Below are 50,129 nucleotides of genomic sequence, written 5' to 3' on the forward strand. Positions count from 1 at the left end.
TATTTCAGGACTAGACACCCGCAGAAAAGTCAGCGCAGGCGGGTTGGCGACTCTGTCGAAGGCATTGCACAAAAACAAAAAAGGCCCCTAAGGGCCTTTTTTTCGGACGCGGGACAAATCAGCGTTCGAGGTCTTTGATCTTGCCTTTGACGCCATCCCACTCTTCGGCATCTGGCAGCGATTCTTTCTTCTCGGTGATGTTTGGCCAGATTTCAGCCAGATCAACGTTCAACTGAATGAATTCCTGCATCTCTTCCGGAACTTCGTCCTCGGAGAAAATCGCTACGGCCGGGCATTCTGGTTCGCACAGGGCGCAGTCGATGCACTCGTCCGGGTGAATCACCAGGAAGTTCGGGCCTTCGTAAAAGCAGTCCACCGGACAGACTTCTACGCAGTCGGTGTACTTGCACTTGATGCAGTTGTCGGTGACGACGAAGGTCATTTCTAATTTTCTCCTCAGGCGGCGGCAGCGTTGCCCCTTCACGGTTGGGGTCGCCAGGTTCGGGAGCGATACCTGCTGGCCAGGCTATTAGCCAGCAGCATCCCAAACCGCGCGAGATTCTAACAGCTTGAAGCGGTTTGCGTTATATCCGCTTCTTCAGTGCTTATATCCGGTTCTTCAGTGCATAGAGCATTTCGAGCGCACGACGCGGCGTCAGGTCATCCACATCCAGCTTAGCCAGTTCATCCAGCACCGGGTGCGGCAGGCTGGCGAACATGTCGCTTTGCTGCGGCGTCGCCGGTTTGCCCTTGGCAGCGGGTTTCGGCGCCTCGTGCGGCAATGCGGTGTCTTCCAGGCGACTGAGGTGCTCGCGGGCACGCACGATCACTTCGCTTGGCACGCCGGCCAGTTGCGCCACCGCCAGGCCATAGCTCTGGCTGGCAGGGCCGGGCAGCACGTGATGCAGGAATACGATGCGTTCGTTGTGCTCGGTGGCATTGAGGTGCACGTTGGCCACCAATGGCTCGGCTTCCGGCAACACGGTCAGTTCGAAGTAGTGGGTGGCGAACAGCGTATAGGCGCGCAATTGCGCCAGACGCTCGGCCGCCGCCCATGCCAGCGACAGACCGTCGAAGGTGCTGGTGCCACGACCGACTTCGTCCATCAGCACCAGGCTGCGTTCAGTGGCGTTGTGCAGAATATTGGCGGTTTCGCTCATTTCCACCATGAATGTCGAACGGCCACCGGCCAGGTCATCGCTGGAACCGATTCGGGTGAAAATGCGGTCGACCAGCGACAGTTCACAACTGGCGGCCGGCACGAAGCTGCCGATGTGCGCCAGCAGCACGATCAATGCAGTCTGGCGCATGTAGGTGGATTTACCGCCCATGTTCGGGCCGGTGATCACCAGCATGCGCGTGTTGTCATCCAGGCTCAGATCGTTGGCCACGAACGGCGTGGTCAGGACTTGCTCGACCACCGGGTGACGACCCTGGCTGATACGCATGCACGGCTCGCTGACGAAGCGCGGGCAGTTCAGGTCGAGGTTCAGTGCGCGTTCTGCAAGGTTGCTCAGCACATCGAGTTCGGCCAGCGCCGCAGCGGTGTCCTGCAACGGTGGCAACTGGCTGATCAAGTCTTCCAGCAGCGCTTCGTAAAGCATCTTCTCGCGCGCGAGGGCACGGCTCTTGGCCGACAGCGCCTTGTCTTCGAACTCTTTCAACTCGGGCGTGATGAAGCGCTCGGCGCCTTTCAAGGTTTGCCGACGGATGTAATCCGCTGGCGCCGACTCGGCCTGTTTGCTCGGCAACTCGATGAAGTAGCCGTGAATACGGTTGTAGCCGACTTTCAGGTGGCTCAGGCCGGTGCGGGCCTTTTCGCGGGCTTCCAGGTCGATGAGGAACTGGCCGGCGTTTTCGCTCAGCGACTGCAACTCGTCGAGTTCACTGTCGTAACCGGTTTTCAGCACGCCGCCGTCACGGATCACCGCTGGCGGGTTGTCGATGATGGCTTTTTCCAGCAGCGCCGCCAGTTCCGGGTAAGTGCTGGTGGTGGTCGCCAGACCTTGCAGGTGCGGTGCTTCCAGATCGGTCATCGCCACTTGCAGCTCAGGCAGGGCACCGAGGGCGTCACGCAGACGCGCGAGGTCGCGAGGACGGGCATTGCGCAGGCCGATCCGCGCAAGAATCCGCTCGATGTCGCCGATTTCCTTGAGCTGCGGTTGCAGCTTTTCAAAACGGTAGCGATCGAGCAGGCAAGTGATCGAGGTCTGGCGTGCCAGCAACACGGTCAGGTCGCGCAACGGACGGTTCAGCCAGCGGGTCAGCAAACGGCTGCCCATGGCCGTCTGGCAGCGATCGACCACCGATTGCAGGGTGTTGTCGCGACCACCGGCCAGGTTGGTGTCGAGTTCCAGGTTGCGCCGGCTCGCACCGTCGAGCACCACGGTGTCGTCGAGACGTTCGTGGCGCAGGCTGCGCAAGTGCGGCAGGGCAGTGCGCTGGGTCTCCTTGGCGTAAGCCAACAGGCAACCGGCGGCGCCGATGGCCAGGGTCAGGTTCTCGCAGCCGAAACCTTTCAGATCCTGGGTGGAAAATTGTTGGCAGAGACTTTTCAGCGCCGAGTCGCGCTCGAAATCCCACGGCGCACGACGACTGACGCCACGGCGTTTTTCCGCTGGCAGGTCTCTTGGCCAGTCATCCGGGATCAGCAACTCAACCGGGTTGATCCGCTCCAGTTCCGCCAGCAGGTTCTCCCAGCCTTTGATTTCCGACACGCTGAAACTGCCGCTGGTGATGTCCAGCACAGCCAGGCCGAACAGACGCTCGTCACCCAGCAGGGCTGCAATCAGGTTGTCGCGGCGCTCATCGAGCAGCGCCTCGTCACTCACCGTCCCCGGCGTGAGAATGCGCACCACCTGACGTTCGACCGGGCCTTTGCTGGTCGCCGGGTCGCCGACCTGCTCGCAAATCACCACCGATTCGCCGAGCTTGACCAGTTTCGCCAGATAGCCTTCCGCCGCGTGGTAAGGAATCCCACACATCGGAATCGCCTGCCCCGCCGACTGCCCGCGCGCGGTCAGGGTGATGTCGAGCAACTTGGCAGCCTTCTTCGCGTCTTCGTAGAAGATCTCGTAGAAGTCGCCCATGCGGTAGAACATCAGCTGATCCGGGTGCTGGTTCTTCAGGCGCCAGTACTGCTGCATCATCGGGGTGTGGGAGGACAGGTCTGAAATAGCTTTATTCATCAGGGGTTTAGCTTTACCGGTAAAAGTGACGAGGCAAAAACGGGTTGGTTCGCATCTTCAAAATGGCGAGTGTTTGCCAGCGATGCGGCCCGTGGGTCGATTCAGTGGGGCTGAGTATGAAGTTTTTTTGAGGTGGATGCAGCAACGCGCCGCCGCTTGGCCCGGCATTGTGTCCTATAGTGCCGAAAAGCTATCGAATCATCAGAATGCGTGGGTTGTAGGTCAGTCGAGGAAGTCGCTTGGAACAGTCAGAAGGCATCGATTCAGGATCGTCAGGGGACGATTGCTACTACGATGCGCAAACAATGACCCTCAGCCGGTCGGGGCGATCGGTCTGCCTGGGCAGCAATGAGAGCGACCTGCTGCTGGCCTTGATCGACGGTATTACCGATAAAGAGTTGCTCATTTCGCGGGTCTGGGGTGATCGTGGGCTGGTCATTTCCGACAGCAGTTACTACAAAACCCTGCACCTGCTCCGCGCGCATTTCGCTGACGTTGGTTTGCCGCGGGACAGTCTCAAGACCTTGCCCCGCCGTGGCGTCGTGCTGTTGTGTGAGATCAGGCGAACCAGCGGCGATTTACCCGATATTGAATCCGTGCCACGCGATGAGCAAACGATCATCGTCGAACCTGCTGAAAGGGAGCGGTCTTCGGCGCGCCTTCTATTACCGGTGCTGGTTGTTTCGACGATTGCACTTGCGTTGTTTTACGCCTACTTGATGTTTAAAAAGCCGGCGGACCTGGAAGAGTGGAAACTTATCTGGGAAGACGGTGAGGCGAAGTTGTACGTGGAAGAAAGTGAAAAGATGTCCAAGGACGAAATTGTTAAAGCCTTGAGCGAGTTTGAGCCTGCAATAGCCTTGTCCGATATTAATTACTATGTGCGCAAGCCGCTGTCCCAATTACTGATCAAATGCATCAAGCCTGAAAGTAAAGGGGAGGCCATATGCGTGAATTATCAGCTCGTCGGGAAAAAATAACCACGTTGTTGGCGCTGCTGTCTTTATTAGTAGTGGCTGCGCTGGTGCTCAGGTATTTTTATCTGATTCATCGTGATGTTCCACGCGCACCGTGTTTTGCGTCGATCGACTTTGTACATACTCCCGACCATAAAACTAGATGGCATGGAGTAGGTGATATGACGATTGATCCAAAGGAAGGTGCACTTTTTGTGTATTACGTCGTCAGAACACCGCAGGGCAAAGTCTATACGTATGATCGAAAGTTTAATATTAACCTTACTCATCTGGACAGTTCGCGCTTCCTGTTCAAGACGCGCTCAGTTGAAACGTTTGATGCCGACACGGCCGGTGATGAACTTCCATTTATGGAAAGAGGGTTTCAGGGCGGCATGATCACCTTCAACTATTTCTCCGATGCCGAGTATTACTACAATATCAATAATCTGATCAATGGCGTGTGCCATGTCCCACGCTAGCCTGAAACCGGGGGGCAAGGCCCCTCAGGCGACCAGGTAAGACTAAGTAAGACCCCCAGTAAGGCCATGATGGCCCCGCGTTGTTAATGTGATTCGAGTCAAGCCAAGAGCCCCTGTGACTGCCTGAATGTCAGCGCGGCGCGGCTGTTGTAGTTGCCTTGAATAATATGACGATGTTTAGGCAGTTGAGGGAACTTATCAATGCTTTGGTTTTGCGTGCATGGTCCTTCTGGAACTAAGGCTCCGGCCTGGAAGCGATCAATTGCAATTAACAGTCAGGGAACTGTGTTTGTCGCCGCGGCAGTCGGTGGCAAAGAGAAAGATGTCAGCGTGTCGACGTTGAATGAGCGCACACCGGTGCTGGTTTGTTTTGATCATGTTTATGTTCCGGTGGTGTGGTTGGCTGAACATTTCCCTATATCGAAAGGGCAATGCCATTACATGATGGCTGCTGCACTTAGAGGCATCAGAAAGACATTGGCTTGCCGTGAGGAATGGGCACGGGTTAGTTACTTTTCCGGCCAGAACGGGAAAACAAGCTACTTGGGGTTTGTTTCATGAAGTTAAATGTTGTGTGCAGTATCGCGTTGTTGGCGGGTTGCGTTTTAATCATGGAAAGTTCGTTTGCTGATTCTCGAGAAAATTGTTCGCAACGACGCGTCGGGATCAGTCGACAACTTGAGCAGGCCGAGGCGGCCGACAACGTTTATCGCGTCGCTGGACTGCAGCAAGCGCTGGCCAATGTAGAGCGCTACTGTCGAGAGCCCTCCGCCGATGATGATCGGTCCAGAAGCATTCAAAAAGCCGAGGCCGAAGTGCGACGCAGGCAAAACCATTTGAAGGCGGCGCGTCAGTATGGCGATGTAAAAGTCATCAAGAAACATGAAGCCAGGTTGGCTCGTGCCGGGGCTAAGTTACGCAGCGTGCTGAATGAATAAGGGGAACTCAAATATGAAAAGCATACTTGTCTTTACGTCAGTCTTCACTGCGGCCGTGCTGATGTCTGGCTGTACGGCAACTGATTGGGTGCACGCCGCTGGCGGAATCATGGGCGCCAAAGATGACTACGACAGGAAGGCCAGAAGTGATCGGCTCAAGCGAGCCAATGCTGCGGCACGTCGAGTCAAAGGCTGAATTGCGCCCATTTGCCGAGCCTCATTCCAACCCGTAGATGGTGGCTCGGTGATATTATTTTCAACTAAATGCTGATTTATGCATTATTAATGCAAATCAGCATTTGTCTTCACGAAAAACTTCAAGCACTATGCGCGTTATGCAAAAACGCAACGTATCCTCCGTCTTAAGAGCACTGCTCGACCAGCACGGGATCTCCCCTACGGAGCTCCACCGTCGCACCGGCGTGCCTCAATCCACTCTCTCGCGGATTCTCAGCGGGAAGATCGTCGATCCTTCGGATAAACACATTTCGAAGATCGCCGAGTACTTCGCCGTGAGCACCGATCAATTGCGCGGGCGCGCGGATGTCGCGCCGTCGGCCGGTGCCGTACGTGATGACGTACACGCGGAACTCAAGGACATAATGCTGTGGGACGACGACACCCCTGTCGATGACGACGAGGTGTCGGTGCCGTTTCTTCGCGAGGTTGAATTGGCTGCTGGATCAGGAAGATTCGTCATTGAAGAGAGCGAGCGCTCCAGCCTGCGCTTTGGCAAGCGCAGCCTGCGCCATAACGGTGTGCAGTTCGACCAGGCCAAATGCGTGACGGTGCGCGGCAACAGTATGTTGCCGGTGTTGCGTGATGGCGCCACTGTCGGTGTGAATGCGGGCAAGTGCGGCATCGGCGACATCATCGATGGCGACCTGTATGCGATCAATCACAATGGCCAGCTGCGCGTTAAGCAGCTTTATCGCCTGCCTACCGGCATCCGCCTGCGCAGCTTCAATCGCGATGAGCACCCGGATGAGGACTACAGCTTCCAGGAAATACAGGAAGAACAGATCGTCATCCTCGGTCACGTCTTCTGGTGGGGCATGTACGCCCGTTAACCCAACCGTTTTCAGATAAGCCCGCCCCTCGGCGGGTTTTTTTTCGCCTGGACGAAACCGGCAAACCCTTCAGTGGCGGGGCTTTCATGCATTCGCGCATTTCTCGTGCATAAATAAATGCATTTACGCATTGACTGTATATGCATCCGTGCATATCCTTGTCACCAAGCCGCTCGACAAAGCGGCTGGCAAGACAAGCTCTTTAGTTCCACAAGAACAGGCAGCGATGAACCGGCCTCAACGGTTCAGAGGGTTGGCAACTGACCCGGGTGTGCAGCGTAAAGCACCAGAAGCAGTTATCCGGCGGGCAGGGACCGCGGTCGGAAAAACAATTTGAATGGACTCGTACCGCGCCAGTAGCGCCGAAAAGTCAGCTTCCTTCTTGAGCACAGGATTTGAAGGAGGGCGAAGGAGCGCATTACTGAAAAGCCCGGTGCCTCACCGGGCTTTTTGGAATGCCTGCCTGCGGTAAACGCCGCGTATTTATTGATACAGCGCAGTGAAAGGCAGATCAGGTTGAAACACCCCAATCGCTGTCCATCTCAAAAGGTAAATTTATGAATCGATACGTTCTGATCAATTACGGCACCAGTTCTCCATTTCCCCGGGTCGTTGATATCCAGGATGCGGAAGAACAACCTATGGTTATCCCGCCAGGGATACAGGCCAACTGGAATCAGGTCGCCATTGACACCGTTGTTCAAGTGGGCTGGAAAGCGGAATACACAGAAAGCGGCTGGGTTTTCTCTGAGCCAACTTATCAAGACTATGTGGATCTGGTAGCCGTGCAAGTACGTACCAAGTTGGGACTCGCGTCGGGTTGGCTGACCATCAATCCGGTGAATTTCAAAGTGAACCTGGGCGTCGCCACGCCTGCAGATCAAGCCGCATGGCTTGCCTACCAGCAGTACCACATCGCTGTCAGTGATGTGAAAACCCAGGCTGATTACCCCTACACGATCAACTGGCCGGTCGCGCCTTTCTAAACCAGCCATCACCGTTCGCGCCAAGTTTGGCGTTTCTGTCCGAGAAGCCCGGCGCCAGTGCCGGGCTTTTTTTAATATCTGCCTCTCATCACGTCTTCGCAAACAACACATTCAGGAGTCAGAAAATGAATCTCTATGCATTGGTTGAATACAACAGAGTCGTCCAATTGAAGGACGGGGATGTCAGCCCAGACGCGCCTGCTTCGCCGTCTTCTACTTGGGTGGATGTCACCGGCAATAGCGAAATTCGTGTGGGCTGGAAGGCGACCTTCAATGTTGTCTGGACGTTTACACCGCCCTCCGACGAGGACTTGCGCAACGAAGCCGAGCAACAGAAATGGCAACTGCTGAATACCGCTGCCAACTGGCTGCTGATGAACTCGCTGCCGTTTAAAGTTGATGTCGGTATTGCCACTCCAGAGGAGCAGGCCCTGCTGCTGGCCTTCAAGCATTACTCGATTGCATTGAGCGACATCGATAAGCAATCGGGGTACCCGATCAACATTGTCTGGCCGGTAGCGCCTTATTGACAGGTGTTGATGCGCCACTGAATGCGCCGCGCATTTCACGGCATCCGATCAGTCGCCCGTGTTTGATATGCCTTCCCGCTACGGATTTACCTGGTTATCAAAACAGGCAAGGTCGCTCCACGTGAGCCTTTGGTTACTGCTGATCAGACAGTCTGTTAGTCCCACCGACATGGAATCTGCGGCGGCAAACTCTCCGGTCGCTCCTTCAATAACGAAAAGCAGGCTGGAAACCAAAAGGACTTGCCGATGCTGAAAGACTACAGATGTGGTAATTGCAAACGACTGCTCGCCCGCGTGGGCGAGTTGACAGAGCTCCAGATCAAGTGCTCTCGATGCGGAACATTGAATCATGTGAGGGCTGCGAGCCTCGAGCAATCGCCTATGAGCGACATGAAGGCGGAACCCTCCGCACCTTATCATTCGACGTCATAGGTGAATTATGCCCTCTTTTTCCGTTGCTCCATTTGCAGCTAATGGAACGCCAGTCTTGCCTCCTCGCCATTTCATGGTGCCGGGTCAGTATCTTGAGTCGCCGAGCAAACGTTTTAAGTTGCTTTTGCAGCCAGATATCAACCTGGCGCTCTACGATAACGGGGCGTTGGCCTGGGTGGCTGATAACAACCCTTACACCACCGTCAGTACCAACCCGAACAACGACTTGGTGAACTGTTTCTATGTCCATACCCAAGGCATTCTCGTAGACCATTTGCGCGGGCGGGCGTGGATGACCATTAACGGCGTACCGATTGCCGGAGACAAAGGTTCGGCAGAGCGCACATTCGTACAGGTTCAGGACGATGGCAACCTAGTCATCGTGGAGTCGGTTCCATATTGGGCGAGTAATGCGGCGCTGTTTCCTGATTTTACTCAGCCATCACTGGCCATTCCGGGCGGTACCACGCTGGAAGTCGAGAAGCGATATGTCGTAGGCGGTACCACCATGGTGTTCCAGTCGGACGGGAATTTTGTCGTTTCGAACGGGCCTTTGGGGGTGCTATGGGCCAGTTGGACCCAGAATAAAGGTGCAACACGTGCCGTTATGCAGCCTGACGGCAACTTCGTTATTTATGGCGCAAACAACACTCCACTTTGGTTCACCGGTACAGCGGGCCAAGCGGGTGCAGAGTTGAAGCTGCAAGCCAATGGGCGTTTGTCCGTGGTGAAAGAACTCCCGGTGTGGGCACGTTTTGGCTATACACCGACGCTGCGCCCTCATCGCCGTGTCATTTACCCAGGCAGCACTATCGAAAACTGGAAGGTAAAGGACTTCGTTTTCGATAACGTCTGGGGCTGATCGCTGGGCGGGGGCAGTTTTTTCTGTCCGCGCATCCGACGCAAGGCAGACCACTTTGGAGTGGTCTGCCCGATTCCTGGCTCAGCGACTTTTGAATATCTCTATAGGAGCTGTAGTTGACCCCCAACACTCATCAATCACTCTCGGGAGGCGTGACATGACAAACGAGCAACAAGCATTGGCGGACATGCCAATCTGGCTGGTCATCCTCCTTGCTGTCGTGGGAGGGGTGTCCGGTGAAATGTGGCGCGCCGACAAGGAGGGCGCCCGCGGCTGGCCACTGTTACGCCGTCTGGCATTGCGCTCCGGCGCCTGCATGATCTGCGGCGTATCGGCAATCATGCTGTTGTACGCTGCCGGCATGTCGATCTGGGCTGCTGGCGCTTTCGGCTGCCTAACCGCCATGGCCGGGGCCGACGTGGCTATCGGTCTTTACGAACGCTGGGCTGCCAAGCGCATCGGCGTTGGCGAAGTGCCTCCGCGCGATCCCCAGTAATTTCCTTCATTTCTTGCCTCGCTGCATAAGTTGCGGCGGGGTTTTGCGTGGACACTAGAAAAGGAGGTCATGCATGCCCGCAATGATCCAGCAGCCCTCGCAGTTGTTCAGCGCGATGGCGACAACCTTGCGCAACACCGCTGGCCTCAACGTGCAGGTCGGCAATCCTCAGGACTTCACGGCCCCGGGCGATCAGGCCTGGGTGTTGATCGACATCGAACGCGACGCGCCGGGAGTCCGCGCAGCGGATGGGCGAATTGCTCACGTGCTGACGCTCTCCTTGCAAGTCATTCCTGCCGGGTCCGCCACGGCGTTCGCCGCGTGCGATCTGATCGCCACACTGAAAAACCTGATCACGGATAACCGTTGGGGCTTGCCGGCAGCGCAATGCGATCTGCCGATGAATATTGATGGTTCACCGTCACTGCTGGTTCAGGCCGATCTGCAAAGCAAGGCCTGGACGTTGACCTTCAACCAGACCCTCTACCTCGGCCCGACCTTACTTGACGACCCGCTCGGCACAGCGAAATTTGCCCGCACCTGGGAAGTCAGCAACATCGACGATCCAGACCAATACACCGCGCTGGAGGCCTGACCGATGTTCGACGCATTACTGCGCATGCAACTGGGCCCGATCATCGAACGCCTGGCCGAAATGGAAGCGGAAATCGACGACCTGCACCGCCGCGCCGAAAGCTTCTGTCGCATTGGCATTTGCCAGTCGGTCGATGCCGCGAGCAACACCTGCCAGGTCAGTCACGGTGGCTTGCTGACGCCGGCCATCAAATTCTTCAACCCGAGTGCCGGCGCGCAGAGCGAGTCGCGGATTCCGACAGTGGGCGAGCAGTGTCTGCTGTTCAACTACGGCAGCGGCGAAAGCGGCGCGCAGAGCGTGGCGTTGTTCGGCTTGAACAGTGAGCGCTTTCCGCCAGCGTCAACAGTGCCGACGCTGACCCGTCGGGTGCATGTCGACGGCAGCGAAAGCGGCTACGACGACGCCACCCACACTCTGCACTGGCAAAACGGCCCGGCGGCCTTCAGCGGTTCTCGCCAGTCGCTGGAACTGAGCATCGGCCCGGCGAGACTGGCGCTGATGCCGCAACTTATCACCCTGCAAATGGGTGCCGTCGGCCTGACCATCGACCCTTCGGGCGTGCACTTCAGCGGTCCATTGGTCGATCACCAGGGCCGTGTCATCAGCCCCTGATTCAAGAGCCTCCCATGATCGGAATCGATAGAGACAGCGGGGCCACGGTCGACGACTGGCTGCAGTTTGTGCAGCGCGCGACCCGGGCCCTGACCACGCCGCTGGGCACCCGGCAAAAACGGCCGCTTTATGGCTCGCTGATCCCCACGCTGCTGGGGCACAACCTCGGCGACGACGTTCTGCTTCTGGCCCAGAGCCACGCGGCGCAAGCGTTCTACAACAAGCAAAACGGCATCGATGATTTTCAGCCGCAAGTGATCGTCGCCAGCCGTCAGGGTGCCGGCCTGTTATTGCGGTTCGCCGGCACCTGGAAAAACCGTCAACAAACCTTCGAGGTCGTGACATGAGCATGTTGATCCCCGGTCAGAACCAATTGGCCGAACCCGCGCTGATCACCGTCGAAGCGTTCGAAGACTTGCTCGCCGAGTTCAAGACGTTCGTCATTGAATACGTCGGTGCGCGATCTCCGGACAGTGCGGCGAAACTCAAGACCAGCCTGGACAACGAAAGCGAATTGCTGACCCTGGCGCTGGAGGCGTTTTGCGTGCGCCTGCAAACCCATGAACGCAAATACAACGCACGCATCAAGCAGATGCTGGCGTGGTGGGCGACCGGCAGCAACCTCGATGCACGACTGGCGGACATGGGCCTTGAGCGGCAACTGCTCGATCCTGGCGACCCGGCGGCATTCCCGCCAGTGCCGGCGATTTATGAAAGTGATGACGACGCTCGGCTGCGTTATTACCTGGCGCCGCACGCTCCAGCGGCGGGTTCGCGGATGCAGTATCGCCGTGAGGTCTTTACGCTCGGCGAACGGCCGACGGTGCAAGTCGAGTCCACCGATGCCGGCGTGGTCAACGTCACCTACACCTTCAACCCGGACGGCCTCGCCGCACAGGTCAAGGATGGCAATGGTCGGCGCACGGCCCCCGGCGAAGTGCAGGTCACTGTGCTTTCGCGTGAAGGTGACGGCACGCCGTCCGAAGTGTTGCTTGACGGCGTTCGCCAGCACTTCGCCCGACCTGACGTGCGACCTGAAACCGACCTCGTGACCGTGCAAGGCGCCGACATCCAGCGCTACAAGATCCGCGTCGTCGCCAAGATCAATTCCGGCCCCGATTCGGGCCTGACCAAAGTTGCTGCGCAAGCGCAGTTGCAGGCTTACGCCGACAGCTGTCATCGCCTCGAAGGCCGGGTTGATCCGAGCTGGATCGACTACACGCTGCACAGCGCCGGCGCCGTGCAATTGCAGATTCTTGAACCGCTGGTGCCGATTGTGACGACAGCGTTTCAAGCGCCGTATTGCACGGCAGTTGAAGTCGAGGTGCTGACGCTATGAGTGACAAAACTCAGCGTGCAACGCTGCTGCCAGCCAACAGTTCGACCCTCGAACGAGGCCTGGATCTGGGCTTTGGCGCCTTGCTTGATCGCATTGCTCCGCCGTTTCCCGAGCTGATGAATCCTGCAGAAACACCCGCCGATTTTCTGCCGTATCTGGCAGCGGATCGTGGTGTTGCTGAATGGAGCACCGACGCGCCGCAAGCCGAAAAACGCCTGACCGTCGAACTCGCCTGGCCCACCGCGCGTCAGGCCGGCACTCGCAAGGCGCTGGAAAACGCCGCCAAGGGTTTGCAGTTAAGACCCGAGATCCGCGCCTGGTACGAACAGACGCCGCCCGGTGCGCCTTACAGTTTTTCCGTACGAGCCTTCAGCGAGCAACCCTACAGCGAAGCAATCGACGCCCGTCTCGATCGACGTCTGGCTGATGCCAAGAGCGAACGCGATGTGCTGACGGTCTCCGTTGGCCTCAGCGCTTTCGGCAATCACGTCATCGGCGCCGCGACCTTCTGCGGCGAACTGACCACGATTTATCCGGTGTTCATCGAAGGGCTGGAAACCTCGGGAGAGGCGTTCATGGGCGCCGGTATGTACACCGTCGAAACATCCACAATTTATCCTCAGGGGGCCTGAATGGCTGACTATTACACCCTGCTCACCAACGCAGGGATTGCCTACGAAACGGCTTGTAAAGCTGCGGGCGTGCCGATCAAGTTGACGCAGATTTCCGTCGGCGACGGCGGCGGCTCGGTCTACAACCCGGCCGCGACCGCCACTGCGCTGAAGCGCGAAGTCTGGCGCGGGCCGCTCAATGCGCTGTTCCAGGACGAGAAAAATCCGAGCTGGCTGCTCGCCGAAGTGACCATTCCGCCGGATGTTGGCGGTTGGTATGTGCGGGAAGCAGGGCTGTGGACTGACACTGGGATTCTCTACGCTATCGTCAAATATCCGGAGTCGTTCAAACCGGTTCTGGCCACCTCGGGTTCGGGTAAAGAGTTCTACATTCGCTCGATTTTCGAGACCAGTAACGCCTCCCTGGTAACGTTGCTGATCGACGACACCGTCGTCAAAGCCACGCGTGCCTGGGTCATGAGTTACCTCGCCGAAGAACTCGGCAAACTTGATGGCAAACAATCGGTGCGTGTCGCTGCAACGGGCAATGTCGTGTTGAACGGCGCGCAGCAGATCGACGGTGTCGCGGTGATTGCCGGTGACCGTGTGCTGCTGCCGAGCCAGACGCTGGCCAAGGACAACGGCCTGTGGATTGTCGCCAATGGCGACTGGGTACGGGCGAGCGATGCCAACAGTAACGCCAAGGTTACGCCGGGCCTGACGGTCATGGTCGAGGAGGGCACAGCAAATGGAGATTCGTTGTGGCACCTGACCACCAACGCGCCGATCACCCTTGGTACTACCGCGCTGACGTTCAAGATGCTGGCCGGGCGTACCGGGATTGCGGCTGGGACTTACAAGAGCCTGACCGTTGATGAATATGGTCGGGCCACGGCGGGTGCGAATCCCGAGACGCTGGCTGGATTTGGTATCAAGGATTCATACACCAAGGCTGAAGTTGAAGCGCTGATTGCCAAGGCATCGGCGTTGCCGGTGGGGTCGATTGTCGCGTTCCCGGTTGATGCACCGCCGCCGGGTTTTCTGGAGCTGGATAACAGCGTCAAGAGCAGTGCGACTTACCCGGACTTGAGTGCATATCTGGGCGGCAAGTTTGATAAGGGTGATGAGGGTATTGGTAATTTCCGCTTGCCTGAAGCGCGTGGGGAATTCTTGCGTGGTTGGGATCATGGGCGTGGGGTTGATACAGGGCGGGCGGCGGGTAGCGCGCAGGCGGATTCGCTAAAAAACCACTATCACTATCTTCCAACAGAAAGTGGTGGTGGTCAGGTATTCGATCCGGCTGGCCAAACGCCTACTGTCGTGCTTAAAGACAATCCCGTTGATTGGTTAGCTCGTACGGTGGGCGATAATCATGGCTTCAATACGCCGTTCGGAACCCCTAGAACGTACAGCCAAAGTGCAGAGCCTGAAACCCGCCCTCGCAACATCGCCGTCATGTGGTGCATCAAGGCCTGGAACGCCCCGGTCAATCAGGGAACCATCGATGTCGCCGCGCTGGCCAAGGAAGTTGAGCGGCTTAAATCCGCTGTTCCAGTTGGCGCTGTTCTGGCATTTCCGACCGGCATCGTCGCTCCCGGTTATCTAGAGTTGGACGGCAGTGTGCAGAGCATTGCGACTTATCCGGATCTGGCAGCCTATCTCGGCACTGTCTATAACAAAGGCAATGAAGGCGCGGGTAACTTCCGATTGCCGGAGTCTCGTGGCGAGTTTCTTCGTGGCTGGGATCATGGGCGAGGTGTTGATGGCGGACGCCCGATTGGTAGTTGGCAGAAGGGTAGCCTCCAGTCTTTCGACCCCTCCAATGTCTCTCCGGCTGTTTCGGGCCTCTGGCATAACACGGCATCAGATGCCGGACTTCAGGACGCACATGGGCTTGATCCTCATAACACGACAGATTACGGCGTTTCCAATGCGGTATTCACCGCTGGCAACACTCCGGTTAGTGCTGGGGCATTGGGAGTCATGCGCCCACGCAACCTCGCCGTCATGTGGTGCATCAAAGCCTGGAACGCGCCGATCAATCAGGGAAACATTGACATCAGTGCGCTGACCGCTCTCGCGCAACAAGCGACTGAACCCAATCAAGGCACGGCAAAACTGGCCTCTCAGGCACAGACCGATGCTGGCGTGGATGACAAAACCATTGTCACGCCGAAGAAGTTGCGCTGGGGCTTTTCTATGTCCAAGGAGCGAGTTGGTTACCTCATGCTGCCGAGCTGGCTGGGTGGAGTGATCATCCAGTGGGGGACGATCAATGCGATTGCGGCAGGAGCCCAAGTGAGCGTTACGTACCCGATAGCCTATCCGACTGCCGAAATCATGACGCTGGTCGGCAACAGTTCTTCGGCGGGCTCTACCTCGATCACTTCCACCCTATGTGTCATGTACGGCGGTCTTACGAAGTTCACTGTTTCTGCCATCGGTAGCAGTGGTCAACCGAATGGGCCGTGGATTTCGATCGGCTGGTAACAGGGAGAATTATTCATGTCACTTTTTTATGCCGCCTCGACTGGTGGCTTTTACGACGATGCCGTTCACGTTGCAATGCCTGACGATGCAGTGGAAATCACCACACAGCTGCGCTCTGAGCTTTTAGCGGGAGAAGCGCAATCGCTGGTGATCGGTGCAGATGAGCATGGAAGGCCTGTCCTGAGGACGCCTGAACTGGACCGTGAATCCGAGGCTGATCGGGAGCGCATTTGGCGTGACGGCAAGATTGAAAACATGAAGTGGTTGCGTGAACGTCATCGCGATGAACTCGAAATGTCCAGCGATACAACACTGACCGTCGATCAATATCAGGCGTTGCTGGCTTATTTGAAGGACTTGCGCGATTGGCCACAGTCAGAGCAATTTCCGAAGGAGCAGGCTCGGCCTGAACAACCTGATTGGATCGCTCTGCAAGTACGTTGAACGCCCCGAACCCCGGGGCGTTTTCTTATCCGCTCAAAAAACTCAACACCCGCCAAGCCCCTCCCCACGAGGGGCTTTCCCGTTTATGGAGAAACGAAAAATGGCAACCCGCCAAACCTACACCGTGCTCGTCCCATTCCCCACCGGCGGTGGGCACTGGTCGAGCATCGGCCAGGAACTCGATCTGCTCGACGTCGAGGCCAGTGCCTTGCACTTCGCCGGTCGACTGGAACTGAAAACCCAATCCACCCAGGCCAAAAAGGCCGCTGCCAAGAAGGCTGACTGAACATGGCTGAGGTTTTGAACTTCGAGCACAACGGCATTACCGTCAATGCCACTGAATCCCCCGAGGCCATGGGTGGCCTGGGTGACAACGTCATCGGTCTGGTCGGCACCGCGCCGAACGCCGATCCGCTGATTCCGCGTAACGCACCGTTCCGCATCAACAGCTTCACTACCCACGCGCTGCTCGATCCGACCGGTGCGGAAGAAGGCACGCTGTACCACGCGGTTTACCAGATCCTCAAAGTGGTCAAGGTGCCGGTCTACGTGGTGATCGTCGAGGCAGGCGCAACCCCGGCCGACACCGTCAACGCAGTGATCGGCGGCGTCGAGCCGCTGACTGGCCGCAAGCTCGGTCTGGCCGCGCTGGGCAGTGTCCCGGAAGACCTGACCATCATCGGTGCACCGGGCTTCACCGGCACCAAAGCGGTGGCCAGCGAGTTCGCCTCGTTCGGCAAGCGCATCAAAGCCCGTGTGGTGCTGGACGGCAAGGACGCCTCGGTCGCCGATCAAGTGCTGTACAGCCAGGAATTGGGCGGCGCCGATCTCGGTTTCGACCGTTGCCTGGTGGTGCACAACATGCCGGCCGTGTACTCGAAGGTGGCGAAGAAAAACGTCTTCCTGTCGCCGTCGAGTCTGGCGATTGCCGCACTGGCCAAGGTCAAGCAGTGGGAGAGCCCGGGCAACCAGGTGACCTACGCCGAGGACGTTTCGCGGGTCGTTGAATACAACATTCTCGACACCTCCACCGAAGGCGATCTGCTCAACCGCTACGGCGTCAGCTACTACGCTCGCACCGTGCTCGGCGGCTTCTCGTTGCTGGGTAACCGCTCGATCACCGGCAAGTTCATCAGCTACGTCGGTCTGGAAGATGCGATCAGCCGCAAGCTGGTCAAGGCCGGCCAGAAAGCCATGGCCAAGAACCTCACCAAATCCTTCATGGATCAAGAGGTCAAGCGCATCAACGACTGGCTGCAAACCCTGGTCGCCGACGAAACCATTCCTGGCGGCAGCGTGTATCTGCACCCGGAACTCAACAGCGTCGAGAAGTACAAGAACGGCACCTGGTACGTGGTCATCGACTACGGCCGCTACGCGCCGAACGAACACATGGTTTATCAACTCAACGCCCGCGATGAAATCATCGAGCAGTTCCTGGAGGACGTTCTCTAATGTTTACCAACCGCGTAAGACAGGCCATCGCGGCCACCCTGCAAGGCCTGCCGCTGTCGGCGACAGTAGAAGAATTTACTCCGCCGAAGATTGATTTCGAGATGGAAAACATGACCGGTGGCCGTTTCATCATTGAAGAAATGGCCAAGAGTGCCAAGGCGCTCAATGCTCAGATCAAGCTGCAAGGTACGGGCGCAGAAGTGTTGCTCGCCATGGGCGTGAAGCTGGGCGACGACATCCTGCTGAACGTACGTGAAGCCGGTCAGGATCAGGACGGCAACACCTGGTTCACCTACCACACCATCGGCGGCAAGCTCAAAACCATGGGTGAAGACGCAATCAAAATGGGTGGCAAAGCCCTGACGACCCTGGATTTCTCCTGCCGCACCTACAACCGTCTGGAAAACGGTATTCCAGTGATCGACATCGACGTGCGCACGCAGAAGTTCGTGCTCAACGGCGTCGACATCCTCGGCGATGCCCGCCGCGCCGTGCTGATGCCGTAACCCGGCGCACCGCAAAAAACCTGTAGGAGTGAGCCTTGTGGTGAGGGGATTTATCCCCGATGGGCTGCGCAGCGGCCCCGATTCCAAGCTCATGTTGTAGCTGAAAAATCGAGCGTTCAGTGTGGGGCTGCGACGCAGCCCATCGGGGATAAATCCCCTCGCCACAAAAGCCGTTCCTGCAAGGGCTTTGCTACACCCCCTCAAGAATCACCAAGGAATTCATACATGTCGTGGATGCCACCCCAGCATGATCTGCTGTCGCCAATCACCGGTGACGACGGTTCGCAGATCGATCAGATCCAGCTCAAGCCACTGTTCTACGCCGCACAGAAAGAAGCGCTGGAGCGTGTCGGCGATGACGAAGACGATCAGTTCTTCGAACTGGCGCTGCTCGCCACCGGCCTGTCGGTCAAGGAACTCGACCAGCTCAAACGCCCGGACTACGTGAGCATCGCGCAGTACGTACACGAGATGTCGACCCGTCCGACAGCGTACTTTCTCGACCAGGTCGAAGACGCGGAAAAATCCGCCGATCCCGATCAGATCCAGCTGTTGCAACCGCTCGCCGTCACCGGCCGTACCGTGACCTCGCTGAGCCTGGAAATGCCGGTGCTGCGCGCCACCAAAGTGATGAAGAAACTGAAAACGGCCAAGGAACGCGCCGAGTTCATCACCGCCCATTGCACCGGCCTGATGATCCCCGATCTGGCCCTGATGACCGTCCCGGACTGGACGCAATTGCAGGTGCGCATCGACGATTTTTTAAACCAGCCGGCGGCCTACTTTCGGAACGCGACATCGAAGTAATCCTCGATATCGTCCCGCTCATTTACCCGGTAAGTGAGGCGGAGATTCTGGAATGGGACGCCGAAAAGGCGTTGCGCCGCTACGACATAGCGATCACTCGCCTTGGCGTGAAACAGGAGTAGAGCGGCATGGCAGACGATAACTATGGGTTGACGTTCGCGACGGTCAATCAAGAGGTGCAAGTACCCGGCACCACGGCCACCATGAGGTCTCCAGCGCTGTCTGCGCGAGGCGCCGATTTGGCAGGTTCAGAGCCGACGTCGAAACCGGATGATGTATTTGCCGGGCTTGGTCTGGCGCTGGCAGATGCCACCGCCGAACTACGTCAGTTGACGGCCGAACAGGCTCAGCTCAGGGATGTGCTGGGGTCGATACACACGGTGCTGATGTCACAGCAATCGTTGCAACAGGCACTGAACGACCGACAAGCACAAATGGGCGGTACGGTCCTTGGCGCCGAGCAAAAAACTCCAAGTGCCAGGACCGCCACGCCTCCTTATGAACCTTTGCAACCGGCCATCAATCTCGACGCCGCGATGGCGAGGCTGGATCTGGTCGTCGGCCTTGAAGGCAACCAACGCAAAACGTTGCAGGTCGCGCTGGAGAAGATGGCCACCGAGGCGAAGGTGGCTGCCGGCGGTACAACCGCGGTTGAGCTGGCAAGCATCGGCTACGCTGGCGCCAAGGGCGGGGTCGGCAATGATCGGTTGGATGCCGAAGGCAATATCGATCAAGCCGCCAGGCAAAACGACCTGATGGATTTCACCAGAGACACGGCGGTCACGGCGACTGCGTTCGAGATGAAACCACAGGATGCCGCGGATCTGTTGATCGGCTGGCGTACCTCGATGAGTCTCGATCGCGCGCAAACCCTGGATCTCGCCGACGCGACCAGTTTGCTCGACAGTCGATTGGCCGCTTCCGCCGCTGATATCGGTTCGATTCTGGGCTCTTACGGCACCTCGGCAAAAGGCGCCGGAATGGCGCCCGAACAAGCCGCGGCGTTTTCTGCGGCGTTGCTTAACGCCGGGGTAAACAAGGCCGATGCGGGTGTAGCGTTCGAGAAAATCACGACGACACTGGCACTTGGCGATAAAGCTTCTGCAAGCCAGAAAGAGGCGTTCGCTCAGTTGCAGCTCGACCCCAAAGCCATGGCCGAGAAAATGCAGGGCGATGCTCCGGGCGCGATAATGGAGTTGCTCGAGGCCCTGAAGAAGCGCTCCCCCGATGAACAATCCGCGTTGTCGACAACGTTGTTTACGGTCAACCAACCGCTTCGGCAAATGCTCGAGAATACCGCTGAGGTGCAACGCGCCTTTGCACTCGTGGCGGATAAGAAACAGTACTCAGGGGCAGTTGATCAGAGCGCCCTGACACTCGCGGATACTTCCCAGACACGCTGGAATATCTTCAGTGCGCAGAAGGATCGACTCTATTCATCCGCCGGCGATACCGTGCTGCCAGTCTTTGACGTCCTTACGGCCACAGTCGGAGGGGCGGCCGATGGCTTGAGCGAGGTGGCGGAAAAGGCCCCGGCACTTGTTGGCGCGTTGATCCTGATGGTTGCCGGATTGAAGGGCAGCAACCCATTAGGCACATTGGCTTCCCAGGCCGCCACGTGGACAGGCCCGGTAATGGCCAGCATCAGATCCGGGCTGGGCAGTCTCTCGGCCACTGCCGGATCCCTCGGTACGGCCGCCGTGAATCGTGCCAAATATCTGACCTCCGCGCCAGGCCGCAGCCTGATCAGTCAAGGTGCCCGGCTCGGCAGGGTGGCAGGGCCATTGAGCATGCCGTTGACGATGGTCGAAGCCGGTATGAAAGTCGTTGACGGCGTGGCTGAAGGTGATTCCAAAAAAGTCGCCGGCGGTGTGGGCATGGCAGCAGGTGGCTTGGCCGGTGGATATGCTGGCGCGAGCATTGGCGCCACGATCGGTACATTCATCCTGCCCGGCATCGGTACGTTGATCGGTGGTGCATTGGGCGGCGCCATCGGAAGTTTTTACGGCAGTCAGGAAGGGGGCGCTCTGGGTGAAAAGCTTGCAACACCAGCGCCCGATCAGCTTGCTCCACCGTCAGAAGTCAGCGCAGGCCTGAGCAGTGTGCAAGCGCAAAATCAGCAGAATCAGAATGTCACCTACGCGCCCGCCTTTCACTTCAGTGGCGGAGACCTGGTGAGCGCTGAAAAAGTGACCGCCATGGTCGCGCAAGTCATGCAGTCACATTTCACGTCTGACTTTACGCCTTTGATGAGCACCAACCCCCTCGCCACCCGCCGTGACGCAGCCCTGACCGATGGAGTCGCCTGATGAAACAACAAATGGCATTGGGCAGTTTCATCTTCGGCCTGTCCCGCAACTTCGCCTACAGCACGCTGGCGAGGAAGTCGGACGGTGGCTGGACGCAGTTGCCCATTCTCACCAGTAAACCCAAGTCCAGTCAGATTGGACAAAGTCCGGAAACCCTGACCATCAGCGGCACCGCGATGTACGCCGTGGCCATGGAACGGCTCGATGAATTGCGCGCTCTTCAGGCACTGCGTGTGCCATTGCCGTTGATTGACGGTATCGGTCGCAACTGGGGGTTGTGGCGGATCAACAGCGTTCAGGAAAACCAGAGCGAGGTCATCGATGACGGCACTGCGATGGTAATCAAGTGGGTACTCGAATTGGCGGAGTTCAACAATGCGTAAGGTACGAAGCGTGGCCGGTGATTCGGTGAATCTGCTGCTCTACCGCGAAACCGGGCGCTCAGACGATCAGGCCGAAGCAGCGTTGTGGAAGCTCAATTCGACCCTGGCCGAATACGGCCCGGTTTTGCCGGCGGGCGTATGGGTAACGCTGCCGGAACTCGACAGCAGACCCGCCGCGATCAAACCGGTTTTGGCCTGGGACTAAGGAGGTTGCATGGCACAGGGATTTACACCGGCGATCGAAATCTACGGGGCCAACCATGCGCTGCTGAACCAGCGCCTGATCAGTTGGGAACACATTGATGCTGCCGGGATGGAGTCCGATCAGCTGACACTGGTGATCGACCTGGAAGGCCTCGAAGGCTTGCCGACCCTGGGTGGAACAATCGGCCTGCGGGTTGGCTATCTGGAGTCCGGGCTGGTCGAAAAGGGCCAGTTCAAAGTGACTCGATTGACCCCGACGCTGTTCCCGTTACGCCTGACACTGGTGGCTACCGCAGCGCCTTTCAGCGGCAAGGATGAGACCGGATTCAAGGAGCGGCGCACGGCAAGTCATGGCCCGACAACCCTTGGCGGACTGTTTCGCGAGCTGGTCTTGCGGCACGGATTTTCGCCTCGCGTCGATCCCGAGCTGGCGCTGATCAGGATTGCCCATGTCGACCAGTCGAACGAAACCGACATGGGCTTCATCACACGCCTGGCGAGCAAGTACGACGCGGTGGCCAAACCCTGCAACGACCTCTACGTACTGGCGAAACCGGCGCAGCTCAAATCACTGTCGGGTCAGGTGATACCGGACGTCAGGTTGTCGGTGACCAGCAACAATCGACCGGGTGACCACGCCTTCATAAGTGCCATATTGGAAGAGACCGCGCGCACGCAGAACCAGGGTTGCAAGACCTGCTTCTGGGACGGTGCTGTTGGCAAGCTGCAGGAAGTGATCACCGGTTCCGCACCCTACAAGGTCATTCGCCAGAAACAGGCGAGTGAAGAAGAAGCCAAAGCCATCGGCGAAGCCGAAGTGCGCAAGATGCTGCGCGAGAAATACACGTTGAAGGTCACCTGCCCAGGCGATCCGCTGCTGGCCGCCGAAGGCCTTTTGGTACTCGATGACACCTGGCCGGACTTCACGCGCGGTCGCTGGTCGATCAAAAAGGTCACCGCCAGTGGCAAGCGCGAGGAAAGCTATCGCTGTCTGATCGAAGCAACCGGCCTCGACCCCAAGGCTGACGCCAAAGCCTGATTCCCCGCTTTCTCACTGCGCTGAAGATCCCTGTGGGAGCGGGCTTGCCCGCGAAGAGGCCAGCCCATTCAAAAGAGATGCCGGTTGATCCACCGCCATCGCTGGCGAGCCAGCTCCCACAGGTTTTGCAGTGTTCTGCAGACCGCTTTTCATTCAACTCTGGAACATCCCCATGAAGATCACCCCGATCCTCACGCAACTGCGTGGGCAGTGCCCTGGGCTTGCCAATCACATTTCGGTGGGCGTCGATCTGGCGTTGCTGCAAGGCAATCCCGATCTGCCAATGCCTTCGGCGCATATTCTGCCGCTGGCGGACCTGGCCAGCACCAGCACTGCACAAAATCTCACCGCGCAACCGATTCGCGAGCGCTTCGAAATCGTCCTCGTGCTTGACGCCAGCGACGCTACAAAAGCGCTGGATCTGTTGCACGACCTGCGCGCTGAACTGTGGCGCGCGTTGGTGGGGTTCAAGCCGGACAAAGACTACAGCGCCATCGCCTATGACGGCGGTGAACTGGGCTCGATCAACAGCAGCCGCGTGTTCTATCGGCTGCGCTTTTTTGCCGAGTTCCAGCTCGGCCGCAATCTGCCGAGTCAGCCTGCGGAGAGTTGGCACGAACGCGAACTGGACGGTTTGTCGTCCTTTACCGGGGCCACCGTGCGGGTCGATGCGATCGACCCCGCCGACCCCAACCTGCAACGCCCGGGCCCCGATGGGCGCGTGGAACTGACTTTCTCTGGAGACGTAACCCCATGAGCAATCGCATCACCGTACTGCCGGCCGCCGGCCGTGTCGTACCTGACCCGGAGGCCGGCGATCTGCTGCCGCTCGAAGGCCGTGAAGTGCTGGACAGCGCCTGGTGGCGCCGGCGTCTGGCCGACGGCGATATCACAATCAAAACCGCAAAAGCGGCTAAACCACAGGGAGCCAAATAATGGCGATCGGATTCAGCAACATCCCCGCGGACATTCGTGTACCGCTGTTCTATGCCGAAATGGACAATTCGGCCGCCAATAGCGCGAGCTCGACCCTGCGTCGCTTGATCGTCGCTCAGGTCAACGACAACATTGCGCCGACCGAGGTCGGCAAACTGGTGTTGGTCTCCAGCGTTGCGCTGGCCAAAAGCATCGGCGGTCAGGGCTCGATGCTCGCCGCGATGTACGAGACCTTCCGCAAGGCTGACCCGATCGGCGAGATCTGGTGCCTGCCGCTGCACAACACCGAAGGCGCCATCGCCAAAGGCGTGTTGACCCTCACCGGCACCGCGACCCAGGCCGGTCTGCTCAATCTCTACGTCGGCGGCGTGCGGGTGCAGGCTACCGTGGTCAACGGCGCAACCGCTGCTCAGGCAGCCACGGCGCTGGCGCAGAAAATCAACGCCACGGCCGACCTGCCGGTGAGCGCTGCCGTTGCCGAAGGTGTAGTCACCCTGAACGCCAAATGGACTGGCGACAGCGGCAACGACATCAGCCTGCAATTCAATCGCCTGGGCAAGAGCAACGGCGAAGAAACCCCGGCCGGCCTGACCAGCGCCATCACCGCCATGACCGGCGGCGCCGGTGTGCCGGATCAGGTTGAAGCGATCGCCGCACTGGGTGATGAGCCATTCGAATTCATCGCGTTGCCATGGTCCGATCTGTCGACGCTCAATACCTGGCAAGCCGTCATGGATGACAGCACCGGTCGCTGGTCGTGGGCCAAGCAATTGTTCGGTCACGTCTACAGCGCCAAGCGCGGCACCGTCGGCACTCTGGTTGCTGCCGGCCAGACACGCAACGACCAGCACATGACCATTCAGGCGCTGGAGCCGGGCGTACCGCAACCGTACTGGGTACAAGCTGCCGCACTGGCCGCACGCACCGCGGTGTTCATCTCTGCCGACGCCAGCCGTCCGACGCAAAGCGGCAGCCTGCCGGGTGTTGATCCGGCACCGGCGAGCGAGCGCTTCACCCTGACCGAGCGTCAGTCGCTGCTCAACTACGGCATCGCCACCGCGTACTACGAAGGCGGCTACGTGCGCATCCAGCGCTCGATCACCACCTACCAGAAAAACGCTTACGGCCAGGCCGACAACTCCTATCTGGACAGCGAAACCATGCACCAGTCGGCGTTCATCGTCCGTCGTCTGCAAAGTGTGATCACCAGCAAATACGGCCGGCACAAACTGGCCTCCGACGGCACCCGTTTCGGCGCAGGCCAGCCAATCGTCACGCCGAGCACCATTCGGGGCGAGCTGATTGCGCAGTACGCCAAGCTCGAACTGGAAGGCCACGTCGAGAACGCCGAGCTGTTCGCCGAGCACCTGATCGTCGAGCGCGACGTGCAGGACCCGAGCCGCGTGAACGTACTGTTCCCGCCGGATTACATCAACGGTCTGCGCGTGTTCGCACTGCTCAACCAATTCCGTCTGCAGTACGACGACGCGGCTTGATCAGCGCGTTTGACGACAAGCATTCAGCCCACCTCGCGTGGGCTTTTTTATTCAAGGGAGTAACACCATGGGTCAACTGATTGCAGGCACCTGCTACGTCAAGGTCGACGGCGCACAACTGACTATCAATGGCGGCTGCGAAGCCCCGCTGATGGCCGTTAAACGCGAAACCGTCGTCCCCGGCTTCTACAAGGAAACCGACATCGCGCCGTCGTTCAAAGTGACCGCGCTGCACACCGCCGACTTCCCGCTGAAGAAGCTGATCGAAGGCACCGACATTACCGTCACCTGCGAATTCAGCAACGGCAAAGTCTACGTGCTGGCCGGTGCGTATCTGGTCGAAGAGCCAGTCTCCAAAGGCGATGACGCCACCATCGAACTGAAATTCGAAGGCATCAAGGGGACCTGGCAATGAGCGGCGCCGTGAAGCTTCAGGTTGCGATCGAAGCTCACGGCGAGCCCCTGACCGAACTCGTCCTGCGCCGTCCGACGGTGCAGGAAGTGCGAGCGATCAAGGCGCTGCCGTACAAGATCGACAAGAGCGAAGAAGTCAGCCTCGACATGGACGTGGCGGCCAAGTACATCGCCGTGTGCGCCGGCATTCCGCCGTCGTCGGTCAACCAGTTGGATCTGGCTGACCTCAATGCGCTGAGCTGGGCCGTTGCGAGTTTTTTCATGAGTGCGGCGTCGGCGCCATCACCGACCTGATCGCCGTCGCCTATGACCTGGCCTGGTTCTGGAAGGTTGACCCCGAACAGATGATGGCCAGGCCACTGGATGTGCTCCGCGAATCGCTGGAGCACGCGCAACGGATCAACGCGATGCAGCAGGTGCAGTGATGGCAGACGAAGAAACCAAAGTGAAAACGCCGGTGCTGATCACCGGCATCGACGAACTGTCGCCCAAGCTCGGCGCCCTTCAGGCCAAGGTCGAGAGTTTCAAGAAAAATCTCGAACAGGCCGGCCTCGGCAAACTGGACATCAGCGGTCTGTTCAAGGGCGGCAGCGTGATCACGCCGTTCGTGGACGGGATCAAATCGGCGGCGGCGTTTCAGGGCAAATTGACCGAAGTCAGCGACACGGCAAAAACCGTCGACCTGCCCGCCACGCCGAAAGTCGCTGCACAGAACATGAACGTGTTCAGTGCCTCGATGGATAAGGTTTCGGCGGCCGTCGACGCCGCGCTGGTGCCGGCGGTAGGGGCGTTGGTGGTCGGGCTGGAACCGATGCTGACGCAGGTCGGCAGCCTGCTCGCCGACAACCCGAAACTGGTCGAAGGTCTGGCGGCGGGGGCGATTGCCTTCTCCGCCATGCAAACCGCCGTCACCGGTATGACCCAGGTGATGGACGTCATGAGCATGGTGCTCAAGACCAATCCGATCATGCTGATCGCCATGGGCATCGCGGTAGCGGCCGGTTTGATTTATGCCAACTGGACGCCGATCAGCGCGTTCTTCAAGGGCCTGTGGGAGGGCGTGAAAAACCTCGGTGCGAGTGCGATGGCAACGTTGCGCTCGATCCTCGATTGGCGACCGCTGGATGCACTGGCGGCATTGTGGTCACCGATCGCGGGATTCTTCTCCGGGATCTGGGACAAGGTCAAAGCCGTCACTGCGCCGGTGATCGACTTCTTCAAGTCGGTGTTCTCCTGGACACCCGCCGGCATGATCATGGACAACTGGGCGCCGCTGACCGGGCTGTTTTCGGCGATCTGGGAATTGCTCAAGGCCTTGAGTGTGCCGGTGATGGCGTTCCTCAAAGGCCTGTTCGACTGGACGCCGTTGGGCATGATCATCAACAACTGGGGGGCGATCACCGGGTTCTTCGGCTCGATCTGGACGGCGCTGCAACCGGCGGCACAAGCGATCAAGGATTTCTTCGGCACGTTGTTCGACTTCTCCCCGCTGGGGATGATCGTCAATAACTGGGGCAGCATCGTCACGTTCTTCGAACCGATCTGGACCGCGTTGCAAACGTCGGCGCAGCAGATCAAAAGCTTCTTCCAGAGCTTGTTCGAATGGTCGCCGCTGGAACAGATCGCCATGTACTGGCAACCGATCAGCGAAGTGTTTTCGGCGCTGTGGGGCGTGGTGCAAGCGCTGGCTGCGCCGGTGTTGGAGTTTCTGCACAACATGTTCGAATGGACACCGTTGGGGCAGATCATCAAGAACTGGGGGCCGATCACCGAATGGTTCGGCGAGTTGTGGCAAAAGCTGCAAACCGTCATCGCGCCGATCAAAGAGCTGTTCGACGGTGGTTTTGCCGGACTGATCGCCAAGGTCACCGGCAAGGTGGAAACCTTCACCGAGGCACAACGCCAGACCAATGCCGAAGGCAAAGGCGAACTGGCCCCAGCGTTCTTCGGCGCGAACCCTCAGGCATCGAGCAACGGCACGCTACAGGGTGGATCGTTGCCACAGAGTTCCGGTGCCCTGATCCAGCAAAGCGCCGCCAACAACCGTACGCAACTCGAGGGCGGCCTGACCGTACGCTTCGAAAATGCTCCGGCGGGGCTGCGCACTGATCAACCGCAAACCAATCAACCGGGCCTGGCGCTGTCGTCGCGCATCGGCTATCGCTCGCTGTCGGCAGGAGGTTCCAATGAACTGGCGTGACCGTTTGTTGCCGGCATCCTTTCGCGGTGTCGGTTTCTGGATCGATCAGGCGAAAACCCCGGTCGGTCGCAAAGGTCAGCTGCACGAATATCCGCAGCGTGACCTGCCGTATTTCGAGGACCTCGGCCAGCAGGCCAAGACCCACGACATCACCGCATTCATCATCGGCGCTGATTGCCTGGAGCAGCGCGACAAGCTGCTCAAGGCGTTGGAAGCGGGCAGCGGTGAGCTGGTGCATCCGTGGCTGGGACGGCTGCAAGTCAAGGTCGGCGAGTGCGACATGACCCACACCCGCCAGGACGGCGGGCTGGTGACTTTTGCGCTGAAGTTCTATCCCGACCAACCATTGCCGTTCCCGACCGCTACCGTCAGCACGCAGAAAGTCTTGTTGGTCAAGGCCGACTCCTTGCTGGGTTCGGCGGTGGCGCGCTTCGAACAGGCGATGACACTGATCAAGGCTGCGCGGATCGGCATCGCCAATCTGCGCAACAGCCTGACCGGGGTTTATGAGGTGATCAAAGAGCAGCTCAAACCGCTGATCGAGCAGTACAGGCAGATCACTGAACTGGTCAAGGCCGTCAAGGAATTGCCCAAGGAAGTGGCTGCGGAGTTCAAAGGTTTGCTCGGTGATATCAAGGAACTCAAGGCGTTCGCGAAGGAGGGCTACCGTGGCGTGATTGCCGACGTGTCGCAACAACTCGAAGCGATCCGCAAGGCCGATGCGCCGAAGATCACCACCGGCAAGGACACCAACGCAGCGGCGCAGGCCATGGCCGATCTGGTGCAAGACACGATGCTGGTCAAGGTCGCGCAATGGGTGGCGTCGATGCCAGTGGCGACAACCCCGGTGAAGCTGCAATCGACACCCTCGGTGGGGCAACAGGCGACAACGCCGGTGAGCCGCCAGGAAGTGCCGGTCAGTGACGATATGAAAGCGCTGCGCGCGGCGGTGTCGGCGGCCATCGATCCGATGTTGGCGAAGGCCGGTCCGGCGCACTTTCAGGCGATCAACGATGTGAAAGAGGCTCTGGTGGCTCACCTCAAAGCGGTGGCTTCGTCCGGTGTGCGCCAGGTCAGCAAGGCGTTTCAGGAAAGCTTTCCGGCACTGGTCGTTGCCTACAAGCAATTTGGCGATGCCACGCGGGTCGATGAAATCACTCAGCGCAACGGGATTACCCATCCGGGATTCTCGCCCAACGAAGTCAAAGTGTCCGGGGAGTGAACCATGAGCGAGATGGATAACCGCGTCACGCTGACGGTCAACAACATGGAATACGGCGGCTGGAAAAGCGTGGAAATCACCGCTGACCTGGAGCGCCAGTTTCGCACCTTCAAACTCGACATCACTTGGCAATGGCCGGGGCAGGCCGTCGATCAGCGGATCAGCCCCGGCGATCCCTGTGAGGTGAGGATCGGCAAGGATCTGCTGCTCACCGGTTACGTGTTCAAGGCGCCGATCCGCTATGACGGCCGGCAGATCAGCCTGACCCTGGAGGGCAGCTCCAAGACTCAGGATCTGGTCGATTGCGCCGCCAGAAACCAGCCGAATCAATGGCAGGAGCAACCGCTGCTGAGCATCGTTCAGGCGCTGGCGATGGAGTACGGTCTGATGGTGGTCAATGAGATTCCCGAGACTGCACGGCTGACCAAACACACGATCGTGCCGGGTGAAACCGTGTTTCAGTCGATCGACCGTTTGCTCTCGCTGCTACGGGTGTTTTCTACCGATGACGAGCAGGGCCGACTGGTGCTGGCCAAGCCTGGCAGCGGCGGGCGCGCGAGCGATGCGCTGGAGCTGGGCAAGAATATTCTGTCGGCCAATGCGCCGATGGATCAGAGCCAGGTGTTTTCCGAGTACCGGGTGATCGGCCAGCAAAAGGGTTCGGACAAGAAGAGCGGGGCGGCGGTCAGCGAAGTTGAATCGACGGCCGCCGACCTGACCTTCAAACGTCGGCGCACCACGGTGATCAACGAAGGCACGCAACTGACCTTTGAGTTGGCGCAGCAGCGTGCCCAATGGGAAAGCGCCACCCGCATGGGCCGGGCTCAGACCACTACGTATCAAGTGCAGGGCTGGCGCCAGGCCAACGGCGATCTGTGGCGCCACAACACGCTGGTGCGGGTGAAAGATCCGGTGCTGGGGTTTGACGGCGACATGCTGATTTCCAAAGTCACCTATTCGTTGTCGGCCCAGGGTTCGGTGACCACGCTGCAAGTAGCGCCACCGCATACCTTCGATGCCAATCCCAGCCCTCCGAAAAAAACCTCATAGGCCCTGAAAAGATCGCAGCCTTCGGCAGCTCCTACCGGTGTACGCCGATCCTATGTAGGAGCTGCCGAAGGCTGCGATCTTTTGACGTCGGCCCGTTTCATACAGGAACCAAGCATGAGCCTACTGACACGCCTGCTGGCGCGCGGCACTGTCGTGCTCGCCAATTCGGCATCCAAGCTGCAATCGCTGCAAATGCGCCTCACCGCCGGCGAGGTCAATGACGACCTCGAACACTTCGAACCCTACGGTTTCACCAGCCATCCGCTGGCCGGTGCCGAAGGCGTCGTCACGTTCATCGGCGGCGACCGTTCCCACGCCATCGCCCTGGTCATCGCCGATCGCCGCTATCGCCTGCAATCGCTGGCCGCCGGTGAAGTGGCGATCTACACCGACGAGGGCGACAAAATTCACTTCAAGCGCGGACGGATCATCGACATCGACACCGCCACGCTGAACATCCGCGCCAGCAGCGCGGTGAACTTCGACACGCCGGTGATCAATCAGACCGGAAAAATCGTCTCCACCGGCGACCAGTTGGCCGCTGGCATCAGCCAGATCAAACATGTGCACGTCGGCGTCCAGGCCGGCAGCGGCCAGACCGGCGCGCCGGCAGGAGGCAAGTAATGTTGATCAGCCCGAACCTCCACGCCGCGCTGACCCGCGCCGTGCTCATCAGCCTGTTCACCTGGCGCCGTGCCGCCGATGACGACGCCCTCGACGACGAAGAGCGCTTCGGCTGGTGGGGCGACACGTTTCCCACCGTCGCCGACGATCGCATCGGCTCGCGGCTGTGGCTGCTGCGCCGGGTCAAGTTGACCCGACAGACCCAGATGGACGCCGAGTTCTATGCCCGCGAAGCCTTGCAATGGCTGATCGACGACGGTCATTGCAGCGCCATCGACATTCTCAGCGAACGCCTCGACGCCCAGCGCCTGAACCTGCGCACGGTCCTGACCCTGGCCGATGGCGAACGTCTGGACATCAACCCCGATAACAGTTGGCAGGTGATCTATGCCGTTTGAAACCCCTTCGCTGCCGGTGCTGATCAAGCGCACCCAAAGCGACCTGGCCGGCGATTCGCTGCGCCAGTCCGATGCGCAAGTGCTGGCCCGAACCCTCGGTGGCGCCGCTTATGGTCTGTACGGTTATCTCGACTGGATTGCCGAGCAGATCCTTCCCGACAAAGCCGATGAATCGACTCTGGAGCGCATCGCTGCGCTGCGCCTGAACCAGCCGCGCAAAGCCGCGCAGGTGGCCACTGGCAGTGTCAGCTTTACCGCCACTGCCGGTGCGGTGCTCGACGTCGATACGTTGCTGCAAACCAATGACGGGCGTACCTACAAAGTCACGGCGGCGCGCACCACGATCAACGGCAGCAACAGCACCACCATCGCCGCGCTTGACGCCGGCAGCCTGGGCAATGCCGACGCCGGTCTGGTGCTGACCCCGGTGCAGCCGATCACCGGCATCGTCAGCAGCAGTTTTGTCCTGCTGGCGCCGGGGCTCAACGGGGGTGTGGCGCGCGAAAGCCTGGAGTCGTTGCGCTCGCGAGTGATCCGTTCGTATCGGGTCATTCCTCACGGTGGCTCGGCCAGCGACTACGAAACCTGGGCACTGGAAGTGCCGGGCGTGACGCGGGCCTGGTGCCGTGGCGGCTTTCTCGGGCCGGGCACTGTCGGCGTGTACATCATGCGTGACGATGACCCGCAACCAGTGCCGAACGACGAGCAACTGGCCGAGGTACAGGCCTACATCGAGCCGTTGCGCCCGGTCACGGCAGAAGTACACGTGCGTCCGCCGATTCAGGTGCCGGTGGTCTATCGCCTGAAGTTGACCCCCGACACCAGCGCCGTGCGCGCGGCCGTCGAAACCCAATTGCGCGACTTGCACAACCGCGAGGCTGACCTCGGCGAGGATCTGTTGATCAGCCACATCCGCGAAGCCATCAGCAGCGCGGCGGGTGAAACCGACCATGTGCTGAGCGCCCCCGTCGCCAACGTTTCGGCCAATGACAGCGAACTGCTCACCTTCGGAGGTTGCGTATGGGGGGCATAAGAACTGCCGCGCAATATCAGGCGCAACTGCGCGCCTTGCTGCCGAGCGGCCCGGCCTGGGACCCGGAGCGTGTGCCGGAACTGGAAGAAGTGCTGCAAGGCGTCGCCGTCGAACTGGCGCGCCTTGACGCCCGCGCCGTCGACCTGCTCAACGAGATGGACCCGGCCGGCGTCAGTGAACTGGTGCCCGACTGGGAACGGGTGATGAACCTGCCCGACCCGTGCCTGGGCGCCACCCCGCTGTACGACGATCGTCGCCTGGCCGTACGCCGGCGCTTGCTCGCGGTCGGCAGCCAGGCCGTCGGCTATTACCTTGAAATCGCCAAAAGCCAGGGCTACCCCAACGCCACGATTACCGAACTTGAAGCACCGCGCATGGGCCGTTCGCGTTTCGGCTCGGCACATTGGGGCACGTGGGAAGCGCAGTTCATGTGGACGCTCAACACCGGCGGGCGCCTGCTGCTCGGCCGGCGTTTCGGTGCGAGTTATTGGGGCGAGCGTTTCGGCGTCAACCCGGGCTCGGCGCTGGAGTGTTTGATCCACCGCAGTGCTCCGGCGCATACCAAGGTGCACATCAATTATGACTAGGGAGGGATGACGGGATGGATTATCCGAACAGTGTGCCCAGCGCCGGTTTGGTGAATGGGAAATTTGTTGATGAAAACCCGATGACCGGAACCCCGGGATCGCTGATTCCGGCGGAGTGGGGCAACGGGGTGACGTTGGAGATTCTCAACGTGATCAATGCGGCTGGGTTGACCCCGGACGAGAAGAAGTACGATCAGCTGTTGCAGGCGATTCAGAGCGTTTCGGCCAAGGGCTGGAATCTGGATTCGGCGTTGCCGATCGGCTCGTTGCCAACCGCTACCGTGGCTACGGCAGACGGGCGATTGCCGATCACGCCGACGGCGTTTGCCACCAGTGGCGGGCGCTTAGCAATTCTGCCGGGTGTGCTGGTCAGCCTCGGCCAGGAGGTGTTGGCCGGTCAGTTGGGACGGCCGCGCACTTTTACCACGCAAGCCTGGAGCAGCGGCGATCTGTTGCCCAACTCCGGTTACTTTCTGCGAGCGCAAGTGGTCGCCGGTGTGCTGACCTTCTACACGCAGCGCGGCATCATCTATGACGCCACGCCCGAGGGATTGAAGGGCACGATCAATGGTGCGGCGGGCGGTGGTTTTCAGTCGACGCCTTTGGATCTCTGTCTGGCGTGGGTGGTGACAGCCGGCCCCGGCTCAGTACCGATTGTCCGGCCGATGTATAACCGTAGCCGCTTGTCGTGGACGCAAACAATCAGCGGCAATGGCGTGGTGTACCTGCCACTGGACCCGCATGCCCGTGCCGCGCGTCTGGTTGTGGGCAATGCGACGCCGCATCCGACGCAAGTCACCGCTATGAATTTTGCTACACCCGGTTGGCTGGGCGCCAACTACTGTTTTCTCAACCCGAAGGCTGCCGCGTCGAGCAACTGGGATGGCTGGGCCATTGCGGGTGAGACGGTGCGGATTATCACCAACAACGAGGTGAATGACACAACCGTTTCGACATTGACCGCAAGCTTCGACCACAGCATGTTGCGTTCCCTGTGGCAGACCTATCAAGCCGAACACGCCTTGGGTGCCGATAACGGCACAAGTGACGAATTGCTGTTCAGCATGGGCATCAAAAACATTCTCCCGAGCGACTACGCCAACGGTATTGCGATCAACTTTGCAGCGGCGGTGAATATCAATCTTTCCTGGGAGTTGATCCGATGATCATCATTCAAGAACTGCATCAGTTCGAGGACGGCTTGCGCGCTGCACAACCTTCCCCGGCCCATGACTGGGATGGTGAAGCCTGGCACCTCAATGTTGGCAGAGTGGCCGAACTGGAGCTGCAAGACGCCGAACGCCTCTGCGACAAAATCGACGGCGTCGCGGACAGCGTCCGCACGGTGCTGGCGGGCGATCCGCTCAAAGCCATGGAATACGCCCAGGCAGCCGCTGACGCGCAGGCTTATCAAGACGCCGGTTACCCGAAAAAGGAAGTGCCGTTGTCGGTCGCTGCCTGGGTGGTCAAAGGTCGTACGGCCAAACAGGCTGCCGAGCAGATTCTGAGTAAGGCCGATCAATTGACCGACCATTTGCTGACGCTGCGTACATTGCGCCTGAAGGCCAAGGCGCAGATTCGCGCGCAGGCGGCCAAGGGCAAGATGGCGCTGGCACGCAGTACCAGCGACGAAGCACTGGTGGCGATTCGCGAGCTGCTCGGCAATCAACTCAGCTAGTCGCAACGCTGCGAACCTGTTCCCCCAAGCCCACTTCACCGTGGGCTTTTTATTTTCAGAAAAAACATCGTAGCCGGCGCTCGGCAGCGACCGCTGCGTCATGGCTCATTTGTCATTTCAGAGGAACGAACACTCTATGGATTATCCAAAAAGCGTCCCCAGCGTCGGCCTGGTCGATGGCCGTTTCGTTGATGAAAACCCTGTGGCGGGTACGCCCGGCTCATTGATTCCGGCGGTCTGGGGCAATGCCGTCACAGAGGAAATACTCAGTGTGGTTTCCAGCGCCGGACTGGTGCCCACCGAAGGCGACAATCGCCAACTGCTCAAGGCCTTGCAGGCGCTGTTGGCTCTGGCCAGTCCGATGGGCTCCTCAGTGATCAATGTATCGACCTCCAAGGGGCTGACGGCCAATGAACTCGGCCTTGTGTTGGTCAATGCCAGCAGTGGCGTGACGACCATCAGTCTGCCGGCCGCCGACGCTGCACTGGGTACTCGCGACGTCATCGTGCGCCGGGTCGACAACGCGTCTACCCGGTTGGTGGTCCGCGCCTCCGGCACCGACAAAATCAGATTCCACACGCACTTGGCCGCTGCCGGCTACCCGTTTTTCGTGCTGATGGGCTCGGGGGACTGGTGGCATCTGCGCAGCGATGGCGCAGGCAATTGGTGGCCGCTTGGACGGTTCGACAGCACGCCATTGGGCCGGACTGTGTTCGAGACCACGACGCAGCTCAACCCCGGCGGATATGGGCCGCTTAACGGGGCGGTATTCAGTCGCAGCGACTGGCCGTGGTTGTGGGATCACGCGCAGCAGTCCGGCGGACTGACCACCGAGGCCGCAAGGGGCGGGGCCGAAGGCGGCTGGACGAGCGGAGACGGCACCTTGACCTTTCGCGGGCCGGAAAGCCGGGGTGAGTTCATCCGGTTGAGCGACGAGGGCCGAGGAATCGACGTAGGGCGCTCGGTCGGCAGTTGGCAGGTCGACATGTTCCGCTCCCATCGCCATGAACTTAAAAGCGACATGCTGGGCGTGCCTTTGGTGGCGGCCCAGAACGCAGCACCGGATGCATTATTCAACCAAGCCAATATCAGTCTCGGATTTACCGAAAGCACCGGCGGTGTTGAAACGCGTCCGCGCAACATGGCCTATCCAGGCCGGATAAAACTTATCTGAGGCCCACTTCGGGCTTCTTTCATCAGCAAAAGGAAGTGAACAATGGATTACTACTACGTCGTAGACGAAACCAATCAGATCATCACCGGCCCGATCGACTTGCCAGTGACGCCGGGCCTCGGTATTCAAATACCCGGTAATGTGATTGTACTGACGGAGCTGCTGCCGGATCCCGAGGCGGGTTATGTCTGGGTTTGGCGCAATGCACAGGCCTCGCAGTTGATCGATCTGCGCAACCGCTTCTTCTATCGCAAGGACAACGGCAGCTATGTCTACTGGACCGAACTGGGTCCTGTGCCTGATTACCTGACGGCCAAGGTACGGCCAAACAGCTATTACTTCTGGAAGGATGATGACTGGGTACTGGACGTCGAAGCCGAACGTGCAGGCTTGGCCGCGCAGGCCGATGTCGAACGCGATAACCGCCTGCGTGAGGTGATCATTCGCGTCGCGCCGCTGCAATACGCTTATGACGTGGGCGAGGCCACCAGCGAGCAGTTGGCCTCGCTGCAAGCCTGGAAACGCCATGCCCTGAACCTGGCGCGTATCGAGCTGCAAGCGGGTTATCCGTCGGTCATCGAGTGGCCCACCGCACCGGCCAAATTCGTGATTTCACCCACCGTTTAACCTTCGATTCACTTACTGAAAAACTACAGGCGGCCCTGTGCTGCCGGCATTCGGCTGCCTGTAACACTGAAAAGGTTCTGACGTGGACTATCCAAAAACCATCCCCGGCGTTGGCCTGGTCAACGGCGGATTTATCGATGAAAACCCTGTGGCCGGAACGCCGGGGTCGTTGATTCCTGCTGCCTGGGGCAACAGCGTCACGCAAGAAATTCTCAACGCGATCAAGGCCGCGGGATTGACCCCTGATGAAGCCAGAACCGATCAGTTGGCCACGGCCATTGGCGCATTGGTCGACTTCACCAAGCTGAAAAATACCCCGACCACGCTCAGTGGTTATGGCATCACCGATGCAGTGGGGCGGCTGCTGGCTGTCAGGCAGATTGAAACAGTCGGGATCACCGTTTACATGCCCAACCCGAAAACCAAACGCATTCGTGTGCGCCTGGTTGGCGCGGGTGGTTCCGGTGGTGGGTGCGCACCGGTGCCGGCCAATAATCAAATCCTTGGCGGTGGAGGTGGCTCGGGCGCCTACGCCGAAAGCCTGTATGAGGTGACGCCACAAATGTTCGCCGGCGTACCGGTTTCCCTGGGCGCAGGTGGCGCAGTGAGTAACACCACAGGTCTGTCGGGTGGCGGCGCATCCTTCGGTTCTTACATGAGTGTTTCGGGAGGCGGTGGCGGTCAGAAACTGGCGATCGTCGTCACGGGCACCTCATCCGGATTCATTCAGGGCGGCGTGGGTGGTGCGGTGACTGGCGGCAATCTCTGCAGTGCCCGGGGCATCACCGGCGGATTTGGCATGAGTAATGCCAATTGGGGCCTGCTCTCCGGTTGCGGTGCGGCGAGTGCGTTCGATGGCGGCGGCCCGTTCACTGGATCAAACACGGTGGGCAATGCCGGCGTGCGGGGTTCGGGTGGCAGTGGCGCGTGCTCGGTCAACCCTTCTGCTTCAGTCGTCAGCGGCGCTGGCGGCAACGCCTTTTGCGAAATCTGGGAGTACGAGTAATGGCCGTTTATGCACGGATCGAAAATGGCGTGATCGTCGAACGGATCGACACCGGTGATTACGCAATCAGCGAGCTGTTTGCACCGTCGTTTGTCGAGTCGATGGTCCGCGTGCCAGACGACATGGCGGTCGACATCGGCGCACCGATGAGCGCGCTCACGCCAGCCATCGAGCCGCAGCCTGTCTTGCCGCTTGCCACTGTCGCGCCGGCGGCTGTTGTCTTGGAACAAGCGCCTGTGGCGCCAGAGCGTACTTGGCGCGAAGCGTCTCTTTCAGCGACCGAATGGTGTGTGACGCGTCATCGCGATGAGCAGGCATTGGGGCGTGGAACGACGCTCAAGGCCGCGCAGTATCTGGAGTTGCTGGAATACCGCCAGGCGCTGCGTGACTGGCCTGAGGCCAGCGGTTTCCCTGCAGTGGTTTCTCGGCCGACAGCACCGCAATGGTGGGTCGCCAATGCGGGTTGACGTCCGCGGTTTCAGGCATTTTCAGACAAGGAGTTGAATCATGGATTATCCAAAGAGTGTTCCTAGCGCCGGATTGGTAGATGGCAAGTTTGTCGATGAAGATTTACTGACGGGCAAGCCGGGCTCGTTGATTCCGGCCAGTTGGGGTAATGGTGTTACGCAGGAGTTGTTGACGGTCATCCAGAGCGCGGGGCTGACACCGTCGGAGGCCGCCAATAATCAACTGCTCAGTGCGCTGCGCAGCAACAATCTGTTCGTCACGGCACCGCAGTTCAATCAAGGCAAAGCGGTCGCCACCACCGAGTTCGTCGCCCGCGCGGGTCTGCAGTTTTCCGGGTTCGTGTCCTACCCTGCGAGCACTGTCCTGACCGTGGCCAACGTGGGCGGGGTGGCGAGTTTCGCCAGCGCAACGCCGATCACCGCAACGTTGCCTTCCATCAATGGCATTGCCCATGCCAGCACGCTACACGTGATCAATGCGGGCAACGGTGTTCTGACCATCAACCCTGCCGCTAACGAACAAATTGAAACCTGCAACGGTACGTTCGGGGCACTGAAGCTCGGGCTCGGCGACTCCGCATGCCTGATCAAACTGGCGAGCCAATGGCGGCTATACGCAGGGTCGATCAGCGATCGTTATGCAACGGCGCATTCGGGTGTCTATGGCAACGTCGGCTATCAACGGTTTGCCAGCGGCAACATTGAGCAATGGGGCGTGGGCACAACGGATGCGAAGGGCGAAGTCGACGTGATTTTTCCAATCTCCTTTCCGACAGCCTTTTCTTCGCTGGTGGCTACTCATGCTGGCGGTGACGGCGCAATGGTCATCCTGATTGCGGGTTCTGGAAAGCAACAAGGCTGCAAGCTCAAGGTTCGTGATTTCGGCGGCAGCATTGCTGCGGGTTGGGGCATCAATTATTTCGCAAAGGGCTATTGAATGAATCCGTTCAACGTTTTGTTCAGCGCCAGCACCCGGGGCGTTTATGTAGCGGGTATCAACTCCACTGACATTCCCGATGACGTCATCGAGATTCCTCAGACTTACTGGATCTCGCTGCTGCAGCAATTGGCCGTTACGGCAAAGGTGATCGGCGTGCGTGCGGATAACGGCTATCCGATTCTGGTCGATCCTGCGCCTCCTTCGGCCGATGAAGCAGCCGACGCCGAGCGCCGTTGGCGCACCGCGCAACTGGCCGCCACCGACGGATTGGTCGCGCGCGATCGCGATGAACTGGAAGACGGCGGCGGCACGACGCTGACCACCGAGCAATATGCCCAATTGCAGACGTATCGCCGCCAATTGCGCGACTGGCCGCAGGGTTCTTTTTTCCCGTTCAGCGAGCATCGGCCACTGGCGCCGAACTGGTTGGCGGCTGCGCTGTGAATCTTTTGAGAGATTGAAATGGATTATCCAAAAAGCGTTCCCGGCATAGGGCTGGTGAATGGAAAGTTCGTCAATGAAGACGTCATTGCGGGATTGCCCGGGTCGTTGATCCCGGCGACCTGGGGCAATAGCGTTACCGATGAGTTGTTGAATGTCGTCAAGTCGGCCGGCCTTGAACCGAACGAAGCCGACGCGAACCAGTTGTTGCAAGCGCTGAAAAAACTCAGCCAGGCCGGTGAAGACAAACATGCCGCCGACATCGGCGCGGCCAATCTCTACATGGCCAATTATGTGCCTGCCGTCACCGCATTGAAGGACGGCTTGGCGCTACGTTTTACCGCCGGCAATGCCAATACCGGGACGAGTACGTTTGCACCGAACGGGTTGATGCCCAAGCCGCTCGTCAGTCTTGCAGCAAGTACATTGCGCCCTGCCGAGATTGTCGGCGGTAGCGTGTGTTCGGTGGTGTACAGCGCGGCTCTGGACAGTTGGGTGTTGGTGTATGCGAGTGGTGGCAATGCTGCCAGTGGTCGACTATTGGGTGTCAGGACGTTTACCGCGTCCGGCAACTATGTACCGGCAGTGGGAATGAAGAACGTATTGGTCACCGTCGTCGGCGGAGGTGGTGGCAGCTCGGGAATCGGTGCGACGAATTCTTCTCAGGTTTCCCTCGCAGGAGGTGGTGCCTCCGGTAGCTACGCACAAGCCTGGTTATCATCTGGCGCGATCGGGCTGAGCCAAATCGTCACAGTTGGGGCGGGGGGCGCTGCGGGCGTTGTCGGCACTGGCGGCGGAAGTGGCGGAACAAGTTCGCTGGGTTCATTGGTTTCGGCCACTGGCGGTGGCGGTTCTCCCTGGAGTACTCCACTCACGCTTCCTGGGTTCGGCTTGTATGTGGGTGGATTTCCCAGCCAAATCTCAATGGGCGGCAATATTGTCAATTCGGCAGGAGCAGCCGGCAGCCCAGGGATGTGCCTGACCGGATCAACCCTTGCCGGGCACGGCGCAAACTCACCTCTTGGCAGTGGTGGGTATGCGAGCAGCGTCGCATTGAGTGTGGCCGCCCCTGGTTCCGGTTATGGCTCAGGCGCGGGCGGGATTGCTAACGCAACCAATCAGCCAGGCAGGCCCGGCGCTTCAGGAGCGCCGGGCGCTGTAATCATCTACGAGTACGCCTGATGAAAACCTACGCACGCATCGCCAACAACACCGTGGTCGAGCTGCTCTCCACCGACGGCAACATGGCCAAGATGTTTCACCCGGATCTGCTGTGGGTCGATATCACTGAAGTCACCCCGGCACCGCAAATCGACTGGAACGCCAACTTCGGCAACCTCGGTTGGGTGTTCGCAGCACCCGAAGAACCCGCGCCGGACAGCCCCCTGAAAACTCTGGCAAAAAAGTGGCTGACAGGCATTGGCCGTCAATCGTGATTCAATCGAGGGACTATCCAGGGAGGATCAAGCATTATGCAAATAACTGAAAACAACCTTATCGACATCATGCCCAACGCCCGCTCCCAAGCGGGCGTTTTTGTTTCTGCGCTCAACGCAGCCATGACTCGCCGTCGTATCGACACGCCCAAACGCATGGCTGCGTTTCTGGCGCAGGTCGGCCACGAGTCCGGGCAATTGCGCTATGTGCGGGAGTTGGGCAACAACCAATACCTGAGCAAGTACGACACCGGCACCTTGGCCTTGCGATTGGGCAATACGCCCGAGGCTGACGGCGACGGGCAAAAATACCGTGGGCGTGGGCTGATTCAGATCACCGGCCGCAGCAACTATCGCCAATGCAGCCTTGGGCTGTTCGGCGATGAGCGTCTGCTGTCGTTGCCTGAACTGCTCGAGCAACCACAATGGGCAGCCGAATCGGCAGCATGGTTCTGGGAACAGAACGGCCTCAACGAGCTGGCCGACCGCGATCAGTTCAACACCATCACGCGGCGTATAAACGGCGGGTTGAACGGCTTGCAGGATCGTCTGGAGATCTGGGCGCGGGCGAGGGCGGTGTTATGCCTTTCTCCTGGCGCGTGATCGGCCTTCTTTTGCTGGCCGCGGGCGCTTTTGCGGCGGCCTGGCAGTTGCAGGACTGGCGCTACGGCCGGCAACTGGCCGAGCAGGCCCGGTTAAACGCTGAGGTGCTGAACCAACAGAATCTGGCCGCCGCCTCGGCCCAACAGGTCGAGCAGGATAAACGTCTGGCGCTGGAGCAACGGCTCTCGGCCAGTGAACAAAGCCACTACCGAGCGCTGAGCGATGCCCAACGTGATCAGGATCGCTTGCGCGATCGTCTTGCTACTGCTGATGTGCGCCTGTCGGTCCTTCTCGACGCCGGCGACGTTGCCCAACGCTGCAACGTGCCCGCCACCGCCGGCCCCGGCGGCGTGGATCATGCAACCGTACGCGCCCGACTTGACCCGGCGCATGCTCAACGAATTATCGCCATCACCGACAGCGGCGACCGCGGACTGATTGCCTTGCAGGCGTGTCAGGCTTATGTCAGAGCGTTGGCGCCCGAACATTTTGAATGACTCTGTGTATTGAAAGCGCAACCGGCTCGTGTACGGTGGAGGCATTCCACACGATCCGGAGAGCGCCGTGAAAGAGATCACCCAACTGGCCGCCGAGCTTGGCCGACGTCTGCAAGTGCTCAATGCCCACGTGACCACCGCCGAGTCTTGTACCGGTGGTGGCATCGCAGAAGCGATCACGCGGATCCCCGGCAGTTCGGCGTGGTTCGAGGCCGGTTATGTGACGTACTCCAACCGGCAGAAAACCCTGCAACTGAATGTGCCGGCCGAGTTGTTCGAGACGGTGGGCGCGGTCAGTGCCGAGGTGGTCGAGGCCATGGTGCGTGGCGCTCAAGACAAAAGCCTGGCGCGATTTGCCGTGGCGGTCAGCGGCGTGGCCGGACCGGACGGTGGTTCACCGAGCAAACCGGTGGGCACGGTGTGGCTGGCCTGGGGCGTTGGCGAGGCGGTTGCCACTGAGGTTCAGCACTTCCCGGGTAACCGCGATGAAGTCCGCCGACAAACGGTGAAGGCCGCGCTAGAGGGGCTCCTGCGACTAGCGGCACGAGAAATCGAAAATCAGGGGTAGGCGATCCGCGAACGCTGTGGAATAATACTGGCTACTTATACAGGTGTTGGCCGTCAGGCCTTATTGATTACGTGAGGACTTTAATGGACGACAACAAGAAGAAAGCCTTGGCTGCGGCCCTGGGTCAGATCGAACGTCAATTCGGCAAGGGTGCCGTGATGCGTATGGGCGATCAGGACCGTCAGGCGATCCCGGCTATCTCCACTGGCTCTCTGGGTCTGGACATCGCACTCGGCATTGGCGGCCTGCCAAAAGGCCGTATCGTTGAAATCTACGGTCCGGAATCTTCCGGTAAAACCACACTGACCTTGTCCGTGATCGCCCAGGCTCAGAAAGCCGGCGCGACCTGCGCATTCGTCGACGCCGAACACGCCCTCGACCCTGAGTACGCCGGCAAGCTGGGCGTCAACGTCGACGACCTGCTGGTGTCCCAGCCGGACACCGGTGAGCAAGCGCTGGAAATCACCGACATGCTGGTGCGCTCCAACGCCGTTGACGTGATCATCGTCGACTCCGTGGCTGCACTGGTACCGAAGGCTGAAATCGAAGGCGAAATGGGTGACATGCACGTGGGCCTGCAAGCCCGTCTGATGTCCCAGGCGCTGCGTAAAATCACCGGTAACATCAAGAACGCCAACTGCCTGGTGATCTTCATCAACCAGATCCGCATGAAGATCGGCGTGATGTTCGGCAGCCCGGAAACCACCACCGGTGGTAACGCGCTGAAGTTCTACGCTTCGGTCCGTCTCGACATCCGCCGTACCGGCGCGGTGAAGGAAGGCGACGAAGTGGTCGGCAGCGAAACCCGCGTCAAGGTAGTGAAGAACAAGGTCGCTTCGCCATTCCGTCAGGCCGAGTTCCAGATTCTTTACGGCAAAGGCATCTACCTCAACGGCGAGATGATCGACCTGGGCGTGCTGCACGGTTTCGTTGAAAAATCCGGCGCTTGGTATGCCTACGAAGGCACCAAGATCGGTCAGGGCAAGGCCAACTCGGCCAAGTTCCTGGCGGACAACCCGGAAATCGCCGCGAAGCTCGAGAAACAACTGCGTGACAAACTGCTGACGCCGACAGTGATCGACTCCAAGGCTTCTGCAGTCAAAGAGACTGAAGACGACCTGGCCGACGCTGACATCTGATTGCAGCGATGACGACCGCCGTACTCGATACCCTCGTCGCGGTGCGACGAACCGCCATGGACCTGCTCGCACGCCGCGAGCACGGTCGAGTCGAGCTGACACGCAAACTGCGTCAGCGCGGCGCCGAGGCGGAGATGATCGAAACAGCCCTCGACCGTTTGACGGAAGAGGGCCTGCTTTCCGAAGCCCGTTACCTTGAAAGCTTTGTTTCCTACCGTGCCCGTTCCGGCTATGGCCCTTTGCGGATTCGCGAGGAACTGAGCCAGCGCGGCTTGCAACGTGCCGATATCGAACTCGCCCTGCGCGAAAGCGGTATCAGTTGGCAGGAGCAACTTCAGGACACATGGCGTCGCAAGTTCTCCGGGCATTTACCGATTGATGCCAAAGAGCGGGCCAAGCAAGGCCGGTTTCTGGCGTATCGAGGGTTCTCGATGGAGATGATCAATCGCTTGTTCAGCGGTCGAGGCATGGACGATTAAAACCGATTCAATAAAAACGGCCCGCTATGAAAATAGCGGGCCGTTTTTTTTTGCCTTCAAATTGCCTTTGACGGTTCGCGCGAGCGCTCAACTGTTTGCGGTCTTGAATCGGCCCAGTTTTCCGGGAGGTTGATGTAATCGATCAACTCCCTCAGGCGCCCATGAGTGCGTGCATTGAAAGCGAAGGCCAGTCGCGCCAGATGACTGAACTGCGCTTCATCGTGTTCCTCGCCGGCGTAGGCGTGTTGATGAAACTGGTCACTCAGGCACAGATCGGCGAATGCTTCCTGCATGTGCGCCAACGCCTGATCGCTGAGGGTGTGATGCATGCGAATCACGAACTGCCGCTTGAGCCAGCGGCTGGAGTGGAAGTTGCTGTAGAACTGGTTGATCTGTTCCACTGCCTCTTCAACGCTGTAGACCAGACGCATCAGCTTCATGTCGGTCGGCAAGATGTAGCGGTTTTCCTCCAGTTGCTGACGAATGAAATCCATCGCGCCTTGCCAGAAGGTGCCGCCCGGTGCATCCAGCAGTACCACCGGCACCAGCGGGCTTTTGCCGGTCTGAATCAGCGTGAGTACTTCCAGCGCCTCATCCAGCGTGCCGAAACCGCCCGGGCACAGCACCAGCGCGTCAGCTTCCTTGACGAAGAACAGCTTGCGGGTGAAGAAAAAGTGGAACGGCAGCAGATTGCCAGTGCCGTCGACGGTCGGGTTGGCATGTTGTTCGAAGGGCAGGGTGATGTTGAAGCCGAGGCTGTGATCACGGCCGGCCCCTTCATGGGCGGCGGCCATGATGCCGCCCCCGGCGCCAGTGATGACCATCATGTCCGAACGCGTCAGGGCGGCGCCGAGTTCACGGGCCATGGCATACAGAGGATGTTCGACTGGTGTGCGCGCCGAGCCGAATACGGTGACTTTGCGTCGGCCCTTGAATTGTTCCAGTACCCGAAATGCTTGCTCCAGTTCGCGCAGGGCCTGCAGGGTGATCTTGGCGTTCCAGCGGTTATGGTCTTCCTGAGCCATGCGCAGCACGGTCAGGATCATGTCGCGGTAAATGGGAATGTTCGGGCTGTTGGAGGAAACACGGCTGAGTTGTGCTTCGACCTGGCTAATGAGGTCGGGGCCGCTTTCCTGAAAATGACGGCTCAAGAGGTCATTCGGTTGGTAAGGCATTCAACGTCTCCTTCTGCACAGAGCGGATGGCCCTGACGAGCGGCGTCAGTGCCGCGCTGCAAAAAACACACGATCGGCAGTTCCTTGCCTGCCGTTGAAAAATGATCGGAATACTCTGAATCTAGACCTTGGCGCGCATTTGCGCTGACTTGATCATTGCGCCGTAAAGTTTTGGCTGGCAACCGTTTATTGATTTTCAGCCAGTGTCATCACCGCTCGTCCGAAGGTGCGCCGGGCGGCAATCGCTCTGATTAACTAACTGACAGGCGCCGTACGACAGCTTTGCGTCATCGACCGTACGCAAGGTGCACGCGATTCAAGGATTTGTGGGTGGCAAGGAGGCGGGACACATGGCCAGAGTGATTCTGGAGATCGATACGCAGCTGTATCGGATGTTGAAGGCATCAGCCGAGACCAATCATGTCAGTCTCGAAGAGGAGTGCTGCCGGCGGTTGGCGGGCGGCGAGCGCCGTTCGCACTATTTACAGGCCTTGCTGGCCGAACTGCGCGCCGAGGATGAACAGCGGCGCGCCAATTCGCGATGATTACTTCTTCTTCGCCGGGCCGGCTTTCGGGCAATCCGATTCCTGGTAGCTGGCGGAGCCGATCGCCTTGTTGGTTTTCACTTCGGTGAAGTCGTAACGCATGATCGCGCCCTTGGCCATCAGCTTGCGAAACGACGGGTTGTTGCACACCGAGGCGCCCAACTGGAAATACACGGCTTTGGGGTCAGCGCGCATTTTGTCGGCGTGGCTCTTTTGCACGCTCAGGTGGTTGATCAACTGCGTGCCTTCAACGGTGAAGCCCTGATCAAGAATGTCTTCGCTGATGGCGCGTGGCGTGCCGACGCTGCTCTGGGCGGCGACGTTGCGCAGCTCGCGGTTCAGATTCTGCTCACTCAGGGAGGCAGCCTGAGCGGTGAAGGACGACGCCAGCAGAATGGCAGCGGTGGGAACGATAAGGCGCAGCATGAAACTCTCCTGATTCGGTGACTGGTGGTTCGACCAGCCCCGGGGCTGTGCGTTCAGTGGCGGCGAATTATAGGGGAGCCGGTCGGGAGGGTACAGGCTTGTGCCCGTCGCTCTGGTAAACTGCCGGCTTTTATTGCCCTGCCGAGTGCTGTGCGTGTCGAGTTTTCCTGCCGTAAGGCGTTGCCCGTGACCCATCATGCCCCCAACGCCGTCGCCCGTTTGCGTGATCAACGCGAAGATGAAGGCATCAAGCCGATCCAGGCCCGTGGCTTTCGCTCCGAACGCTGCCGAGACTGCCGGGTCATCATCAGTCATTGCCTGTGTGCCTGGCGGCCCAGTGTCGAAACGCGGTCGGCCGTGTGCCTGATCATGACCGGCAAGGAAGTGTTCAAGCCGAGCAATACCGGTTGGCTGATTGCCGACGTGGTGCGTGATAACCATGCATTCATCTGGTCGCGCACCGAGCCCGATCCGCAGATGCTGGCGCTGCTCAACGACCCGCAATGGCAGCCGTATCTGGTGTTCCCCGGTGAGTACGTCGAGCCGTCGCGTGTGACCAACACCGTCGCTGTCGATAGCAACAAGCGCCCGCTGTTCATTCTGCTGGATGCAACCTGGACCGAAGCGCGGAAGATTTTTCGCAAGAGTCCGTATTTCGATCGCTTGCCGATCTTGAGCCTGTTGCCCGACAAACTCTCGCGCTATCGCTTGCGCCGCTCGACCCGCAGCGAGCATCTGTGCACCGCCGAAGTCGCGGCGCTGTGCCTGGAGTTGGCCGGTGACTCGGACGCCGCTTCTGCGCTGGACGCCTATTTCGACGTGTTCAGCCAGCATTACCTCGGCGCCAAGCAGCAATTGGACATGAATGAGTCCACCCCCGCCCATGCCGAGTTGCAGCCCTATATACGAAAGCCGCAGCCAGAGTTGGCGCCATAGTGGCCCATACTGTACGCAGCGGCGGCCGTGCTGCTTGACCACCCCGTCTTCGCTGGGCATGCTTGGCGCCGATTAGGGTGCGGCCAAGGTTTGAAACGCCGTGTTTGCTGTTGATTGGCGTTGAACGTGCCCCTGTGGATATCGCTTGAAAGCGGCATCTTGAGTTGCTTTGGCCAGACCGGAATGCACCGCGTCTGCCATCAAAAACAGGATCATTTGAAAAATGGCCACATACGACATCCTGATTGCCGATGATCACCCTCTGTTTCGTAGCGCCCTGCATCAAGCGGTGACGCTGGGCCTCGGCCCGGATGTACGCTTGGTCGAAGTCGCAAGCATCGCCGAACTGGAAACCCGCCTGACCGAAAAAGCCGACTGGGATCTGGTCCTGCTGGACCTGAACATGCCCGGCGCTTTCGGGTTTTCCGGGTTGGTCATGCTGCGCGGGCAATACCCGCAGATTCCGGTGGTGATGGTTTCGGCGCAGGAAGAAGCGTCGGTAATGGTCAAGTCCCGTGAGTTTGGCGCTAGTGGGTTTATCCCCAAGTCCAGCGACCTCAGCGTGATTCAGGAAGCGGTGCGCAAAGTACTCGATGGCGATGTGTTCTGGCCGCCGCAGGCGTTCGAAGCGGTTGCCGTTTCCGACGAAGCCAAAGCCGCCAGCGACGGGCTCGCCAGCCTGACCCCGCAGCAGTTCCGCGTGCTGACCATGGTCTGCGAAGGCCTGCTCAACAAGCAGATTGCCTATGAACTGAGTGTGTCGGAAGCGACTATCAAGGCCCACGTTACGGCGATCTTTCGCAAGTTGAATGTGCGCACTCGCACGCAAGCGGCTCTACTGCTGCAACAACTTGAGTCAATTCCGAGCCAATAAAGGCTGGCGTCTTCACGCTTTTTTGACTTTTGTTGAACTAGCTTTCCCACTCCTTTTTGGTTGGTTTCTACTTTATGTCACCTTTCAAGGGCCAGACCGGCCTGAAACGCATCCTCAACGCCTCCGGTTACTCGCTGGACGGTCTGCGCGCGGCCTTCACCGGTGAAGCAGCGTTCCGCCAACTGGTGCTGCTCAATGTGATCCTGATTCCGCTGACGTTCTTTCTGAATGTCAGCCGTGTTGAGCAGGCGCTGTTGATTGCTGTGTGTTTGCTGGCGCTGATCGTCGAGCTGCTGAATTCGGCGGTAGAAGCGGCCATCGACCGCATCTCGCTTGAACTGCACCCACTGTCGAAGAACGCCAAGGACATGGGCAGCGCCGCGCAATTCGTCGCGCTGAGCATGATCGGTCTGGTGTGGGCGGTGATTCTGCTTTAAGCGATTGTCGGCAAAACGATCTCGTCGCTGCGCTGAACCCCGGCGGTGAAAGCGCGGCACAGTTCGAGAAACTCGCGCATCGCCGAGGTCTGGTATTTCTGTTTGTGCCAGATGAAGTAGAACTGCCGCGCCAGATCCAGATCCGGCGTCTCCACCGGCACCAGACTGCCGCGCCGGAACGCATCGCGCAGTGCCAGTCGCGAGATGCAACCAATCCCCAGCCCCGATTCCACCGCGCGTTTGATCGCTTCGGTGTGTTCCAGCTCCAGACGGATATTCAGCGAGCTGCGATGGTGACGCATGGCCTGATCGAAGGTCAGCCGCGTGCCGGAACCTTGTTCGCGCAAAATCCACGCCTCGTGCGTCAGCTCTTCCATGGTTGCGCTGCCGCGTTGGGCCAGCGGATGTTGCGGCGCACAGAACACCACCAGCTCATCCTCAACCCAGCTCTGCACTTCGATGTCCGGGTGGCTGCAATCGCCTTCAATTAGACCCAGATCAATTTCGTAGTGGGCAACTTGTTGCACGATATTGGCAGTGTTCTGCACGTGTAGCTTCACCTGGCTTTCCGGGTGGCGCTGCATGAAGCTGCCGATCAGCAGGGTCGCCAGGTAATTGCCGATGGTCAGCGTCGCGCCGACCGACAGTGAGCCGAAACCGGATTTGCCGTTGAGCAGGTCTTCGATTTCCTTGGCCTGATCGAGCAGGGCCACCGCTTGTGGCAGCAGCTGTTTGCCGAGGGCGTTGAGGCTCAGCCGTTTGCCGGCACGATCGAACAGCTGGCAGCTGGACTGGCGCTCCAGCTCGGTGATCGAGGTGCTGGCGGCCGACTGCGAGAGGTTGAGCAGACCCGCAGCACGGGATACGCTTTCCTGCTGGGCGACGGCGACGAAGACTTGCAGTTGACGGAGAGTAAATCGCATATCGATATAACCGATAACCCTTATCTTAATAATCCAGTTAACAGATATTGTCGTCGCTATTAGAATGCGATGCAATTGCGCACCGTCGCCTTCAAAAGCCAGCGCAGACCCAATCTCCAGGAGTCAAACGTACATGAGCAACATGAACCACGAGCGTGTCCTCAGTGTTCATCACTGGAACGACACTCTGTTCAGCTTCAAGTGCACCCGCGATCCGGGCCTGCGCTTCGAGAACGGTCAGTTCGTGATGATCGGCCTGCAACAGCCTAACGGCCGCCCGCTTATGCGCGCTTACTCGATCGCCAGCCCGAACTGGGAAGAGCATCTGGAGTTCTTCAGCATCAAGGTGCAGGACGGCCCGCTGACCTCGCAGCTGCAGCATTTGAAGGAAGGCGACGAGATCATCATCTCGAAAAAGCCTACCGGCACGCTGGTTCTCGATGACCTGAACCCGGGCAAGCACTTGTACCTGCTGAGCACCGGCACTGGCCTGGCGCCGTTCATGAGCGTGATTCAGGACCCGGAAACCTACGAGCGCTTTGAAAAAGTGATCCTGGTTCACGGTGTGCGTTACGTCAACGAGGTCGCCTACCGCGAATTCATCACCGAGCACCTGCCGCAGAACGAGTTCTTCGGCGAAGCGCTGCGTGACAAGCTGATCTACTACCCGACCGTGACCCGCGAGCCTTTCGAGAATCAGGGCCGTCTGACCGATCTGATGCGCAGCGGCAAGCTGTTCAGCGACATCGGCCTGCCACCGATCAACCCACAGGACGACCGCGCGATGATCTGCGGCAGCCCGAGCATGCTCGACGAGACCAGCGAAGTGCTCGACAGCTTCGGCCTGAAAATCTCGGCGCGGATGCGCGAGCCGGGTGACTACCTGATCGAGCGTGCGTTCGTCGAGAAGTAAGCTGTTCAGGTGACGCAGAGCGTCTACGGATGCATTCCCACGCAGAGCGTGGGAACGATCAGCCCCCATTGCCTTTGCAGGCAATGGGGGCTTTTTTATGCCCGAAACATTTCCTTCATGCCTGCCACAATCCATGTAGGAGCTGCCGAAG

General features: G+C 59.3%; 63 protein-coding genes. 57 read left to right on the top strand and 6 right to left on the bottom strand.

The genetic code is table 11. The features are described 5' to 3' along the window. Positions 1-118: 118 nt before the first annotated feature. Positions 119-442 (bottom strand): ferredoxin FdxA, encoded by a 324-nt coding sequence (gene fdxA / locus PMI37_RS00860; protein ID WP_008077096.1) that lies wholly within the window; start codon positions 440-442, stop codon positions 119-121. 163 nt (positions 443-605) lie between these two features. Further along, a complete protein-coding gene (gene mutS / locus PMI37_RS00865) occupies positions 606-3,176 on the bottom strand; it encodes a DNA mismatch repair protein MutS (protein ID WP_177323291.1) in 2,571 nt (856 codons plus the stop codon). 251 nt (positions 3,177-3,427) lie between these two features. On the opposite strand from mutS, the gene PMI37_RS00870 reads away from it, so the two are divergent. The 52 genes from PMI37_RS00870 (at position 3,428) to recX (ending at position 43,749) form a co-directional block, all read left to right on the top strand. After that, positions 3,428-4,168, top strand: coding sequence for a winged helix-turn-helix domain-containing protein (locus tag PMI37_RS00870; protein ID WP_008077098.1), 741 nt, complete (start codon positions 3,428-3,430; stop codon positions 4,166-4,168). Beyond that, positions 4,135-4,626: a hypothetical protein gene (locus PMI37_RS32130; protein WP_045122904.1), complete on the top strand. Its 492-nt coding sequence runs from the start codon at positions 4,135-4,137 to the stop codon at positions 4,624-4,626. Before PMI37_RS00870 ends, PMI37_RS32130 begins: the two co-directional genes overlap by 34 nt. 201 nt (positions 4,627-4,827) lie before the next feature. Next, positions 4,828-5,187 (top strand): hypothetical protein, encoded by a 360-nt coding sequence (locus PMI37_RS31750; protein ID WP_008077101.1) that lies wholly within the window; start codon positions 4,828-4,830, stop codon positions 5,185-5,187. Next, complete coding sequence (locus tag PMI37_RS31030; RefSeq protein WP_008077102.1) at positions 5,184-5,564, top strand: DUF1090 domain-containing protein; 381 nt, start codon at positions 5,184-5,186, stop codon at positions 5,562-5,564. Before PMI37_RS31750 ends, PMI37_RS31030 begins: the two co-directional genes overlap by 4 nt. Before the next feature lie 335 nt (positions 5,565-5,899). Next, positions 5,900-6,634, top strand: a complete 735-nt coding sequence (locus PMI37_RS00890; protein WP_008077103.1) for a LexA family transcriptional regulator — start codon at positions 5,900-5,902, stop codon at positions 6,632-6,634. A gap of 557 nt (positions 6,635-7,191) precedes the next feature. Then, complete coding sequence (locus PMI37_RS00895) at positions 7,192-7,620, top strand: tail fiber assembly protein (RefSeq protein ID WP_008077104.1); 429 nt, start codon at positions 7,192-7,194, stop codon at positions 7,618-7,620. A 125-nt stretch (positions 7,621-7,745) separates the two neighbouring features. Beyond that, entirely contained in the window at positions 7,746-8,150 is a 405-nt protein-coding gene (locus PMI37_RS00900) for a tail fiber assembly protein (RefSeq protein WP_008077105.1), read from the top strand. 246 nt (positions 8,151-8,396) lie between these two features. Continuing rightward, positions 8,397-8,582 (top strand): Com family DNA-binding transcriptional regulator, encoded by a 186-nt coding sequence (locus PMI37_RS31035; RefSeq protein ID WP_081500480.1) that lies wholly within the window; start codon positions 8,397-8,399, stop codon positions 8,580-8,582. Positions 8,583-8,589: 7 nt separating this feature from the next. Continuing rightward, on the top strand, positions 8,590-9,444 hold the full coding sequence (locus PMI37_RS00910; protein WP_008077106.1) for a putidacin L1 family lectin-like bacteriocin: 855 nt from the start codon (positions 8,590-8,592) through the stop codon (positions 9,442-9,444). Between the two features lie 157 nt (positions 9,445-9,601). Next, positions 9,602-9,940 carry a phage holin family protein gene (locus PMI37_RS00915; RefSeq protein ID WP_008077108.1) on the top strand — a complete coding sequence of 113 codons (339 nt, stop codon included), beginning with the start codon at positions 9,602-9,604 and terminating at the stop codon, positions 9,938-9,940. A 73-nt stretch (positions 9,941-10,013) separates the two neighbouring features. Next, positions 10,014-10,535, top strand: a complete 522-nt coding sequence (locus tag PMI37_RS00920) for a hypothetical protein (RefSeq protein WP_008077109.1) — start codon at positions 10,014-10,016, stop codon at positions 10,533-10,535. A gap of 3 nt (positions 10,536-10,538) precedes the next feature. Further along, positions 10,539-11,147 carry a phage baseplate assembly protein V gene (locus PMI37_RS00925; RefSeq protein ID WP_008077110.1) on the top strand — a complete coding sequence of 203 codons (609 nt, stop codon included), beginning with the start codon at positions 10,539-10,541 and terminating at the stop codon, positions 11,145-11,147. 14 nt (positions 11,148-11,161) lie between these two features. Then, on the top strand, positions 11,162-11,494 hold the full coding sequence (locus PMI37_RS00930; protein WP_008077111.1) for a hypothetical protein: 333 nt from the start codon (positions 11,162-11,164) through the stop codon (positions 11,492-11,494). After that, positions 11,491-12,486 (top strand): baseplate J/gp47 family protein, encoded by a 996-nt coding sequence (locus tag PMI37_RS00935; RefSeq protein ID WP_008077112.1) that lies wholly within the window; start codon positions 11,491-11,493, stop codon positions 12,484-12,486. The genes PMI37_RS00930 and PMI37_RS00935 overlap by 4 nt, the downstream gene beginning before the upstream one ends. Further along, entirely contained in the window at positions 12,483-13,118 is a 636-nt protein-coding gene (locus PMI37_RS00940; protein ID WP_008077113.1) for a phage tail protein I, read from the top strand. Before PMI37_RS00935 ends, PMI37_RS00940 begins: the two co-directional genes overlap by 4 nt. Next, positions 13,119-15,587: a phage tail-collar fiber domain-containing protein gene (locus PMI37_RS00945; protein WP_008077114.1), complete on the top strand. Its 2,469-nt coding sequence runs from the start codon at positions 13,119-13,121 to the stop codon at positions 15,585-15,587. 15 nt (positions 15,588-15,602) lie between these two features. Beyond that, positions 15,603-16,031 carry a phage tail assembly chaperone gene (locus PMI37_RS00950; RefSeq protein ID WP_008077115.1) on the top strand — a complete coding sequence of 143 codons (429 nt, stop codon included), beginning with the start codon at positions 15,603-15,605 and terminating at the stop codon, positions 16,029-16,031. A 100-nt stretch (positions 16,032-16,131) separates the two neighbouring features. Continuing rightward, entirely contained in the window at positions 16,132-16,317 is a 186-nt protein-coding gene (locus PMI37_RS00955; RefSeq protein ID WP_008077116.1) for a hypothetical protein, read from the top strand. 2 nt (positions 16,318-16,319) lie between these two features. Beyond that, complete coding sequence (locus PMI37_RS00960; RefSeq protein ID WP_008077117.1) at positions 16,320-17,486, top strand: hypothetical protein; 1,167 nt, start codon at positions 16,320-16,322, stop codon at positions 17,484-17,486. Then, positions 17,486-17,992: a phage major tail tube protein gene (locus tag PMI37_RS00965; RefSeq protein ID WP_008077119.1), complete on the top strand. Its 507-nt coding sequence runs from the start codon at positions 17,486-17,488 to the stop codon at positions 17,990-17,992. Before PMI37_RS00960 ends, PMI37_RS00965 begins: the two co-directional genes overlap by 1 nt. Positions 17,993-18,217: 225 nt before the next feature. Beyond that, entirely contained in the window at positions 18,218-18,799 is a 582-nt protein-coding gene (locus PMI37_RS00970; protein WP_008077121.1) for a phage tail assembly protein, read from the top strand. 128 nt (positions 18,800-18,927) lie between these two features. After that, positions 18,928-21,108, top strand: a complete 2,181-nt coding sequence (locus PMI37_RS00975; protein ID WP_008077122.1) for a phage tail tape measure protein — start codon at positions 18,928-18,930, stop codon at positions 21,106-21,108. Next, positions 21,108-21,491 carry a phage tail protein gene (locus tag PMI37_RS00980; protein WP_008077123.1) on the top strand — a complete coding sequence of 128 codons (384 nt, stop codon included), beginning with the start codon at positions 21,108-21,110 and terminating at the stop codon, positions 21,489-21,491. Before PMI37_RS00975 ends, PMI37_RS00980 begins: the two co-directional genes overlap by 1 nt. After that, positions 21,484-21,696 carry a tail protein X gene (locus PMI37_RS00985; RefSeq protein ID WP_008077124.1) on the top strand — a complete coding sequence of 71 codons (213 nt, stop codon included), beginning with the start codon at positions 21,484-21,486 and terminating at the stop codon, positions 21,694-21,696. The genes PMI37_RS00980 and PMI37_RS00985 overlap by 8 nt, the downstream gene beginning before the upstream one ends. A gap of 9 nt (positions 21,697-21,705) precedes the next feature. Next, positions 21,706-22,734 carry a hypothetical protein gene (locus PMI37_RS00990; protein ID WP_008077126.1) on the top strand — a complete coding sequence of 343 codons (1,029 nt, stop codon included), beginning with the start codon at positions 21,706-21,708 and terminating at the stop codon, positions 22,732-22,734. A gap of 172 nt (positions 22,735-22,906) precedes the next feature. Continuing rightward, positions 22,907-23,491, top strand: coding sequence for a phage tail terminator protein (locus tag PMI37_RS00995; RefSeq protein ID WP_008077128.1), 585 nt, complete (start codon positions 22,907-22,909; stop codon positions 23,489-23,491). Then, positions 23,488-23,670, top strand: a complete 183-nt coding sequence (locus tag PMI37_RS01000; protein WP_008077130.1) for a DUF2635 domain-containing protein — start codon at positions 23,488-23,490, stop codon at positions 23,668-23,670. The genes PMI37_RS00995 and PMI37_RS01000 overlap by 4 nt, the downstream gene beginning before the upstream one ends. After that, positions 23,670-25,166: a phage tail sheath subtilisin-like domain-containing protein gene (locus tag PMI37_RS01005; RefSeq protein WP_008077133.1), complete on the top strand. Its 1,497-nt coding sequence runs from the start codon at positions 23,670-23,672 to the stop codon at positions 25,164-25,166. Before PMI37_RS01000 ends, PMI37_RS01005 begins: the two co-directional genes overlap by 1 nt. Before the next feature lie 67 nt (positions 25,167-25,233). Beyond that, positions 25,234-25,581: a phage tail tube protein gene (locus tag PMI37_RS01010; protein WP_007908779.1), complete on the top strand. Its 348-nt coding sequence runs from the start codon at positions 25,234-25,236 to the stop codon at positions 25,579-25,581. Then, complete coding sequence (locus PMI37_RS01015; RefSeq protein WP_007908778.1) at positions 25,578-25,874, top strand: phage tail assembly protein; 297 nt, start codon at positions 25,578-25,580, stop codon at positions 25,872-25,874. Before PMI37_RS01010 ends, PMI37_RS01015 begins: the two co-directional genes overlap by 4 nt. A gap of 130 nt (positions 25,875-26,004) precedes the next feature. After that, positions 26,005-27,780 (top strand): hypothetical protein, encoded by a 1,776-nt coding sequence (locus PMI37_RS01020; protein WP_008077135.1) that lies wholly within the window; start codon positions 26,005-26,007, stop codon positions 27,778-27,780. Next, positions 27,767-29,002 (top strand): DNA circularization protein, encoded by a 1,236-nt coding sequence (locus PMI37_RS01025; protein WP_008077137.1) that lies wholly within the window; start codon positions 27,767-27,769, stop codon positions 29,000-29,002. The genes PMI37_RS01020 and PMI37_RS01025 overlap by 14 nt, the downstream gene beginning before the upstream one ends. A 3-nt stretch (positions 29,003-29,005) precedes the next feature. Beyond that, positions 29,006-30,052, top strand: coding sequence for a phage baseplate assembly protein (locus PMI37_RS01030; protein ID WP_008077140.1), 1,047 nt, complete (start codon positions 29,006-29,008; stop codon positions 30,050-30,052). A 114-nt stretch (positions 30,053-30,166) separates the two neighbouring features. Beyond that, positions 30,167-30,676 carry a phage baseplate assembly protein V gene (locus PMI37_RS01035; protein ID WP_008077143.1) on the top strand — a complete coding sequence of 170 codons (510 nt, stop codon included), beginning with the start codon at positions 30,167-30,169 and terminating at the stop codon, positions 30,674-30,676. Continuing rightward, positions 30,676-31,074 carry a phage GP46 family protein gene (locus tag PMI37_RS01040; RefSeq protein ID WP_008077144.1) on the top strand — a complete coding sequence of 133 codons (399 nt, stop codon included), beginning with the start codon at positions 30,676-30,678 and terminating at the stop codon, positions 31,072-31,074. Before PMI37_RS01035 ends, PMI37_RS01040 begins: the two co-directional genes overlap by 1 nt. After that, positions 31,064-32,107, top strand: coding sequence for a baseplate J/gp47 family protein (locus tag PMI37_RS01045; protein WP_008077146.1), 1,044 nt, complete (start codon positions 31,064-31,066; stop codon positions 32,105-32,107). Before PMI37_RS01040 ends, PMI37_RS01045 begins: the two co-directional genes overlap by 11 nt. After that, positions 32,095-32,694: a YmfQ family protein gene (locus PMI37_RS01050; RefSeq protein WP_008077147.1), complete on the top strand. Its 600-nt coding sequence runs from the start codon at positions 32,095-32,097 to the stop codon at positions 32,692-32,694. Before PMI37_RS01045 ends, PMI37_RS01050 begins: the two co-directional genes overlap by 13 nt. Positions 32,695-32,708: 14 nt before the next feature. After that, the gene (locus PMI37_RS01055; protein ID WP_008077148.1) at positions 32,709-33,860 is read left to right on the top strand and encodes a hypothetical protein; all 1,152 of its coding nucleotides are present in this window, start codon (positions 32,709-32,711) and stop codon (positions 33,858-33,860) included. Then, a complete protein-coding gene (locus PMI37_RS01060; RefSeq protein ID WP_008077149.1) occupies positions 33,857-34,372 on the top strand; it encodes a hypothetical protein in 516 nt (171 codons plus the stop codon). Before PMI37_RS01055 ends, PMI37_RS01060 begins: the two co-directional genes overlap by 4 nt. A gap of 136 nt (positions 34,373-34,508) precedes the next feature. Next, a complete protein-coding gene (locus tag PMI37_RS01065; protein WP_008077150.1) occupies positions 34,509-35,546 on the top strand; it encodes a hypothetical protein in 1,038 nt (345 codons plus the stop codon). A gap of 42 nt (positions 35,547-35,588) precedes the next feature. Next, on the top strand, positions 35,589-36,173 hold the full coding sequence (locus tag PMI37_RS01070; protein ID WP_008077152.1) for a tail fiber assembly protein: 585 nt from the start codon (positions 35,589-35,591) through the stop codon (positions 36,171-36,173). A gap of 82 nt (positions 36,174-36,255) precedes the next feature. Continuing rightward, the gene (locus tag PMI37_RS01075) at positions 36,256-37,179 is read left to right on the top strand and encodes a glycine-rich domain-containing protein (protein WP_008077154.1); all 924 of its coding nucleotides are present in this window, start codon (positions 36,256-36,258) and stop codon (positions 37,177-37,179) included. After that, complete coding sequence (locus PMI37_RS01080) at positions 37,179-37,646, top strand: phage tail assembly chaperone (protein WP_008077155.1); 468 nt, start codon at positions 37,179-37,181, stop codon at positions 37,644-37,646. Before PMI37_RS01075 ends, PMI37_RS01080 begins: the two co-directional genes overlap by 1 nt. A 40-nt stretch (positions 37,647-37,686) precedes the next feature. Next, positions 37,687-38,583: a gp53-like domain-containing protein gene (locus tag PMI37_RS01085; protein ID WP_008077156.1), complete on the top strand. Its 897-nt coding sequence runs from the start codon at positions 37,687-37,689 to the stop codon at positions 38,581-38,583. After that, positions 38,584-39,030, top strand: a complete 447-nt coding sequence (locus tag PMI37_RS01090) for a hypothetical protein (protein WP_008077157.1) — start codon at positions 38,584-38,586, stop codon at positions 39,028-39,030. An 18-nt stretch (positions 39,031-39,048) separates the two neighbouring features. Then, positions 39,049-40,209, top strand: a complete 1,161-nt coding sequence (locus PMI37_RS01095; protein WP_008077158.1) for a hypothetical protein — start codon at positions 39,049-39,051, stop codon at positions 40,207-40,209. Then, positions 40,209-40,463, top strand: coding sequence for a hypothetical protein (locus tag PMI37_RS01100; protein ID WP_008077159.1), 255 nt, complete (start codon positions 40,209-40,211; stop codon positions 40,461-40,463). Before PMI37_RS01095 ends, PMI37_RS01100 begins: the two co-directional genes overlap by 1 nt. 36 nt (positions 40,464-40,499) lie before the next feature. After that, entirely contained in the window at positions 40,500-41,066 is a 567-nt protein-coding gene (locus PMI37_RS01105; protein WP_008077160.1) for a glycoside hydrolase family 19 protein, read from the top strand. After that, on the top strand, positions 41,045-41,563 hold the full coding sequence (locus PMI37_RS01110) for a lysis system i-spanin subunit Rz (RefSeq protein WP_008077161.1): 519 nt from the start codon (positions 41,045-41,047) through the stop codon (positions 41,561-41,563). The genes PMI37_RS01105 and PMI37_RS01110 overlap by 22 nt, the downstream gene beginning before the upstream one ends. Before the next feature lie 67 nt (positions 41,564-41,630). After that, positions 41,631-42,131, top strand: coding sequence for a CinA family protein (locus tag PMI37_RS01115; RefSeq protein ID WP_008077162.1), 501 nt, complete (start codon positions 41,631-41,633; stop codon positions 42,129-42,131). 83 nt (positions 42,132-42,214) lie between these two features. Then, entirely contained in the window at positions 42,215-43,270 is a 1,056-nt protein-coding gene (recA, locus tag PMI37_RS01120; RefSeq protein WP_008077164.1) for a recombinase RecA, read from the top strand. 8 nt (positions 43,271-43,278) lie between these two features. Next, positions 43,279-43,749 (top strand): recombination regulator RecX, encoded by a 471-nt coding sequence (recX, locus tag PMI37_RS01125; protein ID WP_008077166.1) that lies wholly within the window; start codon positions 43,279-43,281, stop codon positions 43,747-43,749. Between the two features lie 56 nt (positions 43,750-43,805). On the opposite strand, the gene PMI37_RS01130 is transcribed toward recX, so the two are convergent. Next, entirely contained in the window at positions 43,806-44,924 is a 1,119-nt protein-coding gene (locus PMI37_RS01130) for a TIGR00730 family Rossman fold protein (RefSeq protein ID WP_008077168.1), read from the bottom strand. A gap of 350 nt (positions 44,925-45,274) precedes the next feature. Here PMI37_RS01130 and PMI37_RS01135 point away from each other — a divergent pair, with 350 nt between their 5' ends. Next, the gene (locus PMI37_RS01135; protein WP_008077170.1) at positions 45,275-45,469 is read left to right on the top strand and encodes a hypothetical protein; all 195 of its coding nucleotides are present in this window, start codon (positions 45,275-45,277) and stop codon (positions 45,467-45,469) included. Here the strand turns inward: PMI37_RS01135 and PMI37_RS01140 are convergent, their stop codons facing one another. Further along, positions 45,470-45,895 (bottom strand): PA3611 family quorum-sensing-regulated virulence factor, encoded by a 426-nt coding sequence (locus PMI37_RS01140; protein ID WP_008077172.1) that lies wholly within the window; start codon positions 45,893-45,895, stop codon positions 45,470-45,472. It lies immediately after the preceding gene. Positions 45,896-46,081: 186 nt separating this feature from the next. Here PMI37_RS01140 and PMI37_RS01145 point away from each other — a divergent pair, with 186 nt between their 5' ends. Beyond that, complete coding sequence (locus PMI37_RS01145) at positions 46,082-46,831, top strand: tRNA-uridine aminocarboxypropyltransferase (protein WP_008077174.1); 750 nt, start codon at positions 46,082-46,084, stop codon at positions 46,829-46,831. A gap of 72 nt (positions 46,832-46,903) precedes the next feature. Here the strand turns inward: PMI37_RS01145 and PMI37_RS31755 are convergent, their stop codons facing one another. Next, complete coding sequence (locus PMI37_RS31755; RefSeq protein WP_157173056.1) at positions 46,904-47,062, bottom strand: hypothetical protein; 159 nt, start codon at positions 47,060-47,062, stop codon at positions 46,904-46,906. Between PMI37_RS31755 and erdR the strand changes: the two genes are divergently transcribed. Together erdR and PMI37_RS01155 are read left to right on the top strand one after the other, a co-directional pair. Then, the gene (gene erdR, locus PMI37_RS01150) at positions 47,055-47,705 is read left to right on the top strand and encodes a response regulator transcription factor ErdR (protein WP_008077176.1); all 651 of its coding nucleotides are present in this window, start codon (positions 47,055-47,057) and stop codon (positions 47,703-47,705) included. The genes PMI37_RS31755 and erdR overlap by 8 nt on opposite strands. 74 nt (positions 47,706-47,779) lie before the next feature. Next, positions 47,780-48,142, top strand: coding sequence for a diacylglycerol kinase (locus PMI37_RS01155; protein WP_008077178.1), 363 nt, complete (start codon positions 47,780-47,782; stop codon positions 48,140-48,142). Here PMI37_RS01155 and PMI37_RS01160 read toward each other — a convergent pair. After that, positions 48,139-49,065, bottom strand: a complete 927-nt coding sequence (locus tag PMI37_RS01160) for a LysR family transcriptional regulator (RefSeq protein ID WP_008077179.1) — start codon at positions 49,063-49,065, stop codon at positions 48,139-48,141. The two genes, PMI37_RS01155 and PMI37_RS01160, sit on opposite strands and share 4 nt — an antisense overlap. Before the next feature lie 133 nt (positions 49,066-49,198). Between PMI37_RS01160 and fpr the strand changes: the two genes are divergently transcribed. Beyond that, on the top strand, positions 49,199-49,978 hold the full coding sequence (gene fpr / locus PMI37_RS01165; RefSeq protein ID WP_007908723.1) for a ferredoxin-NADP reductase: 780 nt from the start codon (positions 49,199-49,201) through the stop codon (positions 49,976-49,978). The last annotated feature ends 151 nt before the right edge of the window (positions 49,979-50,129 follow it).

The sequence above is a fragment of the Pseudomonas sp. GM80 genome, assembly GCF_000282515.1.
Taxonomy (GTDB): Bacteria; Pseudomonadota; Gammaproteobacteria; order Pseudomonadales; family Pseudomonadaceae; genus Aquipseudomonas.

Excerpts from the sequence above, each read along its gene's own strand:
- PMI37_RS01070 (WP_008077152.1), top strand. The coding sequence starts at position 35,589 with ATGGATTACTACTACGTCGTAGACGAAACCAATCAGATCATCACCGGC.
- PMI37_RS01100 (WP_008077159.1), top strand. The coding sequence starts at position 40,209 with ATGAAAACCTACGCACGCATCGCCAACAACACCGTGGTCGAGCTGCTC.
- PMI37_RS00960 (WP_008077117.1), top strand. The coding sequence starts at position 16,320 with ATGGCTGAGGTTTTGAACTTCGAGCACAACGGCATTACCGTCAATGCC.
- PMI37_RS31030 (WP_008077102.1), top strand. The coding sequence starts at position 5,184 with ATGAAGTTAAATGTTGTGTGCAGTATCGCGTTGTTGGCGGGTTGCGTT.
- PMI37_RS01060 (WP_008077149.1), top strand. The coding sequence starts at position 33,857 with ATGATCATCATTCAAGAACTGCATCAGTTCGAGGACGGCTTGCGCGCT.
- PMI37_RS00945 (WP_008077114.1), top strand. The coding sequence starts at position 13,119 with ATGGCTGACTATTACACCCTGCTCACCAACGCAGGGATTGCCTACGAA.
- PMI37_RS00895 (WP_008077104.1), top strand. The coding sequence starts at position 7,192 with ATGAATCGATACGTTCTGATCAATTACGGCACCAGTTCTCCATTTCCC.
- PMI37_RS00995 (WP_008077128.1), top strand. The coding sequence starts at position 22,907 with ATGAAGATCACCCCGATCCTCACGCAACTGCGTGGGCAGTGCCCTGGG.
- PMI37_RS01040 (WP_008077144.1), top strand. The coding sequence starts at position 30,676 with ATGTTGATCAGCCCGAACCTCCACGCCGCGCTGACCCGCGCCGTGCTC.
- PMI37_RS01160 (WP_008077179.1), bottom strand. The coding sequence starts at position 49,065 with ATGCGATTTACTCTCCGTCAACTGCAAGTCTTCGTCGCCGTCGCCCAG.
- PMI37_RS31750 (WP_008077101.1), top strand. The coding sequence starts at position 4,828 with ATGCTTTGGTTTTGCGTGCATGGTCCTTCTGGAACTAAGGCTCCGGCC.
- PMI37_RS00925 (WP_008077110.1), top strand. The coding sequence starts at position 10,539 with ATGTTCGACGCATTACTGCGCATGCAACTGGGCCCGATCATCGAACGC.
- PMI37_RS01140 (WP_008077172.1), bottom strand. The coding sequence starts at position 45,895 with ATGCTGCGCCTTATCGTTCCCACCGCTGCCATTCTGCTGGCGTCGTCC.
- PMI37_RS01035 (WP_008077143.1), top strand. The coding sequence starts at position 30,167 with ATGAGCCTACTGACACGCCTGCTGGCGCGCGGCACTGTCGTGCTCGCC.
- PMI37_RS01025 (WP_008077137.1), top strand. The coding sequence starts at position 27,767 with ATGAACTGGCGTGACCGTTTGTTGCCGGCATCCTTTCGCGGTGTCGGT.
- PMI37_RS01090 (WP_008077157.1), top strand. The coding sequence starts at position 38,584 with ATGAATCCGTTCAACGTTTTGTTCAGCGCCAGCACCCGGGGCGTTTAT.
- PMI37_RS01050 (WP_008077147.1), top strand. The coding sequence starts at position 32,095 with ATGGGGGGCATAAGAACTGCCGCGCAATATCAGGCGCAACTGCGCGCC.
- fdxA (WP_008077096.1), bottom strand. The coding sequence starts at position 442 with ATGACCTTCGTCGTCACCGACAACTGCATCAAGTGCAAGTACACCGAC.
- PMI37_RS01030 (WP_008077140.1), top strand. The coding sequence starts at position 29,006 with ATGAGCGAGATGGATAACCGCGTCACGCTGACGGTCAACAACATGGAA.
- PMI37_RS00935 (WP_008077112.1), top strand. The coding sequence starts at position 11,491 with ATGAGCATGTTGATCCCCGGTCAGAACCAATTGGCCGAACCCGCGCTG.
- PMI37_RS00930 (WP_008077111.1), top strand. The coding sequence starts at position 11,162 with ATGATCGGAATCGATAGAGACAGCGGGGCCACGGTCGACGACTGGCTG.
- recA (WP_008077164.1), top strand. The coding sequence starts at position 42,215 with ATGGACGACAACAAGAAGAAAGCCTTGGCTGCGGCCCTGGGTCAGATC.
- PMI37_RS01065 (WP_008077150.1), top strand. The coding sequence starts at position 34,509 with ATGGATTATCCAAAAAGCGTCCCCAGCGTCGGCCTGGTCGATGGCCGT.
- PMI37_RS01010 (WP_007908779.1), top strand. The coding sequence starts at position 25,234 with ATGGGTCAACTGATTGCAGGCACCTGCTACGTCAAGGTCGACGGCGCA.
- PMI37_RS00920 (WP_008077109.1), top strand. The coding sequence starts at position 10,014 with ATGCCCGCAATGATCCAGCAGCCCTCGCAGTTGTTCAGCGCGATGGCG.
- PMI37_RS00975 (WP_008077122.1), top strand. The coding sequence starts at position 18,928 with ATGGCAGACGATAACTATGGGTTGACGTTCGCGACGGTCAATCAAGAG.
- PMI37_RS00970 (WP_008077121.1), top strand. The coding sequence starts at position 18,218 with ATGTCGTGGATGCCACCCCAGCATGATCTGCTGTCGCCAATCACCGGT.
- PMI37_RS00890 (WP_008077103.1), top strand. The coding sequence starts at position 5,900 with ATGCAAAAACGCAACGTATCCTCCGTCTTAAGAGCACTGCTCGACCAG.
- PMI37_RS31035 (WP_081500480.1), top strand. The coding sequence starts at position 8,397 with ATGCTGAAAGACTACAGATGTGGTAATTGCAAACGACTGCTCGCCCGC.
- PMI37_RS00950 (WP_008077115.1), top strand. The coding sequence starts at position 15,603 with ATGTCACTTTTTTATGCCGCCTCGACTGGTGGCTTTTACGACGATGCC.
- PMI37_RS01005 (WP_008077133.1), top strand. The coding sequence starts at position 23,670 with ATGGCGATCGGATTCAGCAACATCCCCGCGGACATTCGTGTACCGCTG.
- PMI37_RS01110 (WP_008077161.1), top strand. The coding sequence starts at position 41,045 with ATGCCTTTCTCCTGGCGCGTGATCGGCCTTCTTTTGCTGGCCGCGGGC.
- PMI37_RS01020 (WP_008077135.1), top strand. The coding sequence starts at position 26,005 with ATGGCAGACGAAGAAACCAAAGTGAAAACGCCGGTGCTGATCACCGGC.
- PMI37_RS01000 (WP_008077130.1), top strand. The coding sequence starts at position 23,488 with ATGAGCAATCGCATCACCGTACTGCCGGCCGCCGGCCGTGTCGTACCT.
- PMI37_RS01130 (WP_008077168.1), bottom strand. The coding sequence starts at position 44,924 with ATGCCTTACCAACCGAATGACCTCTTGAGCCGTCATTTTCAGGAAAGC.
- PMI37_RS00990 (WP_008077126.1), top strand. The coding sequence starts at position 21,706 with ATGGCACAGGGATTTACACCGGCGATCGAAATCTACGGGGCCAACCAT.
- PMI37_RS01045 (WP_008077146.1), top strand. The coding sequence starts at position 31,064 with ATGCCGTTTGAAACCCCTTCGCTGCCGGTGCTGATCAAGCGCACCCAA.
- PMI37_RS01080 (WP_008077155.1), top strand. The coding sequence starts at position 37,179 with ATGGCCGTTTATGCACGGATCGAAAATGGCGTGATCGTCGAACGGATC.
- PMI37_RS01085 (WP_008077156.1), top strand. The coding sequence starts at position 37,687 with ATGGATTATCCAAAGAGTGTTCCTAGCGCCGGATTGGTAGATGGCAAG.
- PMI37_RS32130 (WP_045122904.1), top strand. The coding sequence starts at position 4,135 with ATGCGTGAATTATCAGCTCGTCGGGAAAAAATAACCACGTTGTTGGCG.
- PMI37_RS01015 (WP_007908778.1), top strand. The coding sequence starts at position 25,578 with ATGAGCGGCGCCGTGAAGCTTCAGGTTGCGATCGAAGCTCACGGCGAG.
- PMI37_RS01095 (WP_008077158.1), top strand. The coding sequence starts at position 39,049 with ATGGATTATCCAAAAAGCGTTCCCGGCATAGGGCTGGTGAATGGAAAG.
- PMI37_RS00965 (WP_008077119.1), top strand. The coding sequence starts at position 17,486 with ATGTTTACCAACCGCGTAAGACAGGCCATCGCGGCCACCCTGCAAGGC.
- PMI37_RS01055 (WP_008077148.1), top strand. The coding sequence starts at position 32,709 with ATGGATTATCCGAACAGTGTGCCCAGCGCCGGTTTGGTGAATGGGAAA.
- PMI37_RS00980 (WP_008077123.1), top strand. The coding sequence starts at position 21,108 with ATGAAACAACAAATGGCATTGGGCAGTTTCATCTTCGGCCTGTCCCGC.
- PMI37_RS01105 (WP_008077160.1), top strand. The coding sequence starts at position 40,500 with ATGCAAATAACTGAAAACAACCTTATCGACATCATGCCCAACGCCCGC.
- PMI37_RS00940 (WP_008077113.1), top strand. The coding sequence starts at position 12,483 with ATGAGTGACAAAACTCAGCGTGCAACGCTGCTGCCAGCCAACAGTTCG.
- PMI37_RS00955 (WP_008077116.1), top strand. The coding sequence starts at position 16,132 with ATGGCAACCCGCCAAACCTACACCGTGCTCGTCCCATTCCCCACCGGC.
- erdR (WP_008077176.1), top strand. The coding sequence starts at position 47,055 with ATGGCCACATACGACATCCTGATTGCCGATGATCACCCTCTGTTTCGT.
- PMI37_RS01155 (WP_008077178.1), top strand. The coding sequence starts at position 47,780 with ATGTCACCTTTCAAGGGCCAGACCGGCCTGAAACGCATCCTCAACGCC.
- PMI37_RS00915 (WP_008077108.1), top strand. The coding sequence starts at position 9,602 with ATGACAAACGAGCAACAAGCATTGGCGGACATGCCAATCTGGCTGGTC.
- recX (WP_008077166.1), top strand. The coding sequence starts at position 43,279 with ATGACGACCGCCGTACTCGATACCCTCGTCGCGGTGCGACGAACCGCC.
- PMI37_RS01135 (WP_008077170.1), top strand. The coding sequence starts at position 45,275 with ATGGCCAGAGTGATTCTGGAGATCGATACGCAGCTGTATCGGATGTTG.
- PMI37_RS00910 (WP_008077106.1), top strand. The coding sequence starts at position 8,590 with ATGCCCTCTTTTTCCGTTGCTCCATTTGCAGCTAATGGAACGCCAGTC.
- fpr (WP_007908723.1), top strand. The coding sequence starts at position 49,199 with ATGAGCAACATGAACCACGAGCGTGTCCTCAGTGTTCATCACTGGAAC.
- PMI37_RS00985 (WP_008077124.1), top strand. The coding sequence starts at position 21,484 with ATGCGTAAGGTACGAAGCGTGGCCGGTGATTCGGTGAATCTGCTGCTC.
- PMI37_RS00900 (WP_008077105.1), top strand. The coding sequence starts at position 7,746 with ATGAATCTCTATGCATTGGTTGAATACAACAGAGTCGTCCAATTGAAG.